Origin of the sequence: Actinoplanes sp. TFC3 (assembly GCF_001553785.1) — a bacterium.
Taxonomy (GTDB): domain Bacteria; phylum Actinomycetota; class Actinomycetes; order Mycobacteriales; family Micromonosporaceae; genus Actinoplanes.
This window is the reverse complement of the sequence record NZ_LOJP01000001.1, coordinates 1,706,137-1,758,333: the sequence shown is the minus strand read 5'-3', so window position 1 is coordinate 1,758,333 and position 52,197 is coordinate 1,706,137. Positions and strand designations below refer to the sequence as shown.

Annotated in this window: 49 protein-coding genes, 1 tRNA gene and 1 pseudogene (1 of these 51 only partly in view); 26 read left to right on the top strand and 25 right to left on the bottom strand. The window is 68.0% G+C overall.

The genetic code is table 11. The annotated features are described in order from the left end of the window. Positions 1-242 precede the first annotated feature (242 nt). The 3 genes from TFC3_RS07975 to TFC3_RS07965 all read left to right on the top strand — a co-directional run bounded on the left by TFC3_RS07975 (position 243) and on the right by TFC3_RS07965 (position 2,292). Entirely contained in the window at positions 243-1,691 is a 1,449-nt protein-coding gene (locus TFC3_RS07975) for a family 43 glycosylhydrolase (RefSeq protein ID WP_236718028.1), read from the top strand. 76 nt (positions 1,692-1,767) lie between these two features. Continuing rightward, positions 1,768-1,959, top strand: a complete 192-nt coding sequence (locus TFC3_RS07970) for a hypothetical protein (protein WP_067497521.1) — start codon at positions 1,768-1,770, stop codon at positions 1,957-1,959. A 72-nt stretch (positions 1,960-2,031) separates the two neighbouring features. Beyond that, positions 2,032-2,292 carry a hypothetical protein gene (locus TFC3_RS07965; protein WP_067497518.1) on the top strand — a complete coding sequence of 87 codons (261 nt, stop codon included), beginning with the start codon at positions 2,032-2,034 and terminating at the stop codon, positions 2,290-2,292. 394 nt (positions 2,293-2,686) lie between these two features. On the opposite strand, the pseudogene TFC3_RS40405 reads toward TFC3_RS07965, so the two are convergent. The 4 genes and pseudogenes from TFC3_RS40405 to TFC3_RS07950 all read right to left on the bottom strand — a co-directional run. Beyond that, positions 2,687-2,830: pseudogene (locus TFC3_RS40405) on the bottom strand (hypothetical protein); the annotation flags it as partial. A 61-nt stretch (positions 2,831-2,891) separates the two neighbouring features. Continuing rightward, on the bottom strand, positions 2,892-3,338 hold the full coding sequence (locus tag TFC3_RS07960) for a hypothetical protein (RefSeq protein WP_153040140.1): 447 nt from the start codon (positions 3,336-3,338) through the stop codon (positions 2,892-2,894). Then, positions 3,335-4,276 (bottom strand): ParA family protein, encoded by a 942-nt coding sequence (locus tag TFC3_RS07955; protein ID WP_067497513.1) that lies wholly within the window; start codon positions 4,274-4,276, stop codon positions 3,335-3,337. Before TFC3_RS07955 ends, TFC3_RS07960 begins: the two co-directional genes overlap by 4 nt. Before the next feature lie 309 nt (positions 4,277-4,585). Further along, positions 4,586-5,467: an SDR family oxidoreductase gene (locus TFC3_RS07950; RefSeq protein WP_067497511.1), complete on the bottom strand. Its 882-nt coding sequence runs from the start codon at positions 5,465-5,467 to the stop codon at positions 4,586-4,588. A 124-nt stretch (positions 5,468-5,591) separates the two neighbouring features. On the opposite strand from TFC3_RS07950, the gene TFC3_RS07945 reads away from it, so the two are divergent. Together TFC3_RS07945 and TFC3_RS07940 are read left to right on the top strand one after the other, a co-directional pair. Then, entirely contained in the window at positions 5,592-6,134 is a 543-nt protein-coding gene (locus tag TFC3_RS07945) for a TetR/AcrR family transcriptional regulator (protein WP_236718027.1), read from the top strand. A gap of 4 nt (positions 6,135-6,138) precedes the next feature. Further along, entirely contained in the window at positions 6,139-7,077 is a 939-nt protein-coding gene (locus tag TFC3_RS07940) for a phosphoglycerate dehydrogenase (RefSeq protein ID WP_067497505.1), read from the top strand. On the opposite strand, the gene TFC3_RS07935 is transcribed toward TFC3_RS07940, so the two are convergent. Further along, positions 7,074-8,036, bottom strand: coding sequence for a hypothetical protein (locus TFC3_RS07935; RefSeq protein ID WP_153040139.1), 963 nt, complete (start codon positions 8,034-8,036; stop codon positions 7,074-7,076). The genes TFC3_RS07940 and TFC3_RS07935 overlap by 4 nt on opposite strands. A gap of 292 nt (positions 8,037-8,328) precedes the next feature. Beyond that, positions 8,329-8,763: a hypothetical protein gene (locus TFC3_RS07930; protein ID WP_067497499.1), complete on the bottom strand. Its 435-nt coding sequence runs from the start codon at positions 8,761-8,763 to the stop codon at positions 8,329-8,331. A 106-nt stretch (positions 8,764-8,869) separates the two neighbouring features. Between TFC3_RS07930 and TFC3_RS07925 the strand changes: the two genes are divergently transcribed. Beyond that, positions 8,870-9,502, top strand: coding sequence for a hypothetical protein (locus TFC3_RS07925; RefSeq protein ID WP_153040138.1), 633 nt, complete (start codon positions 8,870-8,872; stop codon positions 9,500-9,502). A gap of 368 nt (positions 9,503-9,870) precedes the next feature. On the opposite strand, the gene TFC3_RS07920 is transcribed toward TFC3_RS07925, so the two are convergent. Further along, positions 9,871-10,254, bottom strand: coding sequence for a helix-turn-helix domain-containing protein (locus TFC3_RS07920; protein WP_082771921.1), 384 nt, complete (start codon positions 10,252-10,254; stop codon positions 9,871-9,873). A gap of 457 nt (positions 10,255-10,711) precedes the next feature. Between TFC3_RS07920 and TFC3_RS07915 the strand changes: the two genes are divergently transcribed. From TFC3_RS07915 to TFC3_RS07900, 4 genes are read left to right on the top strand one after another with little or no spacing between them, the layout of a single operon-like run. Continuing rightward, positions 10,712-11,092 carry a YbaB/EbfC family nucleoid-associated protein gene (locus tag TFC3_RS07915; protein ID WP_067506203.1) on the top strand — a complete coding sequence of 127 codons (381 nt, stop codon included), beginning with the start codon at positions 10,712-10,714 and terminating at the stop codon, positions 11,090-11,092. Further along, positions 11,085-11,396 (top strand): type VII secretion target, encoded by a 312-nt coding sequence (locus TFC3_RS07910; protein ID WP_067497493.1) that lies wholly within the window; start codon positions 11,085-11,087, stop codon positions 11,394-11,396. Before TFC3_RS07915 ends, TFC3_RS07910 begins: the two co-directional genes overlap by 8 nt. Then, positions 11,393-12,610 carry a hypothetical protein gene (locus TFC3_RS07905; RefSeq protein ID WP_067497491.1) on the top strand — a complete coding sequence of 406 codons (1,218 nt, stop codon included), beginning with the start codon at positions 11,393-11,395 and terminating at the stop codon, positions 12,608-12,610. Before TFC3_RS07910 ends, TFC3_RS07905 begins: the two co-directional genes overlap by 4 nt. Positions 12,611-12,615: 5 nt before the next feature. Next, positions 12,616-13,077, top strand: a complete 462-nt coding sequence (locus TFC3_RS07900) for a SitI3 family protein (RefSeq protein WP_067497488.1) — start codon at positions 12,616-12,618, stop codon at positions 13,075-13,077. Positions 13,078-13,559: 482 nt separating this feature from the next. On the opposite strand, the gene TFC3_RS07895 is transcribed toward TFC3_RS07900, so the two are convergent. From TFC3_RS07895 to TFC3_RS07880, 5 genes are all read right to left on the bottom strand, one after another. Next, entirely contained in the window at positions 13,560-13,952 is a 393-nt protein-coding gene (locus TFC3_RS07895) for a PIN domain-containing protein (protein ID WP_067497485.1), read from the bottom strand. Next, a complete protein-coding gene (locus TFC3_RS07890; protein WP_067497482.1) occupies positions 13,949-14,215 on the bottom strand; it encodes a hypothetical protein in 267 nt (88 codons plus the stop codon). The genes TFC3_RS07895 and TFC3_RS07890 overlap by 4 nt, the downstream gene beginning before the upstream one ends. Positions 14,216-14,586: 371 nt before the next feature. Further along, positions 14,587-14,660 (bottom strand) — tRNA-Ile (locus tag TFC3_RS07885). A gap of 47 nt (positions 14,661-14,707) precedes the next feature. Beyond that, positions 14,708-14,869: a hypothetical protein gene (locus TFC3_RS37850; RefSeq protein WP_161952550.1), complete on the bottom strand. Its 162-nt coding sequence runs from the start codon at positions 14,867-14,869 to the stop codon at positions 14,708-14,710. Positions 14,870-14,879: 10 nt separating this feature from the next. Continuing rightward, a complete protein-coding gene (locus TFC3_RS07880; protein WP_067497479.1) occupies positions 14,880-16,151 on the bottom strand; it encodes an NAD(P)/FAD-dependent oxidoreductase in 1,272 nt (423 codons plus the stop codon). Between the two features lie 172 nt (positions 16,152-16,323). Here TFC3_RS07880 and TFC3_RS07875 point away from each other — a divergent pair, with 172 nt between their 5' ends. Further along, positions 16,324-16,725: a hypothetical protein gene (locus TFC3_RS07875; RefSeq protein ID WP_067497476.1), complete on the top strand. Its 402-nt coding sequence runs from the start codon at positions 16,324-16,326 to the stop codon at positions 16,723-16,725. Positions 16,726-16,730: 5 nt separating this feature from the next. Continuing rightward, complete coding sequence (locus TFC3_RS07870) at positions 16,731-18,869, top strand: NB-ARC domain-containing protein (RefSeq protein ID WP_153040137.1); 2,139 nt, start codon at positions 16,731-16,733, stop codon at positions 18,867-18,869. Between the two features lie 8 nt (positions 18,870-18,877). On the opposite strand, the gene TFC3_RS07865 is transcribed toward TFC3_RS07870, so the two are convergent. Then, positions 18,878-19,993, bottom strand: coding sequence for a hypothetical protein (locus tag TFC3_RS07865; protein ID WP_153040136.1), 1,116 nt, complete (start codon positions 19,991-19,993; stop codon positions 18,878-18,880). A 301-nt stretch (positions 19,994-20,294) separates the two neighbouring features. Here TFC3_RS07865 and TFC3_RS07860 point away from each other — a divergent pair, with 301 nt between their 5' ends. Further along, entirely contained in the window at positions 20,295-23,153 is a 2,859-nt protein-coding gene (locus tag TFC3_RS07860; protein ID WP_082771917.1) for a BTAD domain-containing putative transcriptional regulator, read from the top strand. A gap of 391 nt (positions 23,154-23,544) precedes the next feature. On the opposite strand, the gene TFC3_RS07855 is transcribed toward TFC3_RS07860, so the two are convergent. Then, on the bottom strand, positions 23,545-27,888 hold the full coding sequence (locus TFC3_RS07855) for a S8 family serine peptidase (protein ID WP_067497464.1): 4,344 nt from the start codon (positions 27,886-27,888) through the stop codon (positions 23,545-23,547). A 242-nt stretch (positions 27,889-28,130) separates the two neighbouring features. On the opposite strand from TFC3_RS07855, the gene TFC3_RS07850 reads away from it, so the two are divergent. Next, positions 28,131-28,613, top strand: a complete 483-nt coding sequence (locus TFC3_RS07850; RefSeq protein WP_067506200.1) for a winged helix-turn-helix domain-containing protein — start codon at positions 28,131-28,133, stop codon at positions 28,611-28,613. 31 nt (positions 28,614-28,644) lie between these two features. Here the strand turns inward: TFC3_RS07850 and TFC3_RS07845 are convergent, their stop codons facing one another. Continuing rightward, positions 28,645-29,262: a TetR/AcrR family transcriptional regulator gene (locus TFC3_RS07845; RefSeq protein ID WP_067497461.1), complete on the bottom strand. Its 618-nt coding sequence runs from the start codon at positions 29,260-29,262 to the stop codon at positions 28,645-28,647. A gap of 57 nt (positions 29,263-29,319) precedes the next feature. Between TFC3_RS07845 and TFC3_RS07840 the strand changes: the two genes are divergently transcribed. From TFC3_RS07840 to TFC3_RS07820, 5 genes are all read left to right on the top strand, one after another. After that, positions 29,320-30,498 (top strand): FAD-dependent monooxygenase, encoded by a 1,179-nt coding sequence (locus tag TFC3_RS07840; protein ID WP_067497459.1) that lies wholly within the window; start codon positions 29,320-29,322, stop codon positions 30,496-30,498. A gap of 211 nt (positions 30,499-30,709) precedes the next feature. After that, on the top strand, positions 30,710-31,507 hold the full coding sequence (locus TFC3_RS07835; protein ID WP_067497456.1) for an SDR family oxidoreductase: 798 nt from the start codon (positions 30,710-30,712) through the stop codon (positions 31,505-31,507). A 117-nt stretch (positions 31,508-31,624) separates the two neighbouring features. Beyond that, positions 31,625-32,944: a hypothetical protein gene (locus tag TFC3_RS07830; protein WP_153040135.1), complete on the top strand. Its 1,320-nt coding sequence runs from the start codon at positions 31,625-31,627 to the stop codon at positions 32,942-32,944. 54 nt (positions 32,945-32,998) lie between these two features. After that, entirely contained in the window at positions 32,999-33,469 is a 471-nt protein-coding gene (locus tag TFC3_RS07825) for an RNA polymerase sigma factor (RefSeq protein WP_201787131.1), read from the top strand. Then, entirely contained in the window at positions 33,466-34,386 is a 921-nt protein-coding gene (locus tag TFC3_RS07820; RefSeq protein ID WP_153040134.1) for a hypothetical protein, read from the top strand. The genes TFC3_RS07825 and TFC3_RS07820 overlap by 4 nt, the downstream gene beginning before the upstream one ends. 59 nt (positions 34,387-34,445) lie before the next feature. On the opposite strand, the gene TFC3_RS07815 is transcribed toward TFC3_RS07820, so the two are convergent. The 3 genes from TFC3_RS07815 to TFC3_RS07805 are packed head-to-tail and all read right to left on the bottom strand — an operon-like array spanning position 34,446 to position 39,448. Beyond that, on the bottom strand, positions 34,446-36,038 hold the full coding sequence (locus TFC3_RS07815) for a GH3 auxin-responsive promoter family protein (protein ID WP_067497444.1): 1,593 nt from the start codon (positions 36,036-36,038) through the stop codon (positions 34,446-34,448). 9 nt (positions 36,039-36,047) lie between these two features. Next, complete coding sequence (locus TFC3_RS07810) at positions 36,048-37,205, bottom strand: hypothetical protein (protein ID WP_067497440.1); 1,158 nt, start codon at positions 37,203-37,205, stop codon at positions 36,048-36,050. Next, positions 37,202-39,448 carry an MMPL family transporter gene (locus TFC3_RS07805; protein WP_067497437.1) on the bottom strand — a complete coding sequence of 749 codons (2,247 nt, stop codon included), beginning with the start codon at positions 39,446-39,448 and terminating at the stop codon, positions 37,202-37,204. Before TFC3_RS07805 ends, TFC3_RS07810 begins: the two co-directional genes overlap by 4 nt. 124 nt (positions 39,449-39,572) lie before the next feature. Here TFC3_RS07805 and thrS point away from each other — a divergent pair, with 124 nt between their 5' ends. Next, positions 39,573-41,570, top strand: coding sequence for a threonine--tRNA ligase (gene thrS / locus TFC3_RS07800; RefSeq protein WP_067497434.1), 1,998 nt, complete (start codon positions 39,573-39,575; stop codon positions 41,568-41,570). A gap of 44 nt (positions 41,571-41,614) precedes the next feature. On the opposite strand, the gene TFC3_RS07795 is transcribed toward thrS, so the two are convergent. From TFC3_RS07795 to TFC3_RS07765, 7 genes are read right to left on the bottom strand one after another with little or no spacing between them, the layout of a single operon-like run. Continuing rightward, the gene (locus tag TFC3_RS07795) at positions 41,615-42,106 is read right to left on the bottom strand and encodes a flavin reductase family protein (protein WP_236718026.1); all 492 of its coding nucleotides are present in this window, start codon (positions 42,104-42,106) and stop codon (positions 41,615-41,617) included. Beyond that, positions 42,103-43,116, bottom strand: a complete 1,014-nt coding sequence (locus TFC3_RS07790) for an SDR family oxidoreductase (protein ID WP_067497431.1) — start codon at positions 43,114-43,116, stop codon at positions 42,103-42,105. The genes TFC3_RS07795 and TFC3_RS07790 overlap by 4 nt, the downstream gene beginning before the upstream one ends. 19 nt (positions 43,117-43,135) lie before the next feature. Next, positions 43,136-44,347: a beta-ketoacyl synthase gene (locus tag TFC3_RS07785; RefSeq protein ID WP_067497428.1), complete on the bottom strand. Its 1,212-nt coding sequence runs from the start codon at positions 44,345-44,347 to the stop codon at positions 43,136-43,138. Further along, positions 44,344-44,613, bottom strand: coding sequence for an acyl carrier protein (locus TFC3_RS07780; RefSeq protein ID WP_082771916.1), 270 nt, complete (start codon positions 44,611-44,613; stop codon positions 44,344-44,346). The genes TFC3_RS07785 and TFC3_RS07780 overlap by 4 nt, the downstream gene beginning before the upstream one ends. Continuing rightward, positions 44,610-45,134: a hypothetical protein gene (locus TFC3_RS07775; protein ID WP_153040133.1), complete on the bottom strand. Its 525-nt coding sequence runs from the start codon at positions 45,132-45,134 to the stop codon at positions 44,610-44,612. The genes TFC3_RS07780 and TFC3_RS07775 overlap by 4 nt, the downstream gene beginning before the upstream one ends. Further along, positions 45,131-46,129 carry a hypothetical protein gene (locus TFC3_RS07770; RefSeq protein ID WP_067497419.1) on the bottom strand — a complete coding sequence of 333 codons (999 nt, stop codon included), beginning with the start codon at positions 46,127-46,129 and terminating at the stop codon, positions 45,131-45,133. Before TFC3_RS07770 ends, TFC3_RS07775 begins: the two co-directional genes overlap by 4 nt. Next, a complete protein-coding gene (locus TFC3_RS07765) occupies positions 46,129-46,569 on the bottom strand; it encodes a type II toxin-antitoxin system RatA family toxin (protein ID WP_067497416.1) in 441 nt (146 codons plus the stop codon). The genes TFC3_RS07770 and TFC3_RS07765 overlap by 1 nt, the downstream gene beginning before the upstream one ends. 475 nt (positions 46,570-47,044) lie before the next feature. Here TFC3_RS07765 and TFC3_RS07760 point away from each other — a divergent pair, with 475 nt between their 5' ends. The 6 genes in view from TFC3_RS07760 to TFC3_RS07735 are tightly spaced (at most 13 nt apart) and all read left to right on the top strand, a layout consistent with a single transcriptional unit that may run on beyond the window. Further along, the gene (locus TFC3_RS07760; RefSeq protein WP_067497413.1) at positions 47,045-48,082 is read left to right on the top strand and encodes an LLM class flavin-dependent oxidoreductase; all 1,038 of its coding nucleotides are present in this window, start codon (positions 47,045-47,047) and stop codon (positions 48,080-48,082) included. Then, positions 48,079-49,002 (top strand): threonine/serine dehydratase, encoded by a 924-nt coding sequence (locus TFC3_RS07755; protein ID WP_067497410.1) that lies wholly within the window; start codon positions 48,079-48,081, stop codon positions 49,000-49,002. Before TFC3_RS07760 ends, TFC3_RS07755 begins: the two co-directional genes overlap by 4 nt. Positions 49,003-49,015: 13 nt before the next feature. After that, a complete protein-coding gene (locus TFC3_RS07750; protein ID WP_067497405.1) occupies positions 49,016-49,789 on the top strand; it encodes an aspartate/glutamate racemase family protein in 774 nt (257 codons plus the stop codon). After that, positions 49,786-50,358, top strand: coding sequence for a DUF6875 domain-containing protein (locus TFC3_RS07745; protein WP_067497402.1), 573 nt, complete (start codon positions 49,786-49,788; stop codon positions 50,356-50,358). The genes TFC3_RS07750 and TFC3_RS07745 overlap by 4 nt, the downstream gene beginning before the upstream one ends. Then, positions 50,339-51,292 carry a class I SAM-dependent methyltransferase gene (locus TFC3_RS07740; protein WP_067497400.1) on the top strand — a complete coding sequence of 318 codons (954 nt, stop codon included), beginning with the start codon at positions 50,339-50,341 and terminating at the stop codon, positions 51,290-51,292. The genes TFC3_RS07745 and TFC3_RS07740 overlap by 20 nt, the downstream gene beginning before the upstream one ends. Then, positions 51,289-52,197 carry the 5' portion of a hypothetical protein gene (locus TFC3_RS07735; RefSeq protein WP_067497397.1) on the top strand. The gene runs 177 nt beyond the window's last position, so only the first 909 of its 1,086 coding nucleotides appear in the window; the start codon lies at positions 51,289-51,291; its stop codon lies beyond the right edge, outside the window. Before TFC3_RS07740 ends, TFC3_RS07735 begins: the two co-directional genes overlap by 4 nt.

The window sequence follows — 52,197 nt, the reverse complement described above, 5'->3', positions numbered from 1 at the left end:
GCCCCGCACCCACCCGGCAAGCGCCCCACCGCCGCGCACAAGCCACGAGAAGCGCTCTACAAAGCCGAGCCGGACCAGCAATGGGAAGCCGACCACGGAGTCGCGCCGATCATCCGGGCCAGGCGGCGCCGCCAAGAGCACGGGCCGGGCGCGGGCGTCATCGGTGCCGACCGGTAACCACCACTCTTGACATTCAAGATCCTCAATGTATGAATAGTGGCATGGGCTTTGTCGGTGCGGTTGTGAGTTCGTTGCTGGCGGTCACTTCCGGGATCACCCCGGTGGCGAGCGCTGCGGAGTTCGAGACAGCCGTGGCCGGCAACCCGTTCGTCGACGGATGGTATGCCGATCCGGACGTGGCGACGTACGGGGGACAGTATTGGGTCTATCCCACCTCGTCGCGCCCCTACGACCAGCAGACCTATCTCGACGCCTTCTCCTCCGAGGATCTGGTCCATTGGACCAAGCACCCGAAGGTGCTCACCACGGCGAACGTCTCCTGGGCGCGCCGAGCCGTTTGGGCGCCCGCCCCGGTGCAGCGCAACGGCAAGTACTACCTGTATTTCGGCGCCAATGACATTCAGAGCAACGCCGAGCTCGGCGGCATCGGAGTCGCGGTGGCCGACCGGCCCGAGGGTCCCTATGTGGATGCCATCGGCAAGCCGTTGATCGGGCAGTTCGTCAACGGTGCCCAGCCTATCGATCAAGACGTGTTCGTTGACGACGACGGCCAGGCCTACATGTATTACGGCGGCTGGCAACACGCCAATGTGGTCAAGCTGAACAGCGACATGACCAGCCTCGGCACCTTCGCCGACGGGTCGACCTACAAGGAGATCACGCCGCCGAACTACACCGAGGGTTCGCAGGTCTTCAAGCGCAATGGCAAGTACTACCTGATGTGGTCCGAGGGTGGGTGGACCGGACCGGACTACTCGGTTTCGTACGCCATCGCCGACAGCCCGCTGGGCCCCTTCACCAGGGGCGAGAAGATCCTCACCCAGGATGCGGCGGTGGCGAAGGGCTCGGGGCACAATGCGGTGCTCAATCTGCCCGGCACCAACACGTGGTACATCTTCTATCACCGCCGCCCGCTCAGCGAGACCGACGGTAATCATCGTCAGGTCGCCTATGACCGGATGCGCTTCAACGCCGACGGCACCATTCAGCACATTGTCATGGGCGTGCAGGACAACTTCGCCGACAACAACGCGGTGGGCTGGAAAACGTACGGCTCCACCTGGTCGGCCGCCGGCGGTTCCTACCGGGCCACCGCCTCAGCCGGCGGAAAGGCGCTGCTGGACACCAATTTCACCAACGCCACCTACGACACCGACGTCACGATTACGTCCGGCAACGGCGATGCCGGTGTGGTGTTCCGGGCGACCCAGGCGACCGTGGGCACCGATGCGTACCGCGGCTACTACGCCGGCTTGACCACCGCCGGCCGTGTCGTTCTCGGCAAGGCCAACAACAACTGGACCCCGTTGGCCGGCGCACCGGTGACCCTGCAACGCGGAGTCGCCTGCCACCTGCGGATCCAGGCGATCGGCACAAGCATCAAGGTGTACGTGAACAACGCGGCCACCCCGTCGATCTCGGTCACCGACACCAGCTTCGCCAGCGGCGCGAACGGCGTCCGGGTCTTCAACACCGCAGCGGCCTTCGACAACGTGGCGGTAACCCGCTGAGACGCCTCAAATTACTCGGGTGTAGTTTCCCGGTAGCGCTCGCACCCACCCTGACCTGCGGCGTAGCGTCCCCGGAGTGGAGACGATCATCGAGTCGGCGATGCAGACGCCGGACGGCTGGCGGGTGGAAGTGGTCCGCCGCGGCACCACCCGCTGGTACCGGATCGTGCACGGCGACGACGAGATCGACTGGCTCTCCATCGCCGGCGTCCACCGCATCCTTGCCGATGCCGGCGTCGACCTGGCCGACCTCACCGAGGCCGCCTGACCCCGGCACCCCGGCCGGCAATCGTGGCGGGCATCACTCTTTCGTAAGGCCCCGCGCATCGTTGACTCGGTCATGAGCACACAGGCACAAATCCTCGACACCTCGCTCCTCGTCTGGGACAAGGAAGCCGCCTCCGGCCAGCACGACGTGCCCGCCGACCTCACCTGGGGCACCGTCCGCCTCGGCGGCGAAGCGGTCCTGCGCAAGGCCGAGGTGCTCGTCGACCTGACCGAGCGCTTTCCGGCAGTCCAAGCCATCCTCGTCCACGACGCCGGCTACCAGCAAGGCGTCGACCTGGCCCGCAAACTAACGGGCCGCGAAGCCGCCGCTTGATCACTGTTGCGGGGTCGCAGAAACGCTCGGCCCCGCAATAGTCAAGCAAGCTCCCGTACTGCCGGAGCAAACTGTTCAGCTTGCGGAGCTTGTCGATCGTGCCGTCCGGCGGCGGATCGGGCTTGAAATGCATGACGTCGTTGCGGATGTGCCGGATCTCGTTGAGGCGTTCGATGAATGCTGCGCGGTCAAGCGGCCAGCCGAGTCTGCTCCAGATGGCCGAGGCGCTGAGCACCCGCTGGTAGTCACCCATCGAGAGTTCGTCGAAGGACCGGACAGGTCCTTTGCAGAGGGTTCCGACCTCGTCCAGGTCGAGATTGCGAGCGATGACCCGGCGCAGGCTGCGGTCCAACTCCCCGATCTGGAAGAAGGGCAGCGCCATCTGGCCGTAAGCCCGCACTCGCCCATTCGGCGTCACCTCGGCGGAATGCGTGTCCCCCACGCGCTTACGCACAAAGCGGAGTTTCGCCCCTGGCCGCAGCAGGTTCGCATCGAGAAGATCGCGAACCTGCACGCGTCGCCCGCGCAACAGGTACATCGACCTCTGCACCGGAATGTGCTGCCCAGCACCTATATCGTCGTTCATAGCTGCCGGCCCGCTAGCCCTGCCGCAACGCGGCATGCTTAGCGCGGGCAACCACAGTGATGTTCAGGATCTTTCTGGCCAGCTCGTCCATGGTTCCCTTATCCGGTATTTGCAGCGCCTTGGCGACCAGTTTCAAATTTGGCGCGGTGATCTTCCCGCGTTTGAGAAGTCCCGCGACATCATCGACTTTTTCGGCGGCGCGCAGCTTCGTGACGACCGCATCGGCGTCGAACGGCTCGGCGGATCCCGCTGTTCGTTTCCGCGGTGTTGTGGCAGAAGGAGGGGCGACGGGGGTCGAGGGAACTTGCATCGGCGCCGGATGATGGTTCAGCTCTGCGGGCGATGACGTTGCCAGGACAAGACGGCCGTCAGCAAGGGCGGCCAGATCATCGACACCCAGGCCGGCCAGGAAGGTGGTCACGCGCGCTTGCAATTGGAGAAGAAGGACAAGATCGCTCACCGTACGCTGCCCGCCTCGACGCCCTCGAGAATTTCCGTTGTCAGCGTTTGAAACTCGGCCACCACTTCATCGGTGACCGGTGCCCGCAGCACCGCCGGCACACCGCTCTCCCCTGCGTCTCCGAAGTAACGCGGGCTGTCCCGCATCGTGCCCGCGAGAACGGGCATCTGACTGTTCTGCCGGATCTCTTCGATGTAGTACTGCTGCGTGCCGATGGGTTTGCTGGCGTAGATCTTGACCATGGTGAAGATGACGCCCAGGAACCGGGTTTCGATCGTTTGGTCGCCGGCCCTTCCCGGCGTCCCGTGATTGACGTAGTCGTTGTACTCCGAGACCAGGTCATCACAGTTGCCGACCAGGTACTGGATGCCAAGCGTCGACAGGTAGTCGGCTTTTGCGGGCACCAGGACGTAGTCGCTGGCGACAATGGCGGTCTTTGTCACCAAGCCGAAGTTGGGCGCACAATCGATTAGCACGACGTCGTACTCCTGGAAGGCCTCATGGCGCAGCGCTCGCGCCAGACAGCCGTGCAGATCGAGGAATTTGCGTTTGGACTCACCCAGGGTGGTGCCCCCGCCGAGGCGAGCCGCGAGGCGCAGGTCGATGTCGATCAGCTTGAGGTGCGACGAGATCAGGTCAAGACGGCCCCCGGTATCCGCCAGTTGGGCGTTGACCAGCGGAGGCGTGACGATCAGCTCATGCAGGTCGACTTCGCGACCGGGGGCATCACCCTCGTACCAGCGCATGATGGTCGTGTCTTTACGCAGATCTTCGCGCCACTGCTCGACCGAGTAGAAGGAGAACGTGAGATTGGCCTGGGGGTCGAGATCAACCAGGAGGACCTTGCGTCCTCGTCCGGCGATCTCGGCCCCCAGATTGGCGGTCAGCGTCGTCTTACCGACGGCGCCTTTGTAATTCATGACGGCGATGACCTGCATGCGGCTCCCCGAAGATCGGCAGGCGGACATCGCGACACCAAGCGCAGACCCGGTCAAAGGAAACGCCTGTCAACTTGGCGACTTCCGCCGTTCGCGCGAATCTGAAGGGCTTGTCAAAATGGCCAACCGTATGACCGGATCCTTCGTATTGCCGGTCGAACAGCTACTCGGAACACACGTCCGACGACGGTTCGGCAAAAACGGCCTGGAATTTTGGCACGTCTGCACGCCTCTGTCCACTTCACACTAACGGCTGAAATTGACGTACCTTCAGGATCTTGCGTCCGGCTTGCCGCTGGCTCTCACTGATCAGGCCTGAATGTTTTCCAGGTCATCGAGCAGACTCGGGTGCTTCGGCTCCCAGCCCAGCCCCTCCCGCGTCCCCGCGCTCGTCGACGGTTGATCGGTCGCGAAGATCTCGCCGAGTGGCCCGAAGGTCTCCACCGGCACATTTTCCACCGGCAGTCCGAGCCGCCGCCCGATGACCTCGGCGATGTCGCGGACCGTGTCGCCCTCGTCGGCCACGGCGTGCCAGGCGGTTCCGGCCGGGGCCGATTCCAGGACCAGGCGGAACAGGACCGCTGCGTCGAGGGCGTGCACGGCGGGCCAGCGCTGGGTGCCGTCGCCCGGGTAGCCGGATACGCCGTTGGCGCGGGCGATTTCGGTCAGCAGGCCCGCGAAGCCACCGGTGCCCCGGTTGTGCACGGTGCGGGGCAGGCGGACCGAGGCGCTTCGCACGCCCCGGGAGGACGATGCCAAGATCCGGTTTACGGTACGTCCACGGCCCCCGACTGGGCCGTCGGTGGGCAGCGGGTCGGCCTCGGTGGAGACCCGGCCCGGCACCCAGGGTGTGCCCGACACCGTGACGAACGGGCGGTCGCTGCCGGTCAGTTCCTCGCCCAGGGCCAGCATGGCGGCGCTCTCCTCGGCGACCGAGGCGGCGACGGCCTCGGCTGAGCTGAAGTCGTTGCTGAAGGCCAGGTGGATCACGCCGTCAGCCTGGGCGGCGCCGGCGCGCAGCACGTCAAGGTCGCCCAGGGATCCCCGCAGAACCTCGGCGCCGGCGGCTTCGGCGGCTTGGGCGGAGGCGTCGGAGCGGGCCAGGGCCAGGACGGTGTGGCCGTTGCCGAGCAGTTCGGCTACGACGGCGGAGCCGATCAGGCCGGTTCCGCCGGTGATGAAGATGCGCATGGGGTGTTCTCCCGGATGATGATGGGACTCTTGTCCCGTCACGCTAGCACGATGATGGGACAAAGGTCTCGTCACGTATGCTGAGGGTATGGCTCGATGGGAACCCGGGGCGCGTGAACGGCTGGTGCTGGCCGCCGTCGACCTGTTCGTCGAGCAGGGATACGACGCCACGACGGTTGCGCAGATCGCCGAGCGCGCCGGGGTCACCAAGAGCACGTTCTTCCGGCACTTCCCGGACAAGCGCGAGCTCTTGGTGGCCGGCCAGGAAGCCCTGAGCCAGCTGCTGGCCGCCGGGATCACCGAAGCCCCGGACGGCGCCAGCCCGATGGACGCGGTCGCGGCCGGCCTCGAGCGGGCGTCGAGTGCCATGGGACCGATGAATCGGGAACTCGGCCCGCGCCTGAAGGCCGCCGTGGCCACCAGCACCGAACTGCAGGAACGCGACGCCCTGAAAAGTGTCGGCCTCGCGGCAGCCATGACCGCCGCGCTGATTGCTCGCGGTGTGCCCGATCCGGTTGCGGCGCTGGCCGGCGAATTGGGGGTGCTCGCCTTCAAGCGCGGTTATGCCGAATGGTCGGAAGGCGAGCGTGACGTCAATGACGGGCTGGCACCGTACACATTGAATGCTCTCAAAGAACTGCGCGCCGCAAGCGCCTCGCTGGGCTGATCCCATGAAACTGCTGCTGCCGAACAGCATTGACCTCGAGGTGAGCGTGCCCGCCGAGGTTCATTCTCATGGGTACGACGTGAGCGAACCGATTCCCGAGGAGCACACCGACGCCGAGGCGCTGGTGGTGTGGGGCAACCCGGCGGGTCAGCTGGCCGATGCGGCCCGGCGGCTCGGACGGCTGCGATGGGTGCAAACGCTGGCCGCCGGGCCCGATGCCGTGCTGGCCGCCGGGTTCGATTCCGAGGTGATCATCACCGGGGGCACCGGGCTGCACGATTTGACGGTTGCCGAGCACACGCTGGCCCTTACGCTGGCCGCGGCGCGCCGGCTCAACCTGCTGACCCGGGCGCAGATCGGGCGCCGGTGGGCCGGGGAGCTGGGCGGACTTCAGCCCGTACGGGAAGAGGGAACTTTCCGGACGCTTCGCGGGGCGCGCGTGATGATCTGGGGCTTCGGCGGCATCGCGGCTTGCCTGGCACCGCATCTGGCGGCGCTGGGAGCGACGGTGACCGGTGTCGCGCGCACAGCAGGTGAGCGGCACGGCTTCCCGGTGGTCACGGCCGGTGACTTCCCGCGGTTACTGCCCGAAACCGATGTGCTGATCATGATTCTGCCGGCCACCGCGTCGACCGTGCGGGTCCTGGATGCGCAGGTGCTCGCCCTGCTGCCTGCGCACGCCTGGCTGATCAACGTGGGGCGCGGCGCCACTGTCGATGAGGATGCGCTGCTCACGGCGCTGCGCGCGGGACGGCTGGGCGGGGCGGCGCTGGACGTGTTCGCCACCGAGCCGTTGCCACCGGGGTCGGGCCTGTGGGACGAACCGTCGGTGATCATCAGTCCGCATGCCGCCGGGGGCCGCCCCCTTGGCGCGGCGGAACGGATCGCGGAGAACCTTCGCGCCCTGCTTTCCGGCGATCCGCTCAGCCACGTCGTTTCTTAAGCCGCCTTGGTGCTCAGCAGGTCACCGATTTGGGCGGCGCGTTCGGGGCCGTAGGCGTCGCGCAGGGTCTCGGCCGTCTGCTCGACCGACGCCGACGAGCCGAGGCCGGCGAGGATCTGCTGGTCGAGGCCGTCCTGCTCGGTACGGACCTCGGCGAGGCGGGTCAGCGCGGTCTGCACCTCGGGGTTGCTGGCCGCGAGATTGCGCCCGAGCGCCTCGACGGCAGCGGCGATGGCCTCGACCTTGCGGTGCAGCGAAGTGATGCTGATCCGGGCCCAGTCGGTGTTCTTGACCGCGTAGGTCAGCGCCGAGGCCGCCGTCATGTACCCGTTGTCGCTGCTGGTGGGTTTGCGAATGGTCTGGCCGCCGGTAGCGGTGTTGGTGTCGTACTCCTGAATGCGGTCCTGGTTCCAGCCGTCGTAGATCGCGTCCTTGCCGGACTGCGTCTTGAGCTGCTTGATGACCTCGGCGGCCACTTCGGCGGCGCTCGGCATGTCATCCTCCTCGGCGTCGAGCAGCCCCCACGGGCTGGTGTCGGATTCCTGGGCGGTGGTGTAGCGCGCGGAGAAATGCGCGTGCTCGGTGTGCGGGCTGGCGCCCGTGTACTGCCGGGCCGTCCAGCCCCACGAACGGGACCAGATCGTGCGGTTGTAGATGACGTTCTGCAACCGGTCGTCGCGGCCCTGCCGATGCCGGGTCACGATCACCTGCACACACCGGGTCATCGTCCAGCCGGACTTGCGCAAGTTGTTGTCCACATCGATCGCGTGGACCTCGTTCTTGTTGTCGGCATCCTCGTACGGTGTGTTGCCGGTCTCATCCGGGTTGTGATCCGATGAGGACGCGGCGTGCGAGGTGTCACCGATCGAGCCGTCGGACGCCTTGTCCCGGCCCGGGGCCAGCTTGTTGAACTCGTTTCGCAGGCTGACCAGGCAGGGCACCAAGATCCAGCTCGCCACGGTCACCTCTCCTTCTCACTCGGCCGGCGCGGGGGATGGCGCCGGCTGCAGTGCGGTTGGTGGACTTCCCCAACAGGTCGGGCGCCACGGGGTACCCCCATCTGGTCCATACGAATCCGATGTGTGCAACGTTCACCGCAAATGCCCGTTCACAGCAAAATGATCGTCGCGGCGTTCATCGCCCCGTGGACGACACACGGTCATCGACGGGCTCACCCCTGCAGGCGGTCAGCTACCCCGGCCACCTGCCGCCGGCCACCCAGGGCGACGGTGCGCCGGCAATTGGCCCTGGTCAGACGATGATTCCTGCGGGGACCGAGTAGCCGGCGTGCGGGTTGACCTCGGGGTCCTGGCCACCTGAGGTCACGCGCAAGTTGACCGTACCCCCATCAGTGGTCTTGATCTGCAATCCCGAAGGCGCAACCGGCATCCCCTTGTAGGTAGCCGGCACCCAGCTCGCAAAGCCCCCCGGCCGAGCCGACTCGCACAGATCAAGAGCCAGCTTGATCAGGTACGGAGCCGTGCCGAACTTCTCCCCCGTCGGCTCGGGCCCGGCAGTGGGAGCCGGCGCATCGGCCTTGACCCACAAGAACCCGTCGGTCTCCCAGCTGAACCGGACCCGAATCCCCGAAACAACCCCGTCATAGCGCTCAACCTTGGCAATGCCGGGATGCTGAGCGGCATTCAACAACTTCTCGAAAACGTCAAGGACCTCGCTGGACTGCATACCGCTATCCAACACTCAGCCCATGAGGACAATGCCAGAGGGCACCGTTCACATGTCTGTCATTTGCGGCTCAGCTGGCTTGCATCAACTACGTACCATCGATGTAGTGCGATCCTCTTCGGTGAGCCACCCTGACAATGAGCGCGCGGTGGACCTGCACATCGCCACGGTCTCCGAAGGCGGGAAGGGCGCCGGCGGCTGGGGGGCCGTCCTTCGGTGGGGTACAGCCGTCCGCGAGATCCAAGGCAACGAGCTGGCCACTTCCGGTTCTCGCGAACTCCAAATGCTTGCGGTAGCCACCGGACTGAGGGCGTTGACCCGTTCCGCGCCGGTCCGGCTGCACAGCGACCGCCCTGGGTTCGACCTCGCGCCTGGCATGTCGAGCCGGGTCTTCTGGGCTGGCCGGTCTCATGAGGACCCCGACGGCGCACGAGCCACAGCCCTGGCCGGCGACGCTTTACAGAAAGCCATCAAGCAGCTTGAGGCCCTGTGCATCCATGAGCTGACCACCCGTTCCTGCTGGCAGTGCCGCCCCCAAGCGGCCGGGCTCCCGGCCCGGGTGAAGGTCACCTCCGGCGGCCTCGTCTACCACTTGGACGAAGCCTGCCCCGCTCTGCACGATGGCTGGCGCAAGCTTGAGCGCCGCGGCGGCATCCGATCTTCTCTGGACTCGGTTCCGATGGTCGACGCTCTCGCCCGGGGCTTCGGTGCCTGCGAAGTCTGCGGCAGCGTCCGTTAAGCAGGATCGGATGGGACTTGAGGGGGTCGGGCGCTCACTGCCGCCCGCTGCCTCACGTGCGGCCGGTACGCGGAGGACCGGCGACGGGACTTGAACCCGCATCTCACCTTCGCGTGAAGTAACCGTTGCCTGCGCACCGGGCACTTGCATCCGGGGCTTTGGAGGCCCGCGTGACGTGGCCCTGGGGGTCGCCCCTGGACCACCGGAGTGGGCCGGACGTTACCCAAGCGAGCCGCCCCACAGTCATTCCGGGCGGCCCAGCCATCCGGTCAGCCCGTTAGCTGCGTCTATACCCGCCTTCAGCCGTCCCGGACGGCTGCGCTATCAGGTCGGAGGGCCGATGTGGCGTCGTGCTTCAGCAGCGGCTGTCACCTCGACGGCCGGGAGTCGAGAGTGGTCTTGTACAGGTCATCGTCCTCGGCGTCGACTGCCATCTGGTTAAGAGCGGGACGGCGTTCGATGCGGGTGCGTTCGGAGTAGTCGAGGATGTCGCGCAGCAGGACCCGGCGATGTCGGCCGCGCAGACTGTGCGGAATCTCGCCGTCGGTGAGCAGTCGGACCAGGGTGGGACGAGAGATGTTGAGCAGGTCGGCGGCTTCTTGGGTGGTCAGCATCGTGTTGTGCGAGGCACTCGAGATGGCCATGCCCTGGGACAGTGCCCCGACGACGTCTCGCAGCAATCCGTAGAGTTCGGTTGGGATGTCGAGCTGCAAACCGTCCGGACCCACCTGCGCGCCGATCCGCCTGACCACATGGTCCTAGAGTGAGCCGAACATTGCTCCATGCGAACCACCCGGCCACCGTCACCGGCGACCCGCTGACGGTTCGTTTGACCAGCTCACACGGCAATCGAGGTACGGCGTGAGCGTTGCCGGCGGTACCCTCGTTTGCTTGCCGGCGCCAACGTCCCGATCGCCAACGAGCGAGGCACGATCGCCCGGTCAGCCATTGACGAAGACAAATTCGCGCAATGCTTCATTCCAACCGGGCGTACGGCCAGGTCAAGTGCTACGTGGACCGAACGTGACACCGCGCGAACCGTCCTGCCGTGGTCAGCGGTGACCCGATGCGCTGTGGTCGGCGGCGTCAGGACGAACGACCAGCACGATCCCGCGCTCGGAGGCGATGCCTCGAGCCGATAGCCCCAGGAGGATGGTGATCCGGCTTTCGGGTTCGACCGGCGTGGATCGTCGGAATTACGATGGCGGGATGTTCGACGGTGAGTCGGCGGATGCGGCGCTGGAGCGGATCGACCTATGGGAGCGGTCTCTGGCTCGTCGTGCCGAGCAGGCACAAGAGTTGGCCCGGCGGACCTCGGAGATGACGGCCACCGCGCGTAGCCGTGACGGTCTGGTAGAGGTCACCGTTGACGCCGAGGGGCGGGTATCGTCCATTCACCTCGACGAACGCACGCGTCAGCAGTCGGCGGAGACTACCTCGCGTACGTTGATGGAGACTGTCCGCGCGGCGAGTTCGTCGCTGTTCAAGCAGCTCCAGGAGGTCACGGCCGAGACGGTCGGAGGGGACAGCGAGACCGGGCGGATGCTGGTGGCCGGGTTGCGCAGGCGGCTCGGGGAGCCCGATGAGTGACTCCGCCGCCTTCCAGGTCAACTCCGCGTCGCTTGTGTCGCACGCCGGTGAAGTTGACGGGATCGGGGACGGTTTGGCGTCCGCGGCCCACGCCGGGCAGACCGTGCTGACCGGCACCGGGGCGTACGGTCAGTTGTGCCAGTTCGTGCCGGCCCTGCTCAACGCCCTGCAGCAGGACATGGTCGACGGCATGAGCACGGCAGCCGATTCCGCCCATGAGACGGCGGACTCGTTGCGGTCGGTGGCCGGTTCCTACGACACGGCCGACGGCAACGCGGCCGACCGGCTCCGGAACACGCGATGATGCCGTTCCGGCCCCCGCTGGTGGCGGTCGCCAATACCGGTGGGAACACCGATCCCTGGGCCGGGGTGTGGATCGCCGAGGACATCGAGACAATCCTGGCCGGGATCAAAAGTGGCAGTTGGATCGACACCACGCTGGGGGCGGTCTCGGCCGGGCTGGACGCGTTGGCGTTCATCTCCGACCCGATCGGCAGCCTTCTTCAGTACGGCGTGGCGTGGATCCTCGAGCACGTCAAGCCGCTGTCCGAAGCGCTGGACTGGCTGGCCGGGGACCCGGGTCAGATCGCCGCGCACGCGCAGACGTGGCGCAACATCGCCGGAGCGTTGAAGGATCGGTCGGTCGATCTGGAGCGTGCGGTGCGCTGGGACACCGCGGAGTGGCAGGGCTCCGCCGCGGATGCCTACCGGACCTGGACCGGTCAGCAGAAAGATGCCGTCGCCGCGCTGGCCGGGGCGGCGGAGACGATGGCCGCCGTGACCGAAGGCGCCGGCATGCTGGTCGCGGGCGTCCGCATGATGGTCCGTGACGCGATCGCGGTCCTGGTGTCCCGGCTGATCACGTACGCGGCCGAGGAGGTTTTCAGCGTCGGTATCGCCACGCCGCTGGTGGTCGAGCAGGTCAGTACGCTGTGTGCGTCCTGGGGTGCGCGGATCGCGAAGTGGCTGCGTGGCCTGGTGAACAGCCTGGAACGCCTGCGTGGCCTGACCGGCAATCTCGGCGACGCCATCGAGGCCATCAAAAAACTGCTCACCCGCCTGCGCAAAGCCCATGACAACGGCCGGACCAGCCCGTCCGGGAAGCCCGATCCGGGCCGCAAGCCCAGCGGACGACGCACGGACGCCCACCCGACCAAGAAAAGGGACCGCGCGAAGCGACGCGAGAACGAATCCGCCGACGTGCTTTCTCAGAACGGCTTCGACGTCGAGCAGAACCCGCCGCCGAAGCCAAACGGCAAGGAACCGGACTACAAGATCGAGGGTCAGTACTTCGACTGCTATTCGCCGGAAACAGGCAATCTCGACAATATTCGCGTGAAATTAAGTGAAAAGGTCTCCGAAGATCAAGCCAACCGATTGATACTGAATATGGACGACACGCCGGCTGCGATTGACGATGTGGCAGCAATGCTGCGCCGCAAGCCCATCGGTGATCTCAAGGAGTTGCTTGTGGTCAAGGACGGTAAAGTAGTTTCACTCTTTCCCTTCGGTGAGTGACGGAAATGGCTGAAGAATATGATTGGCGCGGCGATACCGCCGTGGATGTTTCCGACCTACGCCGGTTCATTGCAGCCGCGACCGGCGGCGAGTTGCGTGACGACGACACCATCTTTTTGCCCGGTATGTACGTGACCTCGCGTCAGCCGGCCGGTGACGAGGTCAACCCCGCCATGCGGCTCTTCGGCTTCGATGACCGATTCAGTGCCACTTTTCGCTTCTCGTCGCGCGTCGATCAGAAGACCTCGGCGCATGCCGCCTCCCTGATGGTCCATGCGGTCATAGCTTTTGCGCTTCAGCGCGAGGGCCGAGGTGTCCTACTGTTCAACGGAGAGACCGCCGTCCTGCAATACGACGGTAGCGACGTGGTCCTGGACGCCGAGTGGGAAGACTGGTCCGAAAACAGCGAAATCGCACCGCTGCTGACTCAGTTCGCTACGCAAGTACTTCCGCAGCCGCTCCTTTGACCTGCCGCCCTTGACGGAGCAAAAGGACGCCCACGCGGACAAAGCCGACCGTGGGGTCCGGTGGTCGCCCCGGAGTCAGTACCGTGGGCCGGACGTTGCACCATGCGAACCGCCCGATCATCGTCATCGGCGATTCGTTGCCGGGACGTTTGGCCACCTCAAGGGGTATTCAGCCAGCCCGTTAGCCTGATTTACACCTTCCTCAGTCGCCTCGGACGGCTGCACTACCAGGCCGGCGGACGAAGATGACGTCGTACTTCAGCCGCGAATCTGGGCACGCCGGTGCGCTGTAGAAGGACGAGGATCTCCGGCACGGTGTTCGGCGCTCGCCGATAGGACGCGGCCTGGTGACGGAGCACGTCCAGGGTCAGGCCGGGGTAGAGATCGAGTCGGTCGAGGAGGAAGTCGTCGGGGTGGATGGCGGCGATGTCGTAGGGCTTGAGAGCCGGCTCGGGGAAGTCGCTGAGGTTGAAGGAGATAGGTCATACCCGGCGCACAACCAGCCCCGGCTTGACCTCCGCCGCAGCCCCGAGCTGTGTGATGTCGCCCGGATCGCTGGTGAACACGATTGCACCGTGGGCCAACGCTACTGTGACGACCGCAGCGTCGACGACATCACGGGTGCCGGCCTTGCCACACAGAACTCCTGCCGCCTTTGCCGTCTCCATACCGATCGGGACGATCTCACAGCTGTGCAGGAATCTACCTAGTTGCACCTGGCGGCGGGCATCACGCCACGCCTGGGCTACGACAACGGCGGGGAGCAGCAAACGGCGCCCCTCTTCGAGAGCCAGGTGATGAATCACCCACATACGCCGGTCGTTACCTTCGACGGCCAGCAGCACACCGGCGTCGTACACGTACGGAACACTCACGCCGCCGCCGGCCCGGAGACGTCGAAAGCTTCCGCGTCGGCCGCAGCCATCTCGGCCCGCGCTGCCGCGAGTTCCTCCAGCGTGAACGCCCCATGCTCGGCCTGCCAGTCGGACACGACTTTTCGTCCTACCCGCCGTCGCAGCTCGCTCTCCGCCGCGCTGGCCACCAGCCGCGACAGCGGCACCCCATCCTCACGCGCCGCCGAACCGAGAGCCTCGACCAGCTCTTCCGGGAGAGTCACCGTCACCTTCTTCACAGCCATACAATCACCATACTCTTGTATGGCGTTCCACCTGGGTAATGGTCCGGCATGCCCAATAGACGGCCAGCCACACCTATGACTATAGGCGCACGACAAGCGCGATTGCCATGCAGACGCCGCGACGCCAGTTGACATGGAAGATCATCGTGGCAGCGCAAGCCATCGAATCGGGTCGGCCTTAATGCCACGCGCCATCGAATCCGGGATCAGCCGTCCGAAGAAAGGCAACGCTCGCCGGCGGCGACCGGTCGAAGGCAAGGCAACGGCGCCGACATCCTCGCGTCAGCGAGAAGCGCGAGCCGCGACGGCCCGAACAGGGTGCCCACCGTAACGGGGGGTCTGGGGGGGTTGCCCCCCCAAGACAAGTGAAGTGGGGCGGGCGGGACTCGAACCCGCGACCGAGGGATTATGAGTCCCCTGCTCTAACCCACTGAGCTACCGCCCCTTACCGGCGGCGATCCTAACCTGTGGGGTGCGGGTCGAGCCAGCGATCTATTCTTCCTCGGCGGTTACCGTGCCTGTCGGCGGGGCTTCCGCTTCTTTTTCTCCGGTGTCGGTGACCAGGCCGGGGGCCATGCTGCCGCCGTGCGCCTCCTGGGCCGGGTGCTCCTCATCGGGATCGCCGGCGGTGGCGTGCTCATTTTCAGGGTCCATAGAGCCAGGATTACCCCTGCACGGCCCCGGTGAAAGCCCCCAGGTCCGACAGAACCGCCCCGGCCGTACGCCAGCCGCTGGCCAGCGCGCCCTGGATGGACGGGCTGTCGCGGTGGTCCCCCGCCACGAACAGGCCGTCGCCCAGGGATACCGGCTTTCGCAGGTTGGCTTGGGGCACCGGGGCGGCCGGGAGGGCGTACGGGATGGGCACTGTCTCCAGTAGTTCCCACTCATCGGTGGGGGTGCCGTAGATGCGGGCCAGTTCCACCCGGATCACCGCCTCCGACGCACCGGAGGGGGCCGCTACGCCGACTGCGGACGCGGCGATCAGGGACTTGCCGGCGGGGGCGTACTCGGGGGCTGCGTTGGACATCACGATGGTGTTGGCGATGATTTCGCGGCGGTCGCCGTCGAGCAGCAGTGTGGGTTCGTCGATGGGGGCGTGCGGGGCGCCGAAATAGTACGTGGTCAGGCCGTGCATGTCGGGCCTGGGCAGGGCGGGCAGCAGGGTGGCGACGGTGACCGGGTCGGTGGCCACGATGATGGCCCGGCAGCGGATCTCGCCACCCTCGGTGACCACCATGCCGGGGCCCAGCGACAGCACCGGGGCGTTGATGAGCAACTGCGGGAACGGCAGTGGGCCGGCGATCGCCGCGGGCAGGGCCGCCATGCCGGTCGCGGGGACGCCGATGCGGCCGCGGGCGAAGGAGCGCAGGATCATCGCGAGCACATGGCTCGAGGTGTCCAGCGAGCGGTCGGCCAGCACCCCGGACAGGAACGGTCGCAGCACTTCCTCGATGATCCGGTGCGAGAGACCGGCTTTACGCAGCGCCTCTTGCGTGGTGGTCTCCCGGCCGTTCAGAAGCCGTTTCGGATCGTACGTGGCACAGCGCGCCGCCAGCGCCGCGAACTTGAGCCGGTCGGCCAGCGTTCCCACCCCGCTGCCGAGCGTCTGCGGTGCGGTGAGCGGGTCGCGGAGCGGATTCTCCAGACGGTGCAGCCGGTCACCGCGGCGCACGAGCACCCCGGAGGTGAAGTAGCGCATGTCCAGGGCGTCGATGTCGACCAGCGCCGGAACCCTCGGGTACGCGGTGTTGAGCACCTGGAAACCCCGGTCGAGGTGCCAGCCGTCGACGACGTCGGTGGCGACCCGGCCGCCGATGCGGTCGGAGGCTTCGACGAGCAGCCATTCGATGCCGGCGCGGTCCAGGCGTCGGGCAGCGGCAAGCCCGGCGAGACCGCCGCCGATGATGACGACGTCCACCTCAACCGGCTGCTCCACACGCACCTCACCAGGGGACGAACAACGCAGGCCCCAGCTTAACGGCGGAAGCCACCCGCGGCAGGGGAAAGTGCTAACGGCGCATTCAGACCACCACCTCCTGTGCTTGGGTAATCGCTCGCGGAGGCACTGTGGTGTCAGACTCACCCTCATACACACACAGGGGGTCGATATGCCGGACCCGATCATGCTTGCCGTTGCAACCGCCGTTGCCGTACGCACGGCGGAGGCAGCCGTCGCTCAGAGCCCTGCCGCATGGGCTTCGCTCGTGAGGCTGGTACGCCGCCGTTTCAGCGGGAACCCCCACGCGCTCGAAGCATTGGCGGAGGCGCGTGCGCAACCCGAGAATGCAGAATCGGTGCGGGCGCTGGCGAACTCACTCGACTACTTCGCAGCTCGGGATCAAGCATTCGACACTGAGCTGCGAGCGTTGTGGGCGCAAGTTGACACCAACAATGCTCAGAGCTCGGTGATGAACTACAACGCCGGAGGGGTCACCGGGCTCTTGCTGCAGGGCCGTGACATCACCTTGAACGGCCCTCTTCATCTTGGTGGCACCTCTGAGGCCCCCTAGACGCCGTGCCGCAATTCAACTTCGTGGACGGCACGGTTACAGGCGCCATCGTGCAGGCTGCATCCATCACCGGCGGCGTCCGTGTGCACATTGATCCGCCTCATACCCCGCCGCGTCAGTTAGCCGCAGCTCCGGCAGTGTTCGTCGGCCGCGACACGGAGTTGTCCGAACTCGCTGTCGCGGGGATGGCTCCGATGACCGTGCTGACCGGCCCGGGCGGCGTCGGCAAAACAACCCTGGCCAGGCGCTGGGCTGATGAGATACGCACCCGTTTCTCGGACGGCCAGCTGTGGATAGACCTGCAGGGTGACAGTGAGGACACTGCCGTCGACCCCGGCGACGCTCTCGGTTGCTTCCTCCGGGCTCTTGGCGTACCTGCTGAACGCACACCTTCGCGGTCTCCCGAACGAGCTGCGCTCTTTCGATCGCTGACCGCGGAGCGGTCCTTGCTGATCGTCTTGGACAATGCGTTCTCGGTGGCCCAAGTCCGGGCGCTTCTACCCGGTGCGGACGCAAGCCTTGTGGTGGTGACCAGCCGGCAGCGACTCACCGGCCTGATTGCCGATGGCGCCGTCACGGTGGATGTCCGGCCATGGGGAGTCGATGATGCCATCAGCATGCTGGAGCGGCTGCTCGGAGCCGCACGGGTGGAGCACGAACGCGCGCACGCTGTTGCGCTGGCTCGGCTCTGCGACGGGCTGCCCATTGCCCTCAGTGTCGTAGCCGCTCGGCTGGCAATGCGCCCACGGCTGCCGCTGGCAACTCTGGCCGCTGAGCTGGCGGAGGAAGCGCATCGGCTGCGTGGCCTGCGTACCGTTGAAGGCGTCTCGGTGATGGCCTCGCTGGACCTGTCCTACCAGAATCTGGCGGACCCGGTGCAAGCGGCATACCGGCGGCTGGGCGTGCTGCCCGGTCGCGAATATGGGCCTGGACCGATCGCTGCCCTCGCCGGTTCGGCACAGCTTGGCGCGGACGCCATCGAGACTCTCCTGCAGGCTAATTTGCTGGAGGAGGTCGACACCGATCGTTTCCGCCAGCATGACCTGCTTGTGCTTCATGCGCGGCATCGGTTCGAGACCGACGAGCCAGCGACGGCGCAGGCTCTGCTGCGGCGGACCGCCCTCGAGTGGTACTTGGATTCGGCGACAGCAGCGGAACGAACGCTCACGCCGTACCGTCAGCGCCCTTTCTCCTATGCTCGCCATAGTGCTCCCGCTTTCCGGAGGTCGTTCGAGGACCGCGCGCAGGCTTTATGGTGGCTGGACGACGAGCGTTCAGTTCTTTTCACTGCCAGTTCGAAGGCTTTGGAGAGCGGCTGGTACGACCTCGCCTGGCACCTGTGCGACGTCCTCTGGCCCTTGTTTCTCTACAAGAAACACTACCGGGACAGAATTACCGTCGACGAACGTGGCGTCACCTCCGCCCAGCGATGGGGCAACGGCTGGGCCGAAGCCGATATGCGCAAACGTCTGGGCGACGCGCTAGCGGAGGCCGGGCAGTCGGAGAATGCCGAGCGTGCGCTCAGGCTCGCCGTTGACGCATATCGGCAGGCCGGTGATGGCTTCGGCGCCGTGGACGCTGAGGAACGGATTGCCTCGCTCTACCGCGACGACGGGCGAGAAAACGATGCGGTCGCCATATACACCCGTGTTCTTGCAGCGAATCGGGCGAGCGGCGACGCCCGGCGTACCAGCCTGACACTGATCAGACTGGGGTCGTTGCTCTGCACCACGGCGGCGCGCGACGAAGCGATCGATCACCTGCTGGAGGCGCGGACCCTGCTGCAACAGCTTGCCGCCACCGACCCTTACAACGGCCAGCGAGCCGAGATTGCCTTGGCGCGGGCGTATCTGGTTCGCGGCCGGTTGCAGGACGCAGCTCAGGCGGCGGCGCGTGGCCGCGACGGCATGCGCCGTCTCGGCTCGGCGTTCGAACAGGCCCAGGCCGTCGAAGTGCTGGCACGTGTCGCGCAGGCGCAAGGTGACACCGGCTGCAGCCGAGGACACTGGCAGCAGGCGCTGGAAATCTATGACCGCCTTGGCTCAGCCCGAGCTGACGCGGTCCGAGCTGAACTGGGCAAGCCAGAAATGATAACCAGCAGCGGCGCTGCGCCGGAGCAAAGCGGCGCGAGCCAGCGACAGTGAGTCATCGGTCATGACATCGCCCGCGGTACCGGTACCGGGGCAATCTGTCTGTGCTTTCCCGGTTGAGGTACGCCGAGAAGTCGGTAAAGATGGCGGCGCAGCCTTTCGCCAGCCTCTCCGGGGTAGGACGTCAGTCGCTCGACAATGGAGTTGGCTTTCAGGGGTACGGCATTGCGCAACTGCGGCTCCCATGGGTCCCCCGGGCGCACCCGGGTGGCCTGTTGCAGTACGAGCTCTTGCGCCGTACCCGGGGCAACTCGGCGTGACGTCTCGCCTTCGACGCACACCAGAGGTATTCCGGCGGCCGCCGCGTACGCGGTGACCGAGCCGTGGTCGCCAACAACGTGGTCTGCGGCCGCAATCACCGCGCGCCAGTCCTCGGTTGGTGCAGGCAGGATGAGCCCGGCCGAACGGCACTCCGCCGTCCACGCTCGTACTTGCCGATGCCCATGCGCCCAGATCGCTGGATGCAGCAGGGCGGCGACCCGGAAACGCCCTGCTGGGAGACTGCTCATCAAGGCCGGCAACAGCTCCTGGGTTGCGCCGAAAATTCCATCATGTCCCCAGGTGGAACTGACCACCACAAGCCGCTGCTCGTCGCCGATCTCCAGCGCGCGGCGATATGCGGGCCGCTGTGGCAGGCTTCGCAGCAGGCGGTCGTAGCAGATGTCCCCGGCCATCACGGCGACCGGCAGGGCCGCCGGGCACTGTCGCTCCAGGACCTGGCGCTCCCCGTCATGAGCAAGCACCAGAGCCGACGGCAGCACGCGACCGGCTCGAAGCAACTGATGAGCGTCGAGACCATAGACCGGCGCCTCGGCGACGATGGGGCCGCCCTGCTCGGGTGGTCGCGCCATTTTGCCGTGACCGGCGCCATGCGCCATCATCATCAGCGGCGCATGGATTGCCGAGAGGCCGCCGTAGGACGCGGCCACTGCCAGATGGAAACGTTCTTGAGTAGCCTGCTGCCAGGAAATGGTCAATGCTCCCAGCGCTTCCAGGTAGTCTCGAACGCCGCGGTTGAAAACGTCGGGCGCGACCGTGAAGGCAATCTGCACGCCAGGATCGGATTCCACAAGGTCTATGACGTCGAGCACCCGCTGGCAGCTGACGATCGTGTGCACGATCGCCAAAATTCTGCGACAACCGCGCCGCGAAACCCATCGGTCTGCATCTACTCCGATTGGTACCGACAGCCATTCATGATCCATTTTTGGCCTCCCGCTCCGCATGAATCAACCGCGAACAGGATGCGATTCCCTGGCAGGCAGCCGCATGGCCAGAAACCTTGCAGTTCGTTTGCACGGCCGCTAGCACACTCATGTCAGATATCGCGCAGTACGAAGAGGAAATCCTGGCTCTGAACCGCACCGAGCACCCACACTTGAACCCGCGGGGGAGCTCACGTGGGGGAAGGTGCTTCGCATGCGATTCGGCATACTCGGCCCTACAGAACTGCACCACGAGGAAACATCACTTCACCTCGGTGCGGCTAAGCAGCGCGGCCTGCTCGCCCTCCTGCTGCTCCACGCCGGCCAACCCGTACGCGTCGACACTTTGATCGATTACCTCTGGCCGGTACACGGCCGGAATGACCGCCGGAAAATCGTCTACTCAATGATCAGCCGGATCCGGTCCATTCTCGGCCGCAGTGGTTTGCATGGTGTTCTGAATCGCGTCGGCAAGGCCTATCAGCTCGACGTCGATCCCCTCTCCGTCGACTTCCATGTGTTCAATGCCCTGATGGAGCAGGCCCGCGAAGCAGTAGCCGGTGACCGGCCCGCAGCAGCTGCGGCAGGTCTGCAACAAGCCGTCGGCCTGTGGCGAGGCGAACCGCTGCCGGAGCTCCGCGGGGCCGCGGCCGAAGACTTACGAAGTCAGCTGACGGAGAAACTGCTCGACGCTCACAAGTTGCTGGCCGGCGCATTGTTGCGAACCGGCCAGCCCGATGCCGTCATCATCCAGCTCGACACCCTCATCCGCGAGAACGATCTTGATGAAGGGCTGACCAGGCTGTGGCTGAGCGCCCTGTGCGCGGTAGGGCGCGGCGACGACGCCCGGCGACATCTGGCGCTTTTTCGCAAACGTTTCCGCCGAGAGCTGCACATCGACTCAGAGCTCGACCTCGACAGCATTTTGACCGCGCGGCCGACAGCCACCGGGACACGACCTCACCAACTGCCCCACGGGATCCCGGGTTTCGTGGGCCGCGCCGACCTCCTCGCCGACCTCGACCGCATTGCAAGTTGCGCTTCAAGCGGCCCGAACGTCGTCGTCGTCACCGGCATGCCGGGGATAGGGAAGAGCGCGCTGGCAATCCACTGGTCGCAGCACCAGCTGAGCCGGTACGCCGACGGACAGCTCTTTCTTGACGCTGGCGCATTCGGCCCCGGAACCCCGGTCCATCCCAGCGAAGCCTTGGCACATTTCCTGCATGCCCTCGGCGTTCCACCCGACCGGATCCCCGAGGACATCGATGACCGCCGGCACCGCTTCAACGAGTTGCTGAACGGTCGCCGTGTGCTGGTCATACTCGACAATGTCGTGGACTCGGCCCAGGCTCGCCCGCTGATCCCGGCAGCAGGTTCTTGTTTGACGATCATTACGAGTCGGCGCCGGCTCAGCGGCCTCACCATCCGGGAAGGGGTGCACACGCTCGTTGGCTATCCACTGGCCGAGGACGAGGCGAACACCCTGCTGACTCAGATCGTGGGAAACGATCGTGCAGCGGCCGAGCGTCCGGCTGTGAACCGGCTCGCCAGCATTGCCAGCGGTTTGCCACTGGCCCTGCGCATCGTCGGTGAACGTATCGCTGAACGTCCCCGGGCACAGATCACCGAGCTTGCCGATGAGCTGCACGACCGACTGCTGTGGGCGCGCGCCGACGATGACGATCTGACGACAGTGTTTGACTGGTCGTATCAAGCGTTGCCTTCCCGGGCTGCCGCACTGTTCCGCCGATTGGCATTGCATCCGGGCGCACGAATCAGCCTGGAAGCCGCGATGGCATTGTCCGAGACCGATGGCGGCGACATCGAACAGACTTTGAACTCCTTGGCTCGAATTCACCTGATCGAGCATGACACCGTTCGGCATTACAGGTTTCATGACCTGCTTCGTCAATACGCGCAAGCGCGGGCCGCGGCCGACGACTCGCCCGCCGACATCGCCCGATACCGGCGCGCCATTCTGACCTGGTTCCTGCGCTCCGCCGCCAATGCAGCCGCAATAGTGACCCCGCAGCTCGAGCCGGTGCCTGATCTTCCCGAGGCGCCGGACCAGACGATGACGTTCGACTCGCCGGAAACCGCTTTGGCATGGTGCCTGTCGGAGCGAGACAATCTTGTTGCAGCCGCACGATCCGCCGCCACTCATGACATGCACCGGCTCGCATGGCAGATTCCCGCCGCGATGCACGAGACCTTCTCTCGCACCGGCCGGCATGACGACCTCATCGGCGTCAACACCCTCGCGGCAGCATCGGCCCGGATGGACAAACACCAATTCGGTGAGATAGCGAACCTCAATAACCTCGGATATTCACTGTGCGCAACGCACCAGTACGAGCGCGCCATTTCCACGCTGACGACTGCCCGGACACGCGCGTCACAAACGGGCGATCCGGTTGAAAATGTATGCTCGCACAACTTGGCTACCGCATATCTGAGCATCGGCGACACCAGCCGCGCCATCGCCATCTACCACGAGGTCCTTGACGCTACGCGACAGATCGGTAACCAGTTCGGACAGTCTGCAACCCTGCACCGGCTGGGTGATGCCCATCGCAGGCAGGGGCAGCCAGCGCTGGCTCTGACTGTCTATCACGAGGCTCTGCGAATCAGGGAGCAGCTGGGTTCACTACGCGGCCAGGGCCAGACTCATCACGAGTTGAGCGTGCTCCACTTCGGAGCCGGCGAGCTAGCTGCGGCCCTGCGCCACTGCTGCGCCGCAATAGCGCTGTACGAACGCATACGGGATCAAGCCGGCCTCTGCGACGCGCTGATTACTCGCGCTGACATCGCACGAGTAGCCGGCTCAGATTCAGCCGTGGATTCGGCGCAGATCGCGGTCGCCGCATGTAAACAACTGAGCGACTCGTATCGTCGAGTGCACTCACTCGCTGTCCTGGCCGACGCCCTTGACCGGGACGAAATGCTCGATGAGGCAGCGCGGATCCGCGCCGAGGCCGTTGTCATCGCCATCGAGCTACCCGGACCCGACGCCCGCCCCCTGCGAGCCCGCTTGCTTCCCGCTGGAACATCTCCTCGTCCCCTAGTTGCATGACAAGTGTCTTCATGCCTATAGTAAAACCCCGATGGCCTCCTCGGACGATGCCTATTCAAAAGCGGTCATCTTCTTAAGTGGCCATCCGGCACGAAAGGGCCGCGAGGCGATATCAACCGCCGCGCGGCCCTAACACTGCGTAATGTACCTACGACCAGAGGAGACTCAGTATTTGGACAAGCCAGCTAGTACATTTAGCAACGACATGGAGCACTTGTCCAACTTTCGGGCAATTCCGACATCCTGTTGATGCCGGGCATGCACCTGACGATAACGCAAATGATGTTGGACATCGCCGATACTTAATGGTCCTTAAAGCCGGTTAACCGAAACGGTATGCAAGGTGCAAGCGAATCTGCCCAAGGACCGAGCTGACGGGTGCACACCGAAATCAGATGATGCCCTCCCGCATCATTGCCCGCTCACGTGCCGCGCACGAGACCACCGGTGCCAGATCAAAATCGGTCGTCTGTACGAACCCAGCGCTCACCTTGATCGTCGCTACCTCGGGGATCCAGCCGTCCTTGGCCACGATCACCTGATAGGTGCCCTTGGGCAGCCACCACGAGTAGTGACCCTGCGCGTCGGCGATCAGGGTGTAACTGGTCGTGCCGTTGAGGCGGATCGTTGCCTTGAGCGGGGTCACCGCGCCGGCACAGGACGTGCCCGTGATCGTGCCCTGCTGCTTGCCCCAGCTCGCCGGCGGCGTCACGTTCATCTCCACCGAGACGGCCGGGACCTGGTACGGCGTGCCGGTCTTCAGGCTCAGCTGGGCCTTGTACGTGCCCGGCTGCAGTACCCCGGCCGCCGCGGTCGCGGTCAGGGTCACCTTGACGGTCTTCGACTTGCCGGGCGCCAGCTCGAAGGTCGACGGTTCGGTCGACAGCCACGGGACATCGCCGGCTGTCTCGCAGTCGCCCAGGCCCTCGAGCTGGGCCGCGTCGGCGGAGCCCACGAATGGCTCGGGTGAGCCGCCGATGCGGTACGCCCCGCACGCCGCGGCTCCGCGGTAGCGCGGCTGGGCCATCGCGGGCAGGTTCACCCACGCGTTGGCGGCCGGGTCGTAGCCGATGGTCTGGCTGCTCAGCTCGCTGGCCTGGTCCACCGCGCCGCCGGCCAGCAGCAGCAAGCCGCCGGCCGCGGTGGCCTGGGCGGCGAACACGTCGGTGGGCAGGTCCGCCGCGGCGGTCCAGGTGGCCGACGCGGGGTCGTACACCTGGGTGTCCTTGTAGTAGGTGGTGCCGTTGGCGCCACCGGCGCAGTAGATCTTGTCGTTGATGGCACCGCAGCCGATCCAGGACACCAGGTGGGGATAGGCCGTGGTAGCGGTGAACGACGCGGTGGCCGGGTCGAAGACGATGGTGTCCGACGACGCCGTGCACGTGCCTGCGGTACAGCCACCGATGAGGTAGACCTTGCCGTCTGCCACGCCTACGCCGGCGGCGGCGCGGGCTTTCGGGTTGCTGGCTCCGGCCAGTGCCGACCAGGTGCCGGCGGCGATGTCGAACACGTCAACGCTCGGGACCGGGGTGCCGTCGGCCGACCAGCCGCCGAGCACGTAGATCTTGCCGTCGACCGCCGCGGCCGCGGGCTTGGAGCGAGCCGTGGGCAGGTCCGGCAGGGCGGTCCAGTTGGCCGCGCTGGGGTCGTACACGAAGGCCTTTTTCTCATTGCCAGTCGATGAGCCGCCGCCGACCGAATAGACCTTGCCGCCCACCGTGACCGCGGCATTGTCATAAATGGCGGTCGGGTAGTTCCCGATGGGGGTCCAGGCCTGCGCGGCCTTGGTGGCGGGCTTGGGGTTGGTAGCGGCGAACGACAGTCCGGTCTGGGCCGTGGTCAACCCCTTCATCGGTACGTTCACAGCGGTCGAAGCCTTGTCCCGCAACGCCTCGAAGCCCTGCGGGCGTTCCAGGATCTCCACCGTCGCAGCCGCGCTTCCGGTGTTGGTGACGGTGACACCGGTGGTCCGCGTGGTGCCGTAGTTCTGATAGGACTGAATGCTCGGCGGTGTGATGGTGATCCGGCCGGACTTGAGCGCGAAATCGGCCTTCGTGGCATTGTCGGCGGCCACGTTCACCGTTTTGCTCAAGCCCGCATAACCCGGTTTCGTCGCGGTGAACCCGTGCGATCCGGTGGCCGAGGAGAACAGCCAGTAGAAGCCGTCAGCGTTCGACACGCCCTTGTCCGCCGGCACGTCGTTGCTGGTGACCGTCACACCGGCGAGCTTGGCCCCGGTGTTGGCGTCGGTGGTGGTGCCGATGACCAGACCACCCGGAATCGGGGTGCAGGCCCGGTTGACCACCCGCACGTTGTCCACCTGCCACCACCACGCGTACGAGCCCTGATAGTGGAACCGGATCTGCACGGCGGCTGCCCCGGCGGCCGGGGTCAGTGGTACTTCCTCCACCACGGGACCGCGGCGGCTGGCGCTCTGATGCCAGACGTTGGTCCAACTGCCGCCCTTGTCGGTGGACACGTCGATGTCGATGGGGCTGTTGAGCGAGTAGTAGTCGCTGTTGAAGCGCAGGAACGGCGCGCTCTGCCCGGTCAGGTCGACCGTGGGCGTGACCAGGTCGGTGTCCTGGCTCTTGCCGGTGCCCAGCTTGTCACTGTCGACGATCGCGAAGCCCCCGGAACCACCGGTGAGGTTGCCGCGGTTGCCGGCGTCGGTGAAGCTCCAGCCGCCGCCGTCGGTGCGGTTGACGACCGACCAGCCGGCCGGGGTGCCGGCGGAGTCGAAGTCCTCGCTCAGGATGGGAGCGCCGTACGACGCCTGGTAACCGGCAGCGGTGCAGGCCGCCTCGACCGGTACGGCGATGTCCACGGTCCGGTCCGACGCCGCGACCTCGACCTGCACCACAGTGGGCTGGTAACCCGGGTAGAGCGCGGTGACCTTCACCGAGTACGTGGCGTTGGCCGGCACCTGCAGCGAATAGCGCCCGGTCGCCGGGTCGGTGTACACCGGCTCGCCCGGACGCCCGGTGACCTCCAGCTTGGCCGCCAGCGGCCAGCCGTGCCCGGAGCCGTCGGTGACCTTGCCGCTGATCGTGACCATCTGCGCGGCGGGGAGCGCGAAGTTGACGGTGACGGCTTCGCCCTCGGCCACCGTGACCGTGGTGGTCTTGGCGACGTAGCCGTACTTGGCTGCGGTGATGGTGTGGGTGCCGGCTTCCAGGGTCAGCTGGTACTTGCCGTCGGCGCCGGTGGTGACCGTGCGGCCCTCGGAGGTGACGGTGACGTCGGCGATCGCCTTGCCGGTGCGCGCGTCGGTGACCGTGCCGGATGCGCGGGCGATCGGGCCGCGCGGTGCCTGCAGGACGGCGTTGTAGATGTTCAGCCGGCCCTCGCCGAAGACGTTGTTGTCCGCAGCGGTGCCACCGCAGCTGGTGTCGTTGACGTCGGTGGCGCCGGCGTCGAGCAGGCTCCGGGTGGCGGCGATGTCACCGCGCAGCGTCGGGGCGGCCGCCCACAGCAGCGCGACCGAGCCGGCCACGTGTGGGGTGGCCATCGAGGTGCCGTCCCAGGTGTCGTACCCGCCGGGAATGCTGGAACGGATGGCGACGCCGGGGGCCGCGACGTCCGGCTTGATCGAGTTGTCGATCGAGGACGAGCCGCGGCCGGAGAACGAGCCGATGCTGCCGTTGGAGCCATATGCGCCGACCGCGTACGCCTCGGGGTAGTCGCCGGGGTCGCTGGCGGTGTTGCAGCCCGGTCCGGCGTTGCCCGAGGCGATCGCCGGGAAGATGCCCGCGGCCACCCACGCCTGCACGGTCTGCTGGTACCACAGGTCACCGCGGCCGCCGCCCCACGAGTTGTTCACCACGTCGGGGCGCAGGTCGGGGCGCGGGTTCTGCCCGTTGAGGTCGGTGGGCGCGAGGATCCACTGGCCCGCCGCGAGCAGCGAGGCGTCCGAGCAGTTGCCGGTCTCGCAGCCCTTGGCGGCAATGAACTTGGCGCCGGGGGCGACGCCGATCTGGTTGCCCGCGCCGTCGTCGCCGATCATCGTCCCGGCGGTGTGCGAGCCGTGGTCGTTGTTGTCGCAGGGCACTTCGCCGGGGCAGATGTTCGCCGGGTCGAACCAGTTGTAGTTGTGGTCGTACGTGCCGTCGGCTTTGGTGCCGCGGTAGTGCGCTTTGAGCGCGGGGTGGGTCACGTCAGCGCCGGTGTCGATGTCGGCGACCACGATGCCCTCGCCGGTGTCGCCGAGCTCGTTCCATACCCGCGGGGCGCCGATGCTGGTCAGGCCCCACTCCACGGCGGCGGTGGCGTCGTCGGCCTCCTTCTTGGCCACCGGCTCGATGACCTTCCAGGTGCGCACCGGGTCGATGCGCTCCACATCGGCACGCGCCGCGATCTTGTCCAGCAGCGCCCGGTCCCCGGTCACCCGCAGCGCGTTGGCGATCCAATAGCTCTGGTATGTGGCTTTGTTGTCGTCCAGCAGCGCCCGCAGCCCCTTCTGGCTGTCCTTGGCGGTGCTGGTCAGCTCGGTGTAGACGCGGGCACCCCGGTCGGCCCGGCTGGTGGCCCGGGAAGCGGTCTGCAGGTTGGCCTTGTCGCGCAGGTAGACCCAGAAGCTCGCGGTGCCGCCGTCGGCCACCGCGGACACGACCTCGGAGCTGACCGGCGGTGCCGGCTCGGCCGCGGCGAGCGCGGCGCGGGCCGGTAGCCCGGTCAGCGTGATCGCCAGGGCCAGCAGCGCTGACCCGGTGAGCGATCGTGGTCGTACACCCATGTTTCCTCCCCCAATGGTGGACTGCGTTCCGTATATCCCTTATGCACAGGGAGTGATACGCACGCGTCGATGTCATGCTCCTGCCAGACAACGGCGGTGATCAATGGCATCTCGCGGCCAACACGCGGGCAGCAGACGGGCAAAACCATTGCAGCGCTGTGAATTCTCCATGTGTAGATGTTGACCGGCACCTGTGCGACAGCGTTTGCTGGTGACAGCCGAAGATCCTGGAGGCGCTCGTGTTGGGTCGTTCCAGCGTGCCGTTGGTGGTGTGCGTCTCGCCGGACCGCGAGGTCCGGGAGACCCTGGTCCGCCGCCTCGACGATCTCGGTGCGGTGCTGATGTGCGCCGACATCGGTGAGCTGCGGGCCATGCTCACCGGATCGGACCTCACGCCGGCCCCCGAGCGGGCCACCCCGGACGTGATCAACTTTGGCGACCTCGTCGTGGACGCCGTGCAGCACCAGGTGGCGTGGCGCGGCCGGGCGCTGGAGCTGACCCGGCTGGAACATCGGCTGCTGGCCCGGCTCGCCTCGCCGCCGGTGGAGGTGTGGCCGTACGAGCGGCTGTTCGCGGCGGTCTGGGACAGCGCCTACCTGGGCGACTCGTCGATTCTGCACTCGGCGGTGAAACGACTGCGGCAGAAGCTGCGCGCGCTGGACGGCGGACCGGTGGTCGAAACGGTCCGCGGCATCGGCTATCGGCTGCGCGAGGCGCCGCGCTAGCAGGTCTTGACGCGCGACAACGTTGTCAGCCTCAGGCCTCCCGGCGGTACGCCCGCAGGAACGCCTGCACCCCCGCCACCAGCAACGGCCGGGCCTTCTCGGGCGTGACATCCGAGTGATACCGGTTGCCCACCACGCTGAACGTCAACGCGATGAGGTGGTCCGCCGCCAGCCGCGGATCCGGCGCGGTCAACAGTCCGGCGTCGGCAAGTTCGGCCAACCGCTGCGCGACGGCTTCCTCGGGCTCGTCGGCCAGGATCTCACCCTCCAGCGAGATCAGCCCGTGGGCCAGGCGCAGCAGCGTCGCGTACTCGGCCGAGCCAAGCGTCTGGGTTGCGATCTGTTCGGCAAACGCGACCAGCGCGTCCTCCAGCCGCTCCGCTTCGGTTACGCCGCCGAGCGTCTCGGTCAGCGTCCGGTCGATGGTGGCCACCAGCGTCTTGCCCGCGCTTTCGACGACCGCCGCCAGCAGCGTCACCTTGTCGCCGAAGTAGTCGTAGACGGTCCGCTTCGACACCCCGGCCCCGGCCGCTACGGCGTCCACGCTCGTGCGGTCGAAACCGTCACCGATGAACAACCGCCGGGCGGCGTCCAGGATCGCGTCCCGCTTCTGGGCAGACCCGGTACGCAGCGTTTTCGTGGTTGGCACCCGCTCAGCTTATCGGCCCTTCCAGAAACTACACTGCACGGTGTAGTGTAGTTCGGCATGGACGTACTGATCTCCGGCGCCAGCGTCGCCGGCCCCACGCTCGCCTACTGGTTGCACCGCTACGGCTGGCGGGTGACGGTGGTCGAGAAAGCCCCGGCCGTGCGCGGCGGTGGCTACCCCATCGACATCCGCGGCACGGCGCTCGGGGTGCTCGACCGCATGGGCATCCTGCAAGCCGTACGGGCCAAGCACATCCACACCCACCGCCTCACCTTCGTCAGCCGGACCGGCCGCACGATCAATGCCCTGGACCCCGGAGCCCTGGGCGGCGGCGTGGCCGGACGTGACATCGAACTCCCCCGCGGCGACCTCACCTCGATCCTGTACGACCTGGTCCGCGACGACGTCGAGTTCCTGTTCGCCGATTCCATCGCCACGCTGCACGAGCAGGACACCGGCGTCGAGGTGACGTTCGACAGTGGCCGGACCCGCGCCTTCGACCTGGTCATCGGCGCGGATGGGCTGCACTCCAACACCCGGCGGCTGACCTTCGGGCCGGAGGAGCAGTTCGAGCGCTACCTCGGCTACTGCTTCGCCGGGTTCACCCTGCCCAACGACCTCGGCCTGGCCCACGAGGGCATCACCTGGACCACCCCCGGCCGCTTCGCCGCCCTGTACGCCCCCGGCTGCACCGGCACCTTGCACGGCTTCCTCACGATCGCCCGCCCGGAGCCGCCACTCGCCGAACTGCGCGACCGGGACGCCCAGATCGAGCTGATGAGCCGGGCCTTCGCCGGTGAAAAGTGGGAGATCCCCCGCCTGCTGGACGCGATGCGCGCCGCCGACGACGTGTTCTTCGACGTGACCAGCCAGATCCGCATGCCCCGGTGGTCGCGCGGCCGGGTGGCCCTGATCGGCGATGCCGCGCACGCCCCGTCGTTCTTCTCCGGGCAGGGGACGAGCACCGCCCTGGTGGGGGCGTACGTGCTGGCCGGTGAGCTGGCCAAACACGACTTCGCCACCGCGTTCGACTCGTACGAGGCGACAACGCGGTCGTTCGTCGAGGCGAACCAGGCACTGGCCGACGGCGGGGGCAGCACGCTCGCTCCGGCCACGAACGCCGGGTTGTGGCTGCGCAACCGGATGCTCTCGGTCGCCCCGCTGATGGCGCGCACCGGGCTGCTCGGCCGGGCCGGGCGCAAGGCGAACTCGGCGCTGGCCTTGCCGGCCTACTGAAATCCGTCCGGTAATCGATGTTCCGGTGGCGGCTCGGGTGCCCAAGAGCAGCAAGCCCTGTCACTGACCTGCACTGGCCGAGAGCGCGACCCGGCGGATCTGCTGGTGGCGCTGGCCGAGCTGGACCAGTTGCGCGCTGAACACCTGCCGTCCACGCCATCGGCGCCGCCCTGTACGGCCTGCACGTCTTCGCACCAATAGGGTCGGGGGCATGAGTCGTACGGCGTTTGTGACAGGGGCTTCCTCCGGCATCGGCAAGGTGACCGCGGCCGCGCTGGTCGAGCGGGGTTACCGGGTCATCGGCACGAGCCGGGCGCCGGAACGGATCACCGACCCGGTGGCCGGTGTCGAGTACGTGGCGCTGGATCTGACGGTGCCCGAGTCGGTGGAGGGGGTGGCGAAGGATCTGGGCGCTGTGGACGTACTCATCAACAATGCTGGGGAAAGTCAGAGCGGGCCGATCGAAGAGCTTCCGGCCGATGCTGTTGCCCGGCTTTTTCAGACGAACGTTTTCGGGCCGCTGCGATTGTTGCAGCTGGCCACGCCGGGAATGCGGGAACGCGGGTACGGGCGGGTGGTGATGGTCGGTTCTATGCTGGCTTCGTTTCCGTTGGCCTATCGGTCGTCGTATGTCGCCTCGAAGGCGGCGCTCAAGGGTTTCGCCGATGCCGCGCGGCATGAGTTGTCGCCATTCGGGGTGTGGGTGACGACGGTCGAGCCAGGATCCATTGCTACCGGCATCAGCGAGCGGCGGACCTCGTACGTCCACAAGAACTCTCCCCATGAACGCGACTACACCACAATGTTGTCCGCACTGCGCCGCAACGAGCAGGCCGGCACATCACCGGAGAAGGTGGCACAGACCATCATCACCGCGGTCGGAGCACGCCGGCCCAAAGCGTTGTACGCCATCGGCAGCGGAGCGCCCTACGTGTTCGCGTTGCGCCGCGTAACGCCGGGTTCGCTGGTCGAAAAGCTGGTGCACCGCCGGCACGACCTGCCGCGCTGAACGGTGCACTGCCGGCACGACCTGCCGCGCTGAACGGGGCAACGCGAGAGATCCTTACGTTCTACTCTCGACGGTACGCGCCCGAGGCGTTCGGGTGCACAGCCACGGGGAGTGACTTTGACAGCCAAGCAGTTCCGGAGAGGTGCCCTGGCCGCGATGCTGGTCGCGGTGTCCATCGCCACCGCCGGCGCCCCGGCGTATGCGGACGACCCGGGCGCCGGTGGCGGCGACGGCGGCAAGCCGGTCGTCGTGGACGCCGGCGACGACACCGATGTGGTGGACGCCTCCGACCCCAACGGGTTGCAGGCCAAGCTGACCGGCTTCAAGGCCTGGATCAACGAGCAGCCGGGCCTCGCGGACAGCGGCTACATCGAGTCCGTGAACGACGCCGCGGACAGCAGCACCATCCTGCTGTGGCACGGGGATTCACCGCTGCAGCAGAGCATCATCGACGCCGGGGCCGAGCGCGGGATCGAGGTGAGCGTCGAACCGCGTGACTACGACCGGCCGACGCTGGAAGCCGCGGCGCTGGAGGTGCTGGAGATGGAGCCGGCCGACCTGAACGGCTTCCAGGTCAGCAGCGCGTTCCCGGTCACCGCCGACTACGACGGCCTGGTCATCGAGGGCACACCCACCGAGCAGACCGTGCCGGCGGCGAAGACGGCCAGCCGCACGTTGAAGCTCGCCGCCAGCCCGGCCGGGGTGCGGGCGAAGTTCGTGCCGCTGGACGGCCCGGCCGCCGAGCCGGCTCCGATCGCGGCCACCCGGGACAAGGACTACGCGCCGTACAACGCCGGTGGCTACATGCTCGACTCGGGTGCGAACAACAACGTGGCGACCTGCAGCACCGGGTTCGCCATCCGCCGCGGCGGCGTCAACTACACGACCACGGCCCGGCACTGCTGGAACCATCACTACAAGCCGTACAACGCCTCGGCCCGCACCTACGGCGACGGCGTGGTGAACTCGCGGGACGGCGCGGGCCGCCAGTTGAGCGCGCACGGGTCGTCGCTGATGTTCGACGGCGCCTACAACAATGCGGCGGGATACAACAAGAAGGTCATCGGGTACGGCGCGGTCAGCATCGGCGACAAGGTGTGCGCCAGCGGCGGCAACTCCGGCGTGCACTGCAACCTGAAGATCTTCGCCGCGGGGGTGTTCTTCAACGACGGGTTCAGCGCGGTGTCCACCATCGTGGCGACCTCCAGCGGCACGGCGCCCGCGGCCACGTACGGCGACAGCGGCGGACCGGTGTTCGTCACGGCCGGCACGGGCAAGGTGCGAGCCGTCGGCATGATGCAGTGGGCCGACTTCCACAGTCAGTACCGGCGGGCGTGCTCTGCTCGTACCCAATTGATCTGCAGTTCCCGGGTGGGTTTCACGCTCATGTCGGTGGTCGTCAACACGATCCCCGGAGCGAGCCTGGTCACCAGCTGAAGAAAATAGCGATCGCCACCCAACCGGCGACCGCCTTGCGGGGGTATGCAGGGTGTGAGAATCGAACCGGGTGACTTCGCCGGCTGGGTGCGTCCGCATCTGGGCGCGATGGCCCGGCTGGCGGCCCGGCTGGCACCGCAGGCCGACCGCGACGACATCGTGCAGGAAGCCCTGACCCGGGCCTGGCTCAAACGCGCCCAGTACGACCCGGGCCGGGGCTCCCCGTCGGTGTGGCTGCTGGCCATCACCGCCGACCAGGCCCGCAAGGCAGCACGCCGGGTGCGGCCGCTGTTCACGGCGCGGGAGGCCGAGCACCCGGCGGGGATCCCGGACGAGCGTCTCGACCTGCGGCGCGCCCTGGACCGGCTCACCGAGCGGCAACGGCTCGCGGTGGACTGCGTGTACTTCGCCGGTCTGAGCACCGTTGAAGCCGCAGCGGTCATGGGCTGCTCCGCCGGGACGGTCAAGTCCACGCTCGCCGATGCTCGCGCCAAGCTGCGAAGCCTGCTGGAGGTGGCCGGATGATGAGCGATCCCATCGACGACATGCTGACCGAGGCGGGCCGGGAGTGGCGTGCCGCCCAACCCGAGCCGCCCGAACCGGCAATCCCGCGACGGTCGACCACGTGGTTCCCGGTCAGCGCAGCGGCCGCAGCGGTGGTGGCCGCGGTGAGCGTGACGGTGTGGTTGGTGCACAAGCCCGCGGAGCTGACCGACCCGGTGGCGGCCGGCGCGGCGGCGGACCTGGTGGTGCATGACGGCGACACGGTCGAAGGGTCCGGAACCCTGGAGAAAGCCGGTGGCCAGGTGCATTTCTGTGCGCCCGCGCCGCAACCGCTGGGCTCCCCCGCCGGCTGCCGCTATTTCGTGCCGGTGACCGGCGTCGACGTCAAGCCGGGTGACGTGCATCTGGCCGGGGTCTGGCGCTCGGGTGTGCTGGAGGTCAAGCAGCAGAGCCCGGCGCCGAACGAGCCGGTCGACGCCGGCCCGCCGGTCAACCCGCCCTGTGCCGCACCCGCCGGTGGATGGCCGGAATCCTCCGACGACCGCACGGCTTTGACCACCTACATCGAGCAGGACCACCCCGACCAGTTCCGTACGCCCTGGGTCGCCTCCGGTAACGGCGGAAAGGTGCTGGTGGTCGAGGTGGTCAACGGTGATGTCGGCCGGGCGCGCACCGAGCTGGCAAAGCGTTACCCCGGCAACCTGTGCGTGAGCGACCAGTCCGGCCGGCCCAGCCTCGCCGATCAGCAGAAGGTCGCCAGCACCGTGGGCCGGGCCGTGGCCAAGCTGATGGACAACCCGGCGAACGGCATCTACCTCAGCGCGACCGACGACACGGTCCGCCCGGCGATGGTCATGCTGACGCCGCAGCTCTACGACAAGCTCGCGGACATCGGATTCGTGGCCCTGCAACCCGATCCGTGGCTCAGGCCGGTATGAGACCGACGCCGCTGCCGGCCACAGAGGGGCCGGGCCGGCAGCGGCTGCTCCTTGCGGGATCAGACGTCGGCGGTGATGCGCTGCCACGCTTCCTCGGCGGGCAGGAACACCCGGTCCTTGACCCGCGGCGGACGCTGACCCGCGCGGATCGTGCGTTCCCACTCGTGAAAGAACGCGTCGGGGTGCACGCCGATCACCTCGATCGGCTGCAACGCGTCCTGCCCGCGGGCCGTGCGGTAGTCCTCGGACTGCTCGGCGAGCCGCAGGTCCAGCGCCTCCGCGAAACCCTGGGTGAGCCGGCCGGCCACGGCGATCTGGTAGCGGCCGTCGCTTAGGTGGTACGTGGCGTTGCGGATCTCCGTACCGGTGTCGCCGCAGGCCGCGGTCAGCGCGCGCACCGCCGCCGCCTCGCCCAACTGCACCCCGGCGGCCGAGCGGGTGATGTTGCGCCCGGCGTACTCGATGCGCGGGGTGCGACCGACGTAGCCGACGACCCGCACGATGTCGGTGACCGCGCAGCGGTACAGCCCGCCGAAGTGGCTGAGCAGCAGGTGATAGTCCTTACCGACCTCGAGCTCGTGGGCCAGCAGAGTCTCGCTGCCGGCGGTGATCTGCTGCTCGGCCGGGATGAACTCGTAGAAGCAGCCGGGCACATACAGCGGGGCGCCGCTGGGGTGGCGGTCGACCGGGACGCCGGCCGGGCCCTCGCAGGACGCGATCGGGGCGGTGAACAGCTGCACGCCTGGCCCGAAGGTTTCCCGGACGCGGGGAAGGTACAGCGCGGCGAGGGCACTGTTCCAGACCACGATGCCGGCCAGGTTGGGCCACAGGTGGTAGGGCGTGACCGTACCGAAGGTCTTGGCGTATCCGGCGATCTCGTCGGCGCGCTGCGGGTTGGGTTCGCTGTGCGGGCGTCCGCCGAGGGTGCCTTCGCGGATCTCGTCGACCAGGCGCTCCCACTGCTGGCCCAGCTGGTAGACCAGCCCCGACACCATCGCCGGGTTGATCCCGATGAGCAGGCGGATGTTCTGCTCGGCGGCCAGGCGCAGCTTGAAGTAGGCGCGGTCGTACGGGTTGGCGCCGGCCAGCTCCTCCGGGATTCTGGCCCAGGGCGCATCGTTGCCGGGGCCGACCGAGAGGCTTTCGCCGAACTTGGTGTAGTCGACCTGGCTCGGGCCGATGTGCGGCTGGCCGTGCTCGGTGCGGGCGATGGGCGCGCTCGGATCCTGCCACAGGTTGAGCACGCCGCCTGACACCGCCGAGGGCAGCGTACGGATCAAAGTGGCGAACGCCGCGTGGTAGAAGGGCAGGAACGTGCGCTGCATGTGGGTCCGGGTGATCGGGATGTGCTTCTCCCGGCCGGTGCTGCCGCTGGACGAGAAGTAGACGACCGGGTCATCGGCGGTCAGCACGTTGCGTTCACCGGCCATCGCCCGCTCGATCCACGGCATCATCTCCTCGTGGGTCCGGATGGGCACGGCCCGGCGGTACTCGTCGATCGTGCGCACCTCGGCCAGGCCGTACTCCTTGCCGTACTCGGTGTTGCCGTTCTCGCGCAGGATGTCGGTCAGCAGGTCACGCTGCACGGTGCCGGGGTGTTCCAGCGCTTCGAGCAGCCGCTGGTACTCCCCCAGGATGCGTTGGGCGTCCATCTTTCCCTCCTAGTTGTAGATGCCGGCAAGCCACGGGTGCAGGGGTTCGGCGCGCTTGCCGAGCAGGGTCGTGGTGAGCCGGTACGGGTCGACATGGGTGTGGTCGCGGCCCAGACACCGGTTGAGCAGCCGCAGGTCGGCGTCCTGGGAGCCGTTGTCCGGGGCTTGGCCGAGGATGCGCTGCGCGCGGGTCATGCAGCGGCGCAGCATGGCGACGTCGAACGATTGCGGGGAGCCGCGGTGCAGGGTCCCGGCGAAATACAGGCGCATGCCCAACCGGTACGTCCTCGCCTCGACATCGCCGAACAGGCCGGTCAGATCACCCAGTGTGGACCCGGTCCACCCGCCGTACCGGCTGGAACGCACGGCCCCGTCGATCGGCACGCGACTGAGCGGGAGCCGGCTGACGTCCGCGCCGAATTCCTGCAGCACCCGTTCCAGCAGCACGTAATCGGGGTTCAGCCCGTCGTCGTAGAGCAGCAGGAACGTGCGGCCGGGCTGGATCGCCGGCAGCAGGTCCCGCAGGATCGGTACGAGGTAGTTGGCATGCGCGTCCGCGCCGACGACCTGGCGCAGCGGCAGCCCCCAGCGCGGACCGTCCAAGTAGACCGGTCCGCCGTAGCGCGCGTGGTCGACGAGCAGGTCGTGCTCGCGCAGCCGGTCGAGCAGCTCGTCCTCGCCACAGGCCAGCGGCCGCACCGCGGTGAGCCCGGGATCGGTGACGCCCAGGTGGTTCAGCTGAGCAGTCCACAGCTCCAGCAGCCGGCGCGCGGCCGGGTGGATCCAGCCCTCGCGTTCGACGCGCTCGAAGTACGGGTCCAGCTCGCGCGGGTGCGGCGGCTGACCCTCGGCGTGGAAGCGCACATAGCGCAGGCCGATCTCACCCTCGGTGGCCTGCGACCAGTTGGTGCCCGGCTCGCTGGCGTCGAGGTAGTGCCAGAACGCCGTGGTCTGCGTGGTCAGATTTGCCATCCGCGGATTCCAGACCAGCGTCACCGGCAGAATGCGCGCGGTGGCCCGTACCAGAATGTCGGTCCATAAAAGACCTTTGACATGAGTGGGTGTCAAGGGCTTGGTCGGGGTGATGGTGACCGGGACGACGAACAATTCCCCGGAACGTATCCGGGTGTCCGCCGCCGCCAATTGCTGAACGGTTGCCGACGTCATTTGACCACCATCTCCATTTCTGTTGCCAAGGCCGGTCCGGGGGTGAGCGGGCGCGGCGCCGGGCCGTCCTCGCCGGCTTCCTCCAGCGCGACGAAGCGATGCAGCCAGCGCAGCGGTGCCGGGCTCCACCAGTTCCACGCGCCCATCAGCGTCATCGAGGCCGGCAACGCGAAGCAGCGCACGATGGTCGCGTCGATGAACACCGCAACGGTCAGGCCCAGCCCGAGCTGCTCGATGCGGGCCATCCGGGCGGTGGCGAAACAGCCGAACACCACACACATCAGCAGCGCCGCCGAGGTGATGATCCGGCCGGTTTTCTGCAGGCCGCGGCGCACGGCCACGTCGGTCTTCTGCCCGCCGCGCACATATTCGCGGACCCGGCCGAGCAGGAACACCTCGTAGTCCATGCTCAGCGCGAACGCCATGGTGAACACGATGATCAGCGTGAACGGGTCCAGACCGCCGATGGTCAGCGTGTCCAGCGGCCCGGCCAGCCGGCCGTCCTGAAAGACCAGCACCAGCACGCCACACGAGGCCCCGAGCGAGATCAGATTTGTGACAAGAGCCTTCAGCGGTACGACCACAGAACCCGTCATCGCGAACATCAGCACGAACATGGCGCCCACCGTTACCGCGACCGCCGTGACCAGCTCCTCGCGCAGCTTGGTGACAATGTCCTCGAGAACCGCCGCTTCCCCGGTGATCGAGGATATCGCCGCCGGTCGATGCGCCCGGACCCGGGTGACCAAGTCGCGGGCAGCACGATCCTGAACTGCACCGCGCAGCACAAGACTGACCGCGGAGCGCCTTTCGTCGATCTGCCGGGCCGGTGTCACCTGCGCCACGGCGTCGTCGTGAGCCCAGTCGCGCGCCCAGTCCGCAAGGAACGGCGCCGGGGACTCGGCGACCACAGTGATCGCCGGCGGGTTGGCACCGAAGCGGTCCTGCAGCTCATGCGCGACGGCCACCGGCTCCAGGTCACCCGGCAACGCCTCCAGCCGGGGCACCTTGATGGTGGCCGTGGCCAGCGGCGCTGCGGCGGTCAGCAGGATCGCGACCGTGGCCAGCAGCACGATCACCGCGTGGCGCTGCACAAAGCGCGCGAGCCCGGCGAACATGCCCAGGTCGGAAGCAAGGTTGCGGTTGACCCAGTGGTGGCGCGGCTTGCCGTCCGGGCCCATGGTGTGCGAGCCCAGGTACTGCCGGCGCCGGGTGACGCCCAGCATCGCCGGGGTCAGGGTGAGCGCGGCCAGCAGCGACACGAACGTCACCGACACCCCGGCCACGCCCAGCGTCGACAGGTCGTCGAAGGAGAACGCCATCAGCCCGGCCAGCGCCACCATCACGGTCAGGGCGCTGTAGGCCACGGTGCGACCAGCCAGCCGGGTGGCCCGGGCGCTGGCCTCGGCCGGGACGTACCCGGCGTCGAGTTCCTCGCGGAAGCGGCTGACCAGCAGCAACGAGTAGTCGATGGACAGGCCCAGGGCGAGCAGGGTCACCAGGGTCAGCCCGTTCTGGGTGACGTCCATGAGGTGGGTGAAGCCGTACAGGACCAGGAACGCGCCGGTGGCCGAGGCGGCGGCGGCCAGCACCGGCAGGCACGCGGTGACGATGCCGCCGAAGATGACGACCAGGATGAGCATGGTGAGGGGCAGCGACAGCAGCTCGGAGCGGTGCAGATCTTCGCCGAAGGTGTCACCGGCCTGCAGGTCCAGGGCCGCGTCACCGCCCACCCGCACGCTCGCCTGCGGCTGCCCGGCGGCGCGCAGCTCGGCCTGCAGGCGGTGCAGGCGCTCGGTGACCGCAGGGGTCGCCTCGGCTTCGGCACCGACCTGGCTGGTCAGCAGGACGGTGTCCGCGCGCAGCTCGCCCGGCACGGTGATCCCGCCGGAGACGCCGGCGCTCAGGGAGTTCGTGGACCCGGTGACCTCGGGCATGCGACCCACGTCCGCCGACGCGGCGTCCAACCGGCTGCGGACCGGCGCCGCGGCGGTGTCGACGTGATCGACGATGGCTACGATCTGCTCGGTCTGCGGGCCGCTGCCGGCCAGCAGGTTCTGCGCGTGCACGCTTTCCAGCGCATCGGGTAGCCGGCCGTCGACCAGCCGATTCAGCAGGCTACCGGAGAGCACCATTCCGGAAGCGGCGATCGCCGACCACAGCACAATGACAAGAAAGGGGTGACCGAAACACCATCGCCCGACTGCTTCCAACGCACCGCGGCGTTTTTGTCGCTCACTCATCGCCGGGCACTCCTTCGCCCAACAATGGCACTGGTCGCGCCGGATGCGGGAGCACGAATAGCGCCGGATAACATCGGGGGGTGGCCCGGAGACGCCGGGCCGACTGTGCGACAGGAGACCCACCGTGGCCCAACCCCGTACCCGAGCCGAGGCCGTCGTCGTCACGGCCGGGACAACGGCGGCGGACGCGGTGTCCGCGGCCGGTCTGCCGTCCTCCGGGCCCAAGGCGATCGTGGTGGTGCGCGACGCCACCGGCCGGCTGCGCGACCTGGACTGGGCGCCCGAACAGGACGCCGAGGTCACCCCGGTCGCCATGGACGAACCGGACGGGCTCGACGTGCTGCGCCACTCGGCCGCGCACGTGCTCGCCCAGGCCGTGCAGGACGTCTTCCCCGAGGCCAAGCTCGGCATCGGCCCGCCGGTCGAGAACGGCTTCTACTACGACTTCGACGTCGCCACCCCGTTCCAGCCCGACGACCTGCCCAAGCTCGAGAAGCGGATGCAGGAGATCATCAAGGCCGGGCAGACGTTCAAGCGCCGCCGCTACGAGTCGCTGGACGCGGCCAAGGCCGAGCTGGCGCACGAGCCGTACAAGCTGGAACTCGTGGACATCAAGGGCGATGTCGACGACAACGAGGTGATGGAGGTCGGCGGGGGCGAGCTGACCGCGTACGACAACCTCGACAAGGACGGCAACCGGGTGTGGGGTGACCTGTGCCGCGGCCCGCACCTGCCCTCGACCCGGCTGATCCCGGCGGTCAAGCTGATGCGCACGGCGGCTGCCTACTGGCGGGGCAACGAGCGCAACCCGCAGTTGCAGCGCGTTTACGGCACCGCGTGGCCGAGCCGCGACGAGCTGAAGTCGTACCTGAAGATGCTCGAAGAGGCCGCCCGCCGTGACCACCGCAAGCTGGGCGCCGAGCTTGACCTGTTCTCCTTCCCCGACGACATCGGCTCGGGGCTCGCGGTGTTCCACCCCAAGGGCGGCATCATCCGCCGGGAGATGGAGAACTACTCGCGCGAGCAGCACGAGAAGGCCGGCTACTCGTTCGTCAACACCCCGCACATCACCAAGGGCGAGCTGTTCGAGACCTCCGGGCACCTGCCCTACTACGCCGACACCATGTTCCCGCCCATCGAGTTCGAGGGCGCGAACTACTACCTCAAGCCGATGAACTGCCCGATGCACAACCTGGTGTTCAAGTCGCGCGGGCGTTCCTACCGTGAGCTGCCGCTGCGGGCGTTCGAGTTCGGCACGGTCTACCGCTACGAGAAGTCCGGCGTGGTGCACGGCCTGACCCGCGTGCGCGGGCTGACCATGGACGACTCGCACATCTACTGCACCCGCGACCAGATGCCCGGCGAGCTGACCTCGCTGCTGGAGTTCGTGCTCAAGCTGCTGCGCGACTACGGTCTCGACGACTTCTACCTGGAGCTGTCCACCCGCGACGACTCGCCCAAGTTCATCGGCGAGGACAAGGACTGGGAGGAAGCCACTGAGGCGCTGCGCACGGCGGCTACCGCGTCCGGGCTCACGCTGGTGCCGGACCCGGGTGGCGCGGCGTTCTACGGCCCCAAGATCAGCGTGCAGGCCAAGGATGCGATCGGCCGGACCTGGCAGATGTCCACCATCCAGGTCGACTTCAACCAGCCCAAGCGCTTCGGGCTGGAATACCAGGCCGCCGACGGCACCCGCCCGCAGCCGGTAATGATCCACCGGGCGCTGTTCGGCTCGATCGAGCGGTTCTTCGGCGTGATGACCGAGCACTACGCGGGCGCGTTCCCGGCCTGGCTGTCGCCGGTGCAGGTGGTCGGCATCCCGATCCGCGACGACCACGCCGACTACCTCGAACAGTTCGCCGCCAAGCTGCGTGAGCAGGGCATCCGCGCCGAGGTCGACCACTCGACCGACCGCATGCAGAAGAAGATCCGCACCGCCCAGCAGCAGAAGATCCCGTTCATGGCGATCGCCGGTGACGACGACGTGAACGCCGGCACCGTGTCGTTCCGCTACCGCGACGGCTCGCAGCGCAACGGCGTCTCGCTGGACGAGGCGGTCGCACACGTGGTCGACGTGGTGCGCTCGCGCGTGAATGTGGGACCGTCCGCGCCGCAGGAGTGATCGGGTCCCGGGTGATCCCGCCGCGCTCGCCAGGGCAGGCGGGATCAACCGGGGACTCGCATCATCGCGGCCGGACGCGTGAACGTGCGCTCGTAATAGACAAGCGGCTCGGCGGCGCCGGTGAACGTGGCGGTCACCCGGCCGATCAGGATGCTGTGATCCCCGCCGTCGGCCACCGTGTGCAGGTCACACGCCACCCGGGCGGCGGCCCCGGGCAGCCCGGGCAGCCCCAGCTCGCACGGCACCATGTCACCGCCGGTGAAGCGGTCCACCCCGGAACGCGCGAACTGGCGGGCCACGCCCTCCTGATCCACGGCCAGCACGTTGATCAGGAAGGCACCGGTGCCGGTGAAAGCCGCGTGGGTGCTGGCCGCCTTGCCCAGGCACACCATGACCAGCGGCGGCTCCAGCGACAGCGACGTGAAGGAGCTGGCCGTGAAGCCCCACCGGCGCCCGGCGGCGTCGATGGTGGTGGCCACGGCGACCGGCCCCGGCACCCGGGCCATGGCCGCACGGAACGCGTCGTGGGAAGTCACGCCACGAGCTGCCAGGGTTCCGGGGTGCGCCGGGCCAGCCGCGGCTTGGTGGCCATCCAGTAGGCCACCGAGCGGCGCAGCACCTCGGCCGGGTCGGACACCACCGACGTCGGCTCGAACGGCTCGGGCATGCTCGTGTACGCCTCGAACATGCCCAGCAGCTCAACCGCCTCGGCCTGCACCGGCGACAGGTATTCGTGCACCAGCGGCAGGTAGAAGCGGTGCCACTGGTCGGCCGAGAGCATCGGTGGGCGCGGCACCGGATCGAGTCCCTGACCGGCGCGCCACTCGTTGATCGAGCCCAGGATGATGTCGAGCATCCGGGTGAGCTGCAGGCAGTGGCTACCGGCCGCGACGGTTTCGATGACCCGCTCGGCCGGGGGCACACCCAGCGCGGCCTCGACGACGGCGTCGGCGACCTGGTCCACCGGGGCGATCTCGGCGTAGCCGTCCGGCTCGCCGACGACTACCGCGGCCAGCCCCGACACCAGGGTCTGCAGCAGCGTGTACGGGCCGCTGAACCGGGCGATCCCGCCGTCGTCGCGCCGGCCCAGGATCAGCGGCGGGCGCACGATCGTGGCGGCCCCCGGGTGCCCGCCGACCAGGCCCTCGCAGATCGACTTGGACCACTCGTAGCCGTTGCGGTAGCCGTCGAACTCGGGGACGCCCGACGCGGCGGTGCCGCCGTGCGCGAGGTAGGCGGTGGACACGTGCACCAGGTGGGTGCCGGGGCCGGCGAGTTCCAGGGCGGCGCGCAGCGGGGCGATCGTGGCGCTGGTGGCCTCGTCGCGGCTCATGGTCCACCGGGTCGAGGCGGCCGTGTGCACCATGACGTCCCAGTCACGGCGCAGGTGCTCGGGGGCGGGCTCACTGCCCATGTTCCAGGCGATCACGTCGCTGCCCGCCGGGGCGCGCCGGGCCACCTGCACCGGGGTATGGCCCTTGGCGGTCAGCTTGCGGCACACCTCGGTGCCGACGACGCCGGCCGCGCCGGTTACCAGAATTTGCACGGTTCGCTCTCCAGAGTTCTCAGGCCGGCCGGAACACGAGCGTCGAGTTGTGACCGCCGAAGCCGAAGGAGTTGCTGATGGCGGGCGCGGGCTCGGCGGCGCGCGGAGTGCCGGTCACCACGTCGAGCTGCACGCCGTCGTCGGGGCGCTCGAAGTTGGCGACCGGTGGCAGCAGCTTCTGCTCAAGGCTCAGCACGGTGACCACCGCCTCGAACGAGCCGGCGGCGCCGAACATGTGCCCGACCACGCCTTTGGGGGCAGTCAGCGGTGGCGGGGTGGCGCCGAACACCTGCGCGATGGCCTTGGCCTCGGCTTGGTCGTTGCGCGGGGTGGACGTGCCGTGCGCGTTGATGTGGCCCACCTCGGCCGGGTCGAGACCGGCGTCGGCGAGGGCCTCACTCATGCAGCCAGCGGCCACCGAACCGTCGCGGCGGGGCATGACGATGTGGAAGGCGTCGCAGTTGGTGCCGTACCCGGCCAGCTCGGCGTAGATGCGCGCGCCGCGAGCCTCGGCGTGCTCGCGCTCCTCCAGCACCAAGAAGGCTGCACCTTCGCCCATGATGAAGCCGTCGCGTCCGGCGTCGAACGGGCGGGAAGCCTCGTGCGGGGCGTCGTGGCGTGACGACAGGGCGCCGATGCGTTGGAACGCGTCCATGATGACCGGGTCGAACTGGCTGTCCGCGCCACCCGCGACGACCGCGTCCACCCGGCCGTACTGGATCATCCGCAGCGCCTCGCCGATGGCGTTGCTGCCGCTGGCGCAGGCGGTGGAGTACGTCATCGAGGGCCCGCGCAGGCCGAAGTGCTTGCTGATGCCCGCGGCGGTGGTGTTGGGCATCGAGCGGGCGGCGGTGTACGCGTCGAGGCGGATGTCGCCGCGGGCCACCCCGGCACCGCCCACCGCGGGCCCGGTGCCGCCGACGCCGACGGCGACGCCGTAGCGCACCGGATCGCCGGTGGGCTCGAAGCCGCTGTCGGCCACCGCGTCCCGGGCCGCGGCAATGCCCAGCCGGGCCGTACGGTCCAGGCCCGGCAGCTCCCGATGGCCGAAATAGGCGCCGGCGTCGAACCCGGTGACCGGGCAGCCCAGCGGCGGCTGCACCGCGGCGTCGACCAGGTGACCGACGAGCTGACCGGCGGACTTGCCGGCCAGCAGCGCCTCGAACGACTGCCGGGCGGTCAACCCCGCCGGGGTCTTGGCCCCCAGCCCGGTGACCACAACGCGCCTCATGCCTTCACCCCGTGCGGGGCGCTGGGCAGCGTGGCGACGTAGGCCACCACGTCGTTGGGGGTGCGTACGTCGCGGATCTGGTCGACGTCGATGCGCACCCCGAGGGCCCGCTCGATGCGCACGCCGATCTCCATGAGTTCCAGGCTGTCCACGTTGTAGCTGTCGACGAGGTCGTCACCGCCGGCAATGGTTTCCGGTGCGACGCCGAGGACCTCGCCGATCGCCTTGCGCACGATCTGCATCGTCTCGGGCTCGGACATGCTCATCCCTCTTTCTTCTGGGGCATCCAGTCGCTCGGCAGCGCGAGGGGGTAACCGGACGCCTCGTTGAGCGGCAGCACCTCCCGGGCCAGCCGCAGCGCCGGGTAGAGACCCTCGGGGCGCCGGATCGACGGCGGCTTTCCGGTGAACCCGAGGTCGCGTTCGAAGGCACGGGCGTACGCCAGCAACTGCTCGGTCACCTCATCAAGCTCGGCCTGGTCCCGGGCCGCAGCGCTGCGCGCGATCAGCTGCAGGCCCTGCTCGACCACCTCGTCGCTGAGCCCGGCGAACGGGTCGGTCAGCGGGTCGTCAAAGTCGGGCACCCCGCCGCCGGCGGCCAGCGAGCGCAAACCCAGGCAGCGCAGCACCACCGAGCGCGCGGACCAGGCGGCCACCCCGATGCGAGCGTCGCGAGCAGCGCCCACGAAGTCCTCGACACTGGCGTGCACGTCCATCAGCAGGTGATAGGTGCCGATGCTGTGGAAGGCCATCCACCGGCGCGCGTCGTCAACAGCCGTGGCCCTCACGCTTGTTCTCCGTCCGTGATGGACAGCCAGACCAGCCCTTGCCGGGCGAGCAGGACCGTCTCGTCGTCCAGGGCCGAGGCGGGCCCGCGCCAGATCACCCGGTCGTCGCCGCTGTCGCCGAAACCTGCGGCGGTGCTTTCCACGCCGCGTGTCCCCCAGCGGTGCAGCAGGGTACGACCGCGGATTTCGCTGCGTTCCACGTCGGGCATCAGCGCGAACTGCACCACAGGGTCGGCCGGGAACGGGTGCAGGCTCTGCAGGATGTCCTCGACCGCGTCGTTGTAGCCCTTGGCTTCGCCGGCGCGTACCGGTGTGGTGGTCAGGAACCGGTAGGTGTCGCTGAGCTCGGGGGCGGCGCTGCGCTGCAGCTTGGCCAGAATCCATTTGGCGCCCACGTACAGCTCACCGACCCGCGCGGCGGCGATCTCCAGCGCGGCAAGTCCGGCGTCACAGTAGCGTTGGGCGGCCAGCCGGGGGTCGGTGTCGCGCAGCATCCGCGCGGCGGTCCGCTGACGCAGGGCCTCTCGGCTCCACCAGTGCACCGCGTACTCGGTGACCGGGGCGGCCAGGGCCGCCTGCCACGCCAGCCATTTGTCGTCACCGGCCAGCGGCAGGCTCACAGCGAGCCGGCCCACGCGCTGGAACCGGCGCAGCGAGTCCTTCCAGTCGGTGCGGTTGACCAGCACGCCGTCGTAGCCGGGGGTGGCGAGCAGCTCGTCGACCGAGCGCGTCCAGTCCAGCGACAGGTAGTTGATGTCGACGGGCAGGCCCAGCACGTGCGAGGAGATCGGGATGTTGGTGACCTGCGCGTCGACGAACACCAGCAGGTCGACGTCGCTTTCCTCGTTGCCGAAGCCCTGCTGCACCGAGCCGGCGGCGACCACGAGCTCGGGTTCGCCGAAGCTGCCGGCAATCTGATCGGTGAGGTCGTCGATGGTGTGCTCGCGGCGGGCCAGGAACGTCTGCAGATGGCCACGCGAAACGTCAGCGTCCATTACCGCAGCACCCGCTGTTCGAGGCCGGAAAGCATGGAGTGGGCGCTCTCGCGCAACGCGGTGGCGGCGATGGGATTGAGCATGTCGGCGAGCAGCGGAATACCAATCTCAAAGTCGACGTACAACGTCACCGAGCATTTTCCCTCGTCAATGGGTACTACCGACCAGTAGCCATTGAACGCCTGCATGTCGCCGCTCTCCTGGGAGAACGTGACGACCCGGCGATCGTGGTCGAGCATCTCCTTCTCCACCCACTGCAGAACCGACCCGCGCAGCAGCACCGACCATTCCGCGAGCCGCTGACTGGCGTCCAAGTGCTCGATGATCCGCACCGAGCGCACGATCTGCGTGGCCTCAGGGTAGGCCTCAACGTCGGTCACCGTGGCCCAGGCATCATCGGCCCGAGCGGCGATGACCAGGGTTTCTTCTACGACGGGCATGACCCTCCTCAACGAGCTGCACCCGGCCCACCGCTGGCCACAGCAATCGCCGGGACACCGTTCGGCAACGGCGGCCGTCTATGCGCCAAGCGACAGTTACAGGTGTTAACAACGGGCCGAAGCTTATGACGCCGGGGCCGCCGGCAACGCTCGGCGATCGGTTTGTGTGCGCGACTGTACACACCGGAACGAACGAACGTGCATGAGCGGGATACACCCTCTGACCTGCCCCAAAAGGCAAATCTCCTGATCATGGGGGGTGCGCCACTGCACAGTGGACCGACGCCCGCGTTAATTCGTGAGTAAGTCTCATGAACTTTTCGAGGGATCGCAGTTGCTCAATCGAGATTGGTGCGCTTAGAGTCCCGTTGGCTCTATCGCCGACGTTTCGGGTCCGCGCTTCTGCGGTTTTCCGCACTCGGCATTACCCGCGATGGCGGGTCGCCTTCGCATCACTTTCCCCCGCGGAGTTCGCATGCGCTTCCACGTCATGAGCATTCCCTTGTCCGCCGACCCGGAGACACCTGCCGGACCGGAATACGAGCGCCTCGTCGCCCTGGCGTGCGCAGCCGAAACCCACGGCTTCGACGGCTTCTGGATCGCCGAGCATCACTTCAACCGTTACGGCGGCATCGTGCCGCTGGCCGGCGTGCTGCTGGCCCACCTCGCCGCCCGTACGCACACGCTGCGGCTGGGCACCGCTGCCGCCATCCTGCCGCTGCGCGACCCGCAGACCACCGTCGAGGAGTTCGCGATGGTGGACGCGCTGTCCGGCGGCCGGCTGGAACTCGGCGTGGGCCGCGGCTTCGTTGCCCCGGAGTTCGCCGGGCGCGGCGTCGACATGGCCGAGCGCGGCCCCCGGTTCGCCGCCGGGCTGGCGGCCATCGAGGCGTACCTGAGCGGCTCGGGCCCGGTCGGTCCACGCCTGGATGGCGATGGCAGCGGGCCCGACCTGCTGCCCCGCCCGGCGCAGCCGCGGGTGCCCGTGTGGCTGGCCGTGTCGACCAGTTTGGACAGTTGCCGGCACGCGGGCACAGCCGGGCACGGGCTGATGCTCAACCCGTACAACCGCAGCGACGACGAGGTCGACGCGGCCATCGAGGCGTACCTGAGCGCATGGCAGGCGGCCGGGCACCCGGACGGCACCGCCCCGCGGATCCTGGCCAACCAGCTCATGTACGCCGCCACCAGCACCGCCGAGGCCGAACGGCACGCCCGCCCGGCCGTCGACTCCTACCTCACCGGGGTGCAGCAGTCCTTCAAGCCCACCGCCGGTCTGTCGCTCACTTCGCACGGCTTCGACGACCTGTACCCCGGCAAGCTGCTCGTTGGGCCCCCGGAGTTGCTGCGCGAGAAGGTGCTCGACTGGCAGCGGCGCGGCGTCACCGACATCTCCGTGATGAGCCACTTCGGCAGCCCGGTGGCCGCCGGGGCCGACGAGTCGCTGGCGTTGTTCGCCAGCGAAGTCCTGCCGCACCTGGCGGCCGCGCCGGAGGCGGCGGCCGTGCGATGAGCAGCCGCGGGTATTACGACCTGGTCCGGCGCACGCCGCTGCACGCCATCGCCGACGGCGGCTCCACCACCTACCTCAAGGACGAGACCAAGCAGGTCACCGGCGCGTTCAAGTTCCGGGGCAACGTCAACTACCTGCTGCGCAACGCCGACCCGCAGGTGGTCACCGCCTCCACCGGCAACCACGGCCTCGGGCTGAGCACGGCCGGAGCTGCGCTGCAGCGCGGCGTGCGGGTGCTCGTGCCCAAGGGGACCCCCGACATCAAGCTGGACAAACTCGGCCGGGCCGGGGCCGAGGTGGTCATCTCGGGCAGCACCTACGACGAGACCCGGCAGAGCGCCATTGAGGACGCCGCGCGCCGGCACTGCGCGTACGTCCCCAGCTTCGACCATCCCGACATCATCGCCGGGCACCGGCGGCTGTTCGACGAGGCCCTGGAGCAGATCGGTGGCCACCCCGAGCGGGTGTACGTGCCGGTCGGCGGCGGTGGCCTGTACGCCGCCGCGCTGGACGCGATGGCGGGCACCGGCGTTGAGGTGGTGGGCGTCGAGCTGGCCGCCATCCCGGCGATGCACCGGTCGCTGGCCGCCGGGCACCGCGTCGAGGTGCCGGTGCCGATGGGTTGCCAGGCCGAGGGGCTGGCGGTGGCGCTGGTCGGCGAGATCGCATTCGCCACCGCCCGGCGCCACCGGGGCCGCATCGTGCTGGTCGACGCGGCCGGGCTGTCCGAGGCGATGCGCTGGGTGTGGCGCACCGCCGGCGTACAGGTCGAGGGGGCGGGCGCCGCTGCGGTGGCCGGCCTGCGCGCGGACCGCGCGGGCGGGTCGAGCCTGTGCGTGCTGTCCGGCGGAAACATCGACGAATCCCTGTGGCGGGCCGTCGTGGAAGACCACCGCGACCTGTCCGCCGGCGAAGACTGAGAGCGAGGTTCTCGTGCAACCAACGGCATCCGAGCCCGGGGAACCAGCCCGGCGGCGGCGCATCGGCGTCATCGGCGGCGTCGGTCCCCTGGCCACCGCGTGGCTCTACGAGCGCCTGGTCGCGCTCAGCGATCCGCGCGGCAGCGGGCACTACCCCGACATCGTCATCCACAACCTGCCGTTCGAGGTGCGCAGCGAGGTCGCGTTCGTGGCCGGCGACGACGCGGGCGAGGACGCCGAGCACCTCACCGACCAGCTCGTGCGCTCGGTGCGGGTGCTGGCCACCGCGGGCGCCGGGCACGTCCTGCTGCCCTGCAACACCCTGCACTCGCTGCTACCCGCCGTACGGGCCCGGCTCGGCACGCAAGCCCCGCAGGTCGCGCACATGCCGCAGCTGACCGCGCAGGCCGTACCGGCCGGGTCGCGGGTGCTGGTGCTCGGCACCGGGGCGACCGTGCGCCTGGACTACTACGGTGGCCTGCTGCGCGAGCGCGATTGCACGGTGACCTATCTGGACTCCGGCGACCAGGACTGGCTGGAGACCCTGATCCAGCGGGCGATCAGCGAGAACCTGGCCGGCCTGTGGCCCGCGATCGAGCAGATGGTGGCGGCGCATGTGGCCGTACGCCGCCCCGATGTGGTCCTGCTCGCCTGCACCGACCTGGACACCCTCGGGCTCGACCAGGTGGCCGGCATTCCCGCGATCGGTTCGCTGCAGACGCTCGCCGGGCACGGTGTGACGTGGCTGCGCGGCGAACAGGACGTGCTCGCCGGAGCCGCACGGTGAAGGGCTGGAGCGAGGTTTCCGACGCCTCCGCGCTGCTCGGTGCCGAACCGGCGCAGCGGCTGATGGACTGGCTGGTCGGCACCGTTGCGGCACCGGCTCCCGAACTCGGCCGGCCCGGCGCGTTGTGCCCGTTCGTCCGGCCATCGTTGGACGCTCGGAAATTGTTCGCTGTGGTCGTACCCGGATCCCCGGAATCGACAGCGACAGAGACGGCCGTGCGCCGGGAGACCCAAGCGTTCCTGAACGCGGCGCCGACCCGCTCCGACCCTCGCTCGGTGCACAAAAGCCTGCTCATCGTCCTGCCCGACGCCCAACGCGAGCAGGAAGTCACCACGCTGGTCGCGCGCATCAAGCTCGACCTGATCCGGTCCGGCATGACGTGCGGCGAGTTCTATCCCCAATGCGACGACCGCAGCGTGCGCAACGGCGAGGTCAAGGTCGCCACCTCACCGATGCCGCTGATCGCGCTGCGCTACCTCACCAAGCACGACGAGCTTTTCTTGCGTTCCCAGCCCCAGTACTACCCCAGTTATCAAGAGTGGAGAAGTCATGCCGAGCGATCCTCCTGAGATCTTCGCCGTCGGCGACGCCAGCGCGGTGGCCGGCATCGTGCATCCCGACCGGCCCAGCGAGCTTGAGGTCCTGACCCCGCAGCGCACCGGCATCGTTGTGGTCACCCCTGCCGGTGACGGTTCCGTCGTCGAGCTGACCTGGCACGGCGACGCGGGCACCGATCCCGATGCCGCGCAGCTCGATGGCCTGCGAGTGGCCGCCCGAGCCGCGCAGAAAGTCTTTCCCCAAGCCCCTCTGACGGTACGAGCCCAAGCCGCCGATCTCACCGCTGACGGCTTCACCATCGTCGCACCGGGTGTGCTGACCCGCCCGGCCGGCCCGTTCCCGCTGCGCACCGACAAGGCCGACGACGCCGACGGCGTCTACGCCGAACCGCTGAGTACCCCGTGGAACTTCGTGCCGGCCGAGACTCCCGCGTACGCCGCGCTGCAGCACACCGCGCCGAGCCGCGTGCTCGACCTGGGCTGCGGGCACGGCAAGAACACCCGCATCCTGCGCCGCTGGGGTCACGAGGTGGCCGGCATCGACGTGTCCCCGCTGGCCGTCGAACGCTGCCGGGTGTACGTGCCGGGCACCCGCTTCGAGGTGGCGTCCGCCGACGACCTGCCGTTCGACAGCGATTCGTTCGACGCGGTGGTCGACGTGGGCTGCCTGCACTACCTCGACGACGACACCCGGCGCCGCTCGGTCGACGAGATCTGCCGCGTGCTGCGCCCCGGCGGCGTGCTGCACAGCCGGATGTTCAAGCCACGCCCGGCCACCTGGCTGGCCGCGCAGCCGTTCACGACCGAGAAATTCGGACTCACCGACGAGCAGGTGGCCGGGCTGTTCGCGGGCCGGTTCGCCGTCCGTACCCACCGTGACGACCCAGACATGCATTACTTGCGCTGCGAGTTCATCGGCGCCCGCGACGAGGTGGTTTCCGCATGAGTACCGAGTTGACGCTGCTCGCCGGTGGGCGATCGACCGAGCATGACGCGAGCCTGCATTCGTACGACCACCTCGCCCGGGTGCTGGCCGCCGATGCCGGGTTCACCGTCGCAGCCGTGGTCTACATCGGCCGCGACGGCACCGCCTGGCGGCACGAGGGCCTGCCCCCGGGCATCGACGCGCTGATCAACACCGGCTCGGCCAAGCCGCTGACCCCGGCCGAACTCGTCGACCAGCTGCGCTCCGGCCCCCCGGTGTTCTCGCTGCTGTTCGGCACCGAGGGCGAGGACGGCGCCTGGCAGGGCTTGGCCGAGGTTTTCGACCTGACGGGCAGCTTCGGCCCGGTCGCGGCGGCCGCGGTGTCGATGCACAAGCTGGCGTTCTCGGCCGCCGCCGTGGCCGTGGAGCCGCGCCTGGCTATGCCGGACAGCTGGATCATCCGCGCCGACGACCCGCGGCACGGGCCGGCCAACGCGCTGGCCGCGCTGGCCGGGCGCGCCTGTGTCGTCAAACCCAACAGCATGGGCGCTTCGCTGCTCACGACGTACCTGGAAAAGCCCGACGTGGAATCGCTTACCGCTGCGGTGCGGGCGATCAGCGACTACGACACGTTCGCGCTGGTGCAGGAGTACATCGAGGGCGACGAGCACACGATCGGGGTGTTCGAGGACGCCGAGGGCCCGCACGTGCTGCCGATCGTGCGCGCCGAGACGGACAGCCCGCTGCTGGGTCATGACGAGAAACACCGCGACGGGCTGGTGTCGGTGGAGTTCGTCGACCCGATGAGCCGCGCGGGCATGGAGCTGGCGGCAATCTGCCTGCGGGTGTACCGGCTCATGGGCTTCCGGCTGTGGTGCCGCTTCGACATCATCTGGGACCGCCGGCGCGACCGCCCGGTGATCCTC

Bases quoted from the DNA above. Each gene is read 5' to 3' on its own strand.
- TFC3_RS07905 (WP_067497491.1), top strand. From the start codon at position 11,393: ATGATGCCGTTCCGGCCCCCGCTGGTGGCGGTCGCCAATACCGGTGGG.
- TFC3_RS07810 (WP_067497440.1), bottom strand. From the start codon at position 37,205: ATGACGTCGGCAACCGTTCAGCAATTGGCGGCGGCGGACACCCGGATA.
- TFC3_RS07860 (WP_082771917.1), top strand. From the start codon at position 20,295: ATGCGATTCGGCATACTCGGCCCTACAGAACTGCACCACGAGGAAACA.
- TFC3_RS07835 (WP_067497456.1), top strand. From the start codon at position 30,710: ATGAGTCGTACGGCGTTTGTGACAGGGGCTTCCTCCGGCATCGGCAAG.
- TFC3_RS07955 (WP_067497513.1), bottom strand. From the start codon at position 4,276: ATGCAGGTCATCGCCGTCATGAATTACAAAGGCGCCGTCGGTAAGACG.
- TFC3_RS07755 (WP_067497410.1), top strand. From the start codon at position 48,079: ATGAGCAGCCGCGGGTATTACGACCTGGTCCGGCGCACGCCGCTGCAC.
- TFC3_RS07820 (WP_153040134.1), top strand. From the start codon at position 33,466: ATGATGAGCGATCCCATCGACGACATGCTGACCGAGGCGGGCCGGGAG.
- TFC3_RS07950 (WP_067497511.1), bottom strand. From the start codon at position 5,467: ATGCGCATCTTCATCACCGGCGGAACCGGCCTGATCGGCTCCGCCGTC.
- TFC3_RS37850 (WP_161952550.1), bottom strand. From the start codon at position 14,869: ATGGACCCTGAAAATGAGCACGCCACCGCCGGCGATCCCGATGAGGAG.
- TFC3_RS07900 (WP_067497488.1), top strand. From the start codon at position 12,616: ATGGCTGAAGAATATGATTGGCGCGGCGATACCGCCGTGGATGTTTCC.
- TFC3_RS07855 (WP_067497464.1), bottom strand. From the start codon at position 27,888: ATGGGTGTACGACCACGATCGCTCACCGGGTCAGCGCTGCTGGCCCTG.
- TFC3_RS07930 (WP_067497499.1), bottom strand. From the start codon at position 8,763: ATGCAGTCCAGCGAGGTCCTTGACGTTTTCGAGAAGTTGTTGAATGCC.
- TFC3_RS07760 (WP_067497413.1), top strand. From the start codon at position 47,045: ATGCGCTTCCACGTCATGAGCATTCCCTTGTCCGCCGACCCGGAGACA.
- TFC3_RS07805 (WP_067497437.1), bottom strand. From the start codon at position 39,448: ATGAGTGAGCGACAAAAACGCCGCGGTGCGTTGGAAGCAGTCGGGCGA.
- TFC3_RS07740 (WP_067497400.1), top strand. From the start codon at position 50,339: ATGCCGAGCGATCCTCCTGAGATCTTCGCCGTCGGCGACGCCAGCGCG.
- TFC3_RS07785 (WP_067497428.1), bottom strand. From the start codon at position 44,347: ATGAGGCGCGTTGTGGTCACCGGGCTGGGGGCCAAGACCCCGGCGGGG.
- TFC3_RS07890 (WP_067497482.1), bottom strand. From the start codon at position 14,215: ATGGCTGTGAAGAAGGTGACGGTGACTCTCCCGGAAGAGCTGGTCGAG.
- TFC3_RS07815 (WP_067497444.1), bottom strand. From the start codon at position 36,038: ATGGACGCCCAACGCATCCTGGGGGAGTACCAGCGGCTGCTCGAAGCG.
- TFC3_RS07770 (WP_067497419.1), bottom strand. From the start codon at position 46,129: ATGGACGCTGACGTTTCGCGTGGCCATCTGCAGACGTTCCTGGCCCGC.
- TFC3_RS07910 (WP_067497493.1), top strand. From the start codon at position 11,085: ATGAGTGACTCCGCCGCCTTCCAGGTCAACTCCGCGTCGCTTGTGTCG.
- TFC3_RS07840 (WP_067497459.1), top strand. From the start codon at position 29,320: ATGGACGTACTGATCTCCGGCGCCAGCGTCGCCGGCCCCACGCTCGCC.
- TFC3_RS07875 (WP_067497476.1), top strand. From the start codon at position 16,324: ATGCCGGACCCGATCATGCTTGCCGTTGCAACCGCCGTTGCCGTACGC.
- TFC3_RS07780 (WP_082771916.1), bottom strand. From the start codon at position 44,613: ATGAGCATGTCCGAGCCCGAGACGATGCAGATCGTGCGCAAGGCGATC.
- TFC3_RS07940 (WP_067497505.1), top strand. From the start codon at position 6,139: ATGAAACTGCTGCTGCCGAACAGCATTGACCTCGAGGTGAGCGTGCCC.
- TFC3_RS07965 (WP_067497518.1), top strand. From the start codon at position 2,032: ATGAGCACACAGGCACAAATCCTCGACACCTCGCTCCTCGTCTGGGAC.
- TFC3_RS07915 (WP_067506203.1), top strand. From the start codon at position 10,712: ATGTTCGACGGTGAGTCGGCGGATGCGGCGCTGGAGCGGATCGACCTA.
- TFC3_RS07765 (WP_067497416.1), bottom strand. From the start codon at position 46,569: ATGCCCGTCGTAGAAGAAACCCTGGTCATCGCCGCTCGGGCCGATGAT.